At 70.7% G+C, this 57,671-nt stretch carries 48 protein-coding genes and 1 pseudogene (1 of these 49 cut by a window edge); 24 read left to right on the top strand and 25 right to left on the bottom strand.

The annotated features are described in order from the left end of the window. The first annotated feature begins 7 nt into the window (after positions 1-7). Positions 8-1,390: a glycine--tRNA ligase gene (locus tag ACQHII_RS32480; RefSeq protein WP_427922603.1), complete on the top strand. Its 1,383-nt coding sequence runs from the start codon at positions 8-10 to the stop codon at positions 1,388-1,390. Between the two features lie 66 nt (positions 1,391-1,456). On the opposite strand, the gene ACQHII_RS32485 is transcribed toward ACQHII_RS32480, so the two are convergent. Beyond that, a complete protein-coding gene (locus ACQHII_RS32485; RefSeq protein WP_427922604.1) occupies positions 1,457-2,503 on the bottom strand; it encodes a chitinase in 1,047 nt (348 codons plus the stop codon). Between the two features lie 174 nt (positions 2,504-2,677). Between ACQHII_RS32485 and ACQHII_RS32490 the strand changes: the two genes are divergently transcribed. Genes ACQHII_RS32490 through ACQHII_RS32500 form a run of 3 tightly spaced genes read left to right on the top strand, consistent with a single transcriptional unit; the run spans position 2,678 to position 5,449 of the window. Further along, positions 2,678-3,688: an aldo/keto reductase gene (locus tag ACQHII_RS32490; protein WP_427922605.1), complete on the top strand. Its 1,011-nt coding sequence runs from the start codon at positions 2,678-2,680 to the stop codon at positions 3,686-3,688. A 25-nt stretch (positions 3,689-3,713) separates the two neighbouring features. Next, a complete protein-coding gene (locus ACQHII_RS32495; protein WP_427922606.1) occupies positions 3,714-4,304 on the top strand; it encodes a TetR family transcriptional regulator in 591 nt (196 codons plus the stop codon). Between the two features lie 11 nt (positions 4,305-4,315). Beyond that, a complete protein-coding gene (locus tag ACQHII_RS32500; protein ID WP_427922607.1) occupies positions 4,316-5,449 on the top strand; it encodes an NAD(P)/FAD-dependent oxidoreductase in 1,134 nt (377 codons plus the stop codon). 15 nt (positions 5,450-5,464) lie between these two features. On the opposite strand, the gene ACQHII_RS32505 is transcribed toward ACQHII_RS32500, so the two are convergent. The 4 genes from ACQHII_RS32505 to ACQHII_RS32520 all read right to left on the bottom strand — a co-directional run bounded on the left by ACQHII_RS32505 (position 5,465) and on the right by ACQHII_RS32520 (position 9,431). After that, a protein-coding gene (locus ACQHII_RS32505; protein WP_427925200.1) for an IS5 family transposase occupies positions 5,465-6,324 on the bottom strand; the annotation gives its coding sequence in 2 pieces (ribosomal slippage) (positions 5,465-5,979 and positions 5,979-6,324; 861 coding nt in all). Between the two features lie 141 nt (positions 6,325-6,465). Next, positions 6,466-7,593 (bottom strand): serine hydrolase domain-containing protein, encoded by a 1,128-nt coding sequence (locus tag ACQHII_RS32510; RefSeq protein ID WP_427922608.1) that lies wholly within the window; start codon positions 7,591-7,593, stop codon positions 6,466-6,468. 81 nt (positions 7,594-7,674) lie between these two features. Then, positions 7,675-7,881 (bottom strand): hypothetical protein, encoded by a 207-nt coding sequence (locus ACQHII_RS32515; protein WP_019074159.1) that lies wholly within the window; start codon positions 7,879-7,881, stop codon positions 7,675-7,677. 122 nt (positions 7,882-8,003) lie between these two features. Continuing rightward, positions 8,004-9,431: an MFS transporter gene (locus ACQHII_RS32520; RefSeq protein WP_427922609.1), complete on the bottom strand. Its 1,428-nt coding sequence runs from the start codon at positions 9,429-9,431 to the stop codon at positions 8,004-8,006. Between the two features lie 101 nt (positions 9,432-9,532). Between ACQHII_RS32520 and ACQHII_RS32525 the strand changes: the two genes are divergently transcribed. Then, positions 9,533-10,429, top strand: coding sequence for a helix-turn-helix transcriptional regulator (locus ACQHII_RS32525; protein WP_427922610.1), 897 nt, complete (start codon positions 9,533-9,535; stop codon positions 10,427-10,429). Between the two features lie 28 nt (positions 10,430-10,457). Here ACQHII_RS32525 and ACQHII_RS32530 read toward each other — a convergent pair whose 3' ends face one another. Together ACQHII_RS32530 and ACQHII_RS32535 are read right to left on the bottom strand one after the other, a co-directional pair. Beyond that, positions 10,458-11,150: a hypothetical protein gene (locus tag ACQHII_RS32530; RefSeq protein WP_427922611.1), complete on the bottom strand. Its 693-nt coding sequence runs from the start codon at positions 11,148-11,150 to the stop codon at positions 10,458-10,460. A gap of 715 nt (positions 11,151-11,865) precedes the next feature. Next, positions 11,866-13,311, bottom strand: coding sequence for an MFS transporter (locus ACQHII_RS32535; protein ID WP_427922612.1), 1,446 nt, complete (start codon positions 13,309-13,311; stop codon positions 11,866-11,868). A gap of 110 nt (positions 13,312-13,421) precedes the next feature. On the opposite strand from ACQHII_RS32535, the gene dusB reads away from it, so the two are divergent. Then, positions 13,422-14,612, top strand: a complete 1,191-nt coding sequence (dusB, locus tag ACQHII_RS32540) for a tRNA dihydrouridine synthase DusB (RefSeq protein WP_427922613.1) — start codon at positions 13,422-13,424, stop codon at positions 14,610-14,612. On the opposite strand, the gene ACQHII_RS32545 is transcribed toward dusB, so the two are convergent. From ACQHII_RS32545 to ACQHII_RS32555, 3 genes are all read right to left on the bottom strand, one after another. Then, a complete protein-coding gene (locus ACQHII_RS32545) occupies positions 14,609-16,789 on the bottom strand; it encodes a sulfatase-like hydrolase/transferase (RefSeq protein ID WP_427922614.1) in 2,181 nt (726 codons plus the stop codon). The genes dusB and ACQHII_RS32545 overlap by 4 nt on opposite strands. A gap of 265 nt (positions 16,790-17,054) precedes the next feature. Continuing rightward, a complete protein-coding gene (locus ACQHII_RS32550) occupies positions 17,055-18,992 on the bottom strand; it encodes a glycogen debranching N-terminal domain-containing protein (protein WP_427922615.1) in 1,938 nt (645 codons plus the stop codon). Further along, a complete protein-coding gene (locus tag ACQHII_RS32555; RefSeq protein ID WP_427922616.1) occupies positions 18,989-20,491 on the bottom strand; it encodes an MGH1-like glycoside hydrolase domain-containing protein in 1,503 nt (500 codons plus the stop codon). Before ACQHII_RS32555 ends, ACQHII_RS32550 begins: the two co-directional genes overlap by 4 nt. Positions 20,492-20,611: 120 nt before the next feature. Here ACQHII_RS32555 and ACQHII_RS32560 point away from each other — a divergent pair, with 120 nt between their 5' ends. From ACQHII_RS32560 to ACQHII_RS32570, 3 genes are all read left to right on the top strand, one after another. Then, positions 20,612-21,814, top strand: coding sequence for an ROK family protein (locus ACQHII_RS32560; RefSeq protein ID WP_427922617.1), 1,203 nt, complete (start codon positions 20,612-20,614; stop codon positions 21,812-21,814). A gap of 417 nt (positions 21,815-22,231) precedes the next feature. Next, positions 22,232-24,952: a pyruvate, phosphate dikinase gene (ppdK, locus tag ACQHII_RS32565; protein WP_427922618.1), complete on the top strand. Its 2,721-nt coding sequence runs from the start codon at positions 22,232-22,234 to the stop codon at positions 24,950-24,952. Between the two features lie 204 nt (positions 24,953-25,156). Beyond that, complete coding sequence (locus tag ACQHII_RS32570; protein ID WP_427922619.1) at positions 25,157-25,564, top strand: hypothetical protein; 408 nt, start codon at positions 25,157-25,159, stop codon at positions 25,562-25,564. Between the two features lie 9 nt (positions 25,565-25,573). On the opposite strand, the gene ACQHII_RS32575 is transcribed toward ACQHII_RS32570, so the two are convergent. After that, on the bottom strand, positions 25,574-26,068 hold the full coding sequence (locus tag ACQHII_RS32575; protein WP_427922620.1) for an excalibur calcium-binding domain-containing protein: 495 nt from the start codon (positions 26,066-26,068) through the stop codon (positions 25,574-25,576). A 182-nt stretch (positions 26,069-26,250) separates the two neighbouring features. Here ACQHII_RS32575 and ACQHII_RS32580 point away from each other — a divergent pair, with 182 nt between their 5' ends. Continuing rightward, a complete protein-coding gene (locus ACQHII_RS32580; RefSeq protein WP_427922621.1) occupies positions 26,251-27,177 on the top strand; it encodes an oxidoreductase in 927 nt (308 codons plus the stop codon). A 10-nt stretch (positions 27,178-27,187) separates the two neighbouring features. Here ACQHII_RS32580 and ACQHII_RS32585 read toward each other — a convergent pair whose 3' ends face one another. The 4 genes from ACQHII_RS32585 to nirB form a co-directional block, all read right to left on the bottom strand. Beyond that, positions 27,188-27,964 carry an SDR family NAD(P)-dependent oxidoreductase gene (locus tag ACQHII_RS32585; RefSeq protein ID WP_427922622.1) on the bottom strand — a complete coding sequence of 259 codons (777 nt, stop codon included), beginning with the start codon at positions 27,962-27,964 and terminating at the stop codon, positions 27,188-27,190. Positions 27,965-28,041: 77 nt separating this feature from the next. Continuing rightward, complete coding sequence (locus tag ACQHII_RS32590) at positions 28,042-28,626, bottom strand: TetR/AcrR family transcriptional regulator (RefSeq protein ID WP_427922623.1); 585 nt, start codon at positions 28,624-28,626, stop codon at positions 28,042-28,044. Positions 28,627-28,673: 47 nt separating this feature from the next. After that, positions 28,674-29,024 carry a nitrite reductase small subunit NirD gene (nirD, locus tag ACQHII_RS32595; RefSeq protein ID WP_427922624.1) on the bottom strand — a complete coding sequence of 117 codons (351 nt, stop codon included), beginning with the start codon at positions 29,022-29,024 and terminating at the stop codon, positions 28,674-28,676. Then, positions 29,021-31,636 (bottom strand): nitrite reductase large subunit NirB, encoded by a 2,616-nt coding sequence (gene nirB / locus ACQHII_RS32600; RefSeq protein ID WP_427922625.1) that lies wholly within the window; start codon positions 31,634-31,636, stop codon positions 29,021-29,023. The genes nirD and nirB overlap by 4 nt, the downstream gene beginning before the upstream one ends. 257 nt (positions 31,637-31,893) lie before the next feature. Between nirB and ACQHII_RS32605 the strand changes: the two genes are divergently transcribed. The 3 genes from ACQHII_RS32605 to ACQHII_RS32615 are packed head-to-tail and all read left to right on the top strand — an operon-like array spanning position 31,894 to position 34,396. Then, entirely contained in the window at positions 31,894-32,397 is a 504-nt protein-coding gene (locus ACQHII_RS32605) for a hypothetical protein (protein WP_427922626.1), read from the top strand. Positions 32,398-32,406: 9 nt separating this feature from the next. Further along, positions 32,407-33,702: a sensor histidine kinase gene (locus ACQHII_RS32610; protein ID WP_427922627.1), complete on the top strand. Its 1,296-nt coding sequence runs from the start codon at positions 32,407-32,409 to the stop codon at positions 33,700-33,702. A gap of 46 nt (positions 33,703-33,748) precedes the next feature. Next, a complete protein-coding gene (locus ACQHII_RS32615) occupies positions 33,749-34,396 on the top strand; it encodes a LuxR C-terminal-related transcriptional regulator (protein WP_427922628.1) in 648 nt (215 codons plus the stop codon). Positions 34,397-34,430: 34 nt separating this feature from the next. On the opposite strand, the gene ACQHII_RS32620 is transcribed toward ACQHII_RS32615, so the two are convergent. Beyond that, positions 34,431-35,168, bottom strand: coding sequence for a class I SAM-dependent methyltransferase (locus tag ACQHII_RS32620; RefSeq protein WP_427922629.1), 738 nt, complete (start codon positions 35,166-35,168; stop codon positions 34,431-34,433). Between the two features lie 132 nt (positions 35,169-35,300). On the opposite strand from ACQHII_RS32620, the gene ACQHII_RS32625 reads away from it, so the two are divergent. The 4 genes from ACQHII_RS32625 to ACQHII_RS32640 all read left to right on the top strand — a co-directional run bounded on the left by ACQHII_RS32625 (position 35,301) and on the right by ACQHII_RS32640 (position 39,418). Beyond that, on the top strand, positions 35,301-35,807 hold the full coding sequence (locus ACQHII_RS32625; protein WP_427925461.1) for a SigE family RNA polymerase sigma factor: 507 nt from the start codon (positions 35,301-35,303) through the stop codon (positions 35,805-35,807). A gap of 11 nt (positions 35,808-35,818) precedes the next feature. After that, positions 35,819-36,370, top strand: coding sequence for a hypothetical protein (locus ACQHII_RS32630; protein WP_427922630.1), 552 nt, complete (start codon positions 35,819-35,821; stop codon positions 36,368-36,370). 94 nt (positions 36,371-36,464) lie between these two features. Further along, on the top strand, positions 36,465-38,153 hold the full coding sequence (locus ACQHII_RS32635) for a glycosyltransferase (RefSeq protein ID WP_427922631.1): 1,689 nt from the start codon (positions 36,465-36,467) through the stop codon (positions 38,151-38,153). Then, the gene (locus ACQHII_RS32640; protein ID WP_427922632.1) at positions 38,150-39,418 is read left to right on the top strand and encodes a glycosyltransferase family 39 protein; all 1,269 of its coding nucleotides are present in this window, start codon (positions 38,150-38,152) and stop codon (positions 39,416-39,418) included. The genes ACQHII_RS32635 and ACQHII_RS32640 overlap by 4 nt, the downstream gene beginning before the upstream one ends. Before the next feature lie 13 nt (positions 39,419-39,431). Here the strand turns inward: ACQHII_RS32640 and ACQHII_RS32645 are convergent, their stop codons facing one another. Together ACQHII_RS32645 and ACQHII_RS32650 are read right to left on the bottom strand one after the other, a co-directional pair. Then, a complete protein-coding gene (locus ACQHII_RS32645; RefSeq protein ID WP_427922633.1) occupies positions 39,432-40,058 on the bottom strand; it encodes a class F sortase in 627 nt (208 codons plus the stop codon). A gap of 118 nt (positions 40,059-40,176) precedes the next feature. Next, complete coding sequence (locus ACQHII_RS32650) at positions 40,177-40,695, bottom strand: hypothetical protein (protein WP_427922634.1); 519 nt, start codon at positions 40,693-40,695, stop codon at positions 40,177-40,179. Positions 40,696-40,960: 265 nt separating this feature from the next. On the opposite strand from ACQHII_RS32650, the pseudogene ACQHII_RS32655 reads away from it, so the two are divergent. Continuing rightward, positions 40,961-41,494 (top strand): annotated as a pseudogene (locus tag ACQHII_RS32655) (NADPH-dependent FMN reductase). 99 nt (positions 41,495-41,593) lie between these two features. Here the strand turns inward: ACQHII_RS32655 and ACQHII_RS32660 are convergent. The 3 genes from ACQHII_RS32660 to ACQHII_RS32670 form a co-directional block, all read right to left on the bottom strand. Next, positions 41,594-42,523, bottom strand: coding sequence for an RNA polymerase sigma-70 factor (locus tag ACQHII_RS32660; protein WP_427922635.1), 930 nt, complete (start codon positions 42,521-42,523; stop codon positions 41,594-41,596). Positions 42,524-42,566: 43 nt separating this feature from the next. Further along, positions 42,567-43,043: a carboxymuconolactone decarboxylase family protein gene (locus ACQHII_RS32665; RefSeq protein ID WP_427922636.1), complete on the bottom strand. Its 477-nt coding sequence runs from the start codon at positions 43,041-43,043 to the stop codon at positions 42,567-42,569. A gap of 91 nt (positions 43,044-43,134) precedes the next feature. Continuing rightward, positions 43,135-44,778: a M4 family metallopeptidase gene (locus ACQHII_RS32670; RefSeq protein WP_427922637.1), complete on the bottom strand. Its 1,644-nt coding sequence runs from the start codon at positions 44,776-44,778 to the stop codon at positions 43,135-43,137. Between the two features lie 122 nt (positions 44,779-44,900). On the opposite strand from ACQHII_RS32670, the gene ACQHII_RS32675 reads away from it, so the two are divergent. Beyond that, complete coding sequence (locus ACQHII_RS32675; protein WP_427922638.1) at positions 44,901-45,317, top strand: gamma-glutamylcyclotransferase family protein; 417 nt, start codon at positions 44,901-44,903, stop codon at positions 45,315-45,317. 18 nt (positions 45,318-45,335) lie between these two features. On the opposite strand, the gene ACQHII_RS32680 is transcribed toward ACQHII_RS32675, so the two are convergent. After that, the gene (locus ACQHII_RS32680) at positions 45,336-46,025 is read right to left on the bottom strand and encodes a SanA/YdcF family protein (protein WP_427922639.1); all 690 of its coding nucleotides are present in this window, start codon (positions 46,023-46,025) and stop codon (positions 45,336-45,338) included. Positions 46,026-46,256: 231 nt separating this feature from the next. On the opposite strand from ACQHII_RS32680, the gene ACQHII_RS32685 reads away from it, so the two are divergent. The 5 genes from ACQHII_RS32685 to ACQHII_RS32705 all read left to right on the top strand — a co-directional run bounded on the left by ACQHII_RS32685 (position 46,257) and on the right by ACQHII_RS32705 (position 53,315). After that, positions 46,257-47,123: a sirohydrochlorin chelatase gene (locus ACQHII_RS32685; RefSeq protein WP_427922640.1), complete on the top strand. Its 867-nt coding sequence runs from the start codon at positions 46,257-46,259 to the stop codon at positions 47,121-47,123. A 172-nt stretch (positions 47,124-47,295) separates the two neighbouring features. Further along, positions 47,296-48,615, top strand: coding sequence for a deoxyguanosinetriphosphate triphosphohydrolase (locus tag ACQHII_RS32690; RefSeq protein WP_427922641.1), 1,320 nt, complete (start codon positions 47,296-47,298; stop codon positions 48,613-48,615). Positions 48,616-48,708: 93 nt separating this feature from the next. After that, the gene (locus ACQHII_RS32695) at positions 48,709-49,974 is read left to right on the top strand and encodes an NAD(P)/FAD-dependent oxidoreductase (RefSeq protein ID WP_427922642.1); all 1,266 of its coding nucleotides are present in this window, start codon (positions 48,709-48,711) and stop codon (positions 49,972-49,974) included. Between the two features lie 47 nt (positions 49,975-50,021). Further along, complete coding sequence (dnaG, locus tag ACQHII_RS32700; protein ID WP_427922643.1) at positions 50,022-51,926, top strand: DNA primase; 1,905 nt, start codon at positions 50,022-50,024, stop codon at positions 51,924-51,926. 81 nt (positions 51,927-52,007) lie between these two features. Continuing rightward, entirely contained in the window at positions 52,008-53,315 is a 1,308-nt protein-coding gene (locus ACQHII_RS32705) for an RNA polymerase sigma factor (protein ID WP_427922644.1), read from the top strand. A 122-nt stretch (positions 53,316-53,437) separates the two neighbouring features. On the opposite strand, the gene ACQHII_RS32710 is transcribed toward ACQHII_RS32705, so the two are convergent. The 3 genes from ACQHII_RS32710 to ACQHII_RS32720 form a co-directional block, all read right to left on the bottom strand. Continuing rightward, complete coding sequence (locus ACQHII_RS32710; protein ID WP_427922645.1) at positions 53,438-55,366, bottom strand: ABC transporter ATP-binding protein; 1,929 nt, start codon at positions 55,364-55,366, stop codon at positions 53,438-53,440. Continuing rightward, positions 55,366-57,099, bottom strand: a complete 1,734-nt coding sequence (locus ACQHII_RS32715) for an ABC transporter ATP-binding protein (protein WP_427922646.1) — start codon at positions 57,097-57,099, stop codon at positions 55,366-55,368. Before ACQHII_RS32715 ends, ACQHII_RS32710 begins: the two co-directional genes overlap by 1 nt. Before the next feature lie 152 nt (positions 57,100-57,251). Further along, a protein-coding gene (locus tag ACQHII_RS32720; protein WP_427922647.1) for a xylulokinase crosses the window boundary here: on the bottom strand, positions 57,252-57,671 show its 3' portion. Its footprint extends 1,038 nt past the window's final position; 420 of the gene's 1,458 nt are visible here — the last part of the coding sequence; its start codon lies beyond the right edge, outside the window; it ends in the stop codon at positions 57,252-57,254.

Consider the following 57,671-nt stretch of genomic DNA (forward strand, 5'->3'; position numbering starts at 1 on the left):
GAGCATCGTGGCCGCCGACAAGATCGACACCATCGTCAGCCTGAGCAAGCGCCGTGGCTTCGTATTCCCCAGCAGTGAGATCTACGGCGGCCAGCGCGCCGCTTGGGACTACGGGCCGCTGGGTGTCGAGCTCAAGGAGAACCTGAAGCGCCAGTGGTGGCGCTACATGGTGACGTCGCGCGAGGACGTGGTCGGTATCGACTCGTCCGTGATCCTGGCCCCCGAGGTGTGGGTCGCCTCCGGCCATGTCGCCACCTTCTCGGACCCGCTGACCGAGTGCACCTCCTGCCACAAGCGGTTCCGCGCGGACCACCTGGAGGAGGCGTACGAGGCCAAGCACGGCCGCGCCCCCCAGAACGGCCTGGCCGACATCAACTGCCCCAACTGCGGCAACAAGGGCCAGTTCACCGAGCCCAAGGAGTTCTCGGGCCTGCTCTCCACCCACCTGGGCCCGACGCAGGACACCGGCTCCGTCGCCTATCTGCGCCCCGAGACCGCCCAGGGCATCTTCACCAACTTCGGCCAGGTGCAGACCACTTCGCGCAAGAAGCCGCCGTTCGGCATCGCGCAGATGGGCAAGTCCTTCCGCAACGAGATCACGCCCGGCAACTTCATCTTCCGCACCCGCGAGTTCGAGCAGATGGAGATGGAGTTCTTCGTCAAGCCGGGCGAGGACGAGAAGTGGCAGGAGTACTGGATGCAGGAGCGCTGGAACTGGTACACCGGCCTGGGCCTGCGCGAGGAGAACATGCGGTGGTACGACCACCCCAAGGAGAAGCTCTCCCACTACTCCAAGCGCACCGCCGACATCGAGTACCGCTTCCAGTTCGGCGGCAACGAGTGGGGTGAGCTGGAGGGCGTCGCCAACCGCACCGACTACGACCTCACCGCGCACTCCAAGGCCTCCGGCCAGGACCTCCACTTCTTCGACCAGGAGGCCCAGGAGCGCTGGACGCCGTACGTCATCGAGCCGGCCGCCGGTGTCGGCCGCGCGATGCTGGCGTTCCTGCTCGACGCCTACGTCGAGGACGAAGCGCCCAACGCCAAGGGCAAGTTGGAGAAGCGCACGGTGCTGCGCCTCGACCACCGGCTGGCCCCGGTGAAGGTCGCGGTGCTCCCGCTGTCGCGCAACGCCGAGCTGTCCCCGAAGGCCAAGGGCCTCGCGGCGGCCCTCCGGCAGAACTGGAACATCGAGTTCGACGACGCCGGCGCCATCGGCCGCCGCTACCGCCGCCAGGACGAGATCGGCACGCCGTACTGCGTGACGGTCGACTTCGACACCCTTGAGGACAACGCGGTGACGGTCCGCGAGCGCGACTCGATGAAGCAGGAGCGGGTGTCGCTGGACCAGATCGAGGGCTACCTCGCGGGTCGCCTGATCGGCGCCTAGCCCCGACTGCGGTCAGACGAAAGGCCGGACGGGCCGAGTGGCTCGTCCGGCCTTTCGCATGGGGTCTCAACGCCCTTGCAGCGCCTTGACGTTGTCGCCGAACGTCCAGTTCTTCGAGCCGTCCCAGTTGATCGACCAGGTCATCAGGCCCTTGAGGGACGTGCCGTAGTGCCGCCAGGCCTGGGAGACCAGGGACGGGGTCATGTAGCCGCCGCCCGCGCCGGATTGGGCGGGCAGGCCCGGGACCTGCTTGTCGTAGGGGACCTTGACGGTCGTGCCCTGGACGACCAGGCCCTTGTTGAGGCAGTCGGTCTGGGCGGTGAAGCCCGCGACCGTGCCGGCCGAGTACGAGTCGCCGGAGCAGCCGTACATGCTGCCGTTGTAGTACTGCATGTTGAGCCACCACAGGCGGCCGTTGTCCGCGTACTTCTTGACGATCGGCAGGTACGCGCCCCAGATCGAGCCGTAGGTGATGCTGCCGCCGGTGACGTAGGCGGTCTCCGGGGCCATTGTCAGGCCGAAGTTGGCCGGCATCCGGGCCAGGATGCCGTCGATGATGCGGATCAAGTTGGCCTGGGACGTGGAGAGTTGGCCGATGTTTCCGCTGCCCACCAGGCCGGTCTCGATGTCGATGTCGATGCCGTCGAAGTTGTACTTCTGCAGGATCGGCACGATCGTCGAGACGAACTTGTCGGCCACGGTGGACGAGCTGAGGTCGATGCCCGCCGCCGCGCCGCCGATCGACATCAGGATCGTCTGGCCCGACGCCTTCGCTGCGCACATCTCGGCGGGCGTGGCCACCTTCACCCCGGCGTCCATGCCGTCCTCCCACAGCGCGGTGCCGTCGGAGCGGATGACCGGGAAGGCCGCGTTGATCACGTTGTAACCGTGCGCGGCGATCGCGGAGTTGGTGATCGGAGTCCAGCCGAAGGGCGGGTGGACGCCGTTGGACGAGCCGTCCCAGTTCTCCCAGTAGCCCTGGAGGACCTTGCCGGCCGGGCGGGACTTGACGGCGCAGGTGTCGGCGGCGGAGGCGGTGGGGGCGGTGGCGATCCCGAGGGGGACGACCAGGGCGGCCGCGGTCAGGGCGGCGGTGAGCAGGCGGCGGAGCATACGGGGCCTCCCGGTGGGGGTGCGGTGAGGTGTCGTAGGCATGACAGTGCTGGCTTGAGCGTGCTCGTGGTCCAGACCTTTCGTCAAGAGGTCTGGACCAGCCGGGCGGGATGGGTGACGAAGTTGGAATGACAGATATTGAAATCTGTCATTCGTTGAGGCAGAGTGGAGGGCATGACGATGCGAACCCGAAACCTCGGAACCACCGGCCCCCAGGTCTCCGCCCTCGGCCTCGGCTGCATGGGCATGTCCGGCATGTACGGCGACGCGGACCTCGCCGAGTCCATCGCCACCGTCCACGCCGCCCTCGAAGCCGGCGTGACCCTGCTCGACACCGGCGACTTCTACGGCATGGGCCACAACGAGCTGCTGATCAGCGAGGCCCTGCGCACCGCCCCGGCCGCCCTGCGGGAGAACGCGCTGATCAGCGTGAAGTTCGGCGCCCACCGCGGCCCGGACGGCCAGTGGCTCGGCTACGACACGCGTCCGAGCGCCGTGAAGACCTGGGCCGCGTACTCCCTCCAGCGCCTCGGCGTCGACCACATCGACGTCTACCGCCCCGCCCGGCTCGACCCGAACGTGCCGATCGAGGAGACCGTCGGCGCGATCGCGGAACTCGTCGAGAAGGGGTACGTCCGCCACATCGGCCTGAGCGAGGTCGGCGCGGAGACCATCCGCCGGGCCGCCGCCACCGCCCCCATCGCCGACCTCCAGATCGAGTACGCGCTCATCTCCCGCGGCCCCGAGCGGGAGATCCTGCCCACCCTGCGGGAGCTGGGCATCGCCGTCACCGCGTACGGCGTGCTCTCGCGCGGGCTGATCTCCGGCCATGTCACACCCAGCCAGGGCTTCGCCCCGAACGACTTCCGCGCCCACTCGCCCCGCTTCCAGGGCGACAACCTCCAGCACAACCTCACCCTGGTCGAGTCCCTGCGCAAGGTCGCCGAGCAGAAGGGCGTCTCCGTCGCGCAGATCGCCATTGCCTGGGTGCTGTCCAGGGGCGAGGACATCGTGCCGCTGGTCGGCGCCAAGACCCGAGAGCGGCTCGGCGAGGCGCTGGGCGCGCTGGACGTGACCCTGGACGCGGCCGACCTCGCCGCCATCGAGGCGGCCGTACCGGCCGACGCGGCGGCCGGCGAGCGGTACGCCCCCGCCCAGATGGCCATGCTCGACAGCGAGCGCTGATCGCGGTGCCGGGTACCGTCTAGGCATGCCTCCGACCAGCGAAGCCCTGACCGCCGAGCGCATCCTCGAAGCGACCGAGGAGGTGCTGCGCCGCCACGGCCCCGCGAAGGCGACCGTGGTGGACGTGGCCCGCGCGCTCGGCGTCAGCCACGGCACCGTCTACCGGCACTTCCGCACGAAGGCGGCACTGCGGGAGGCGGTGACCCAGCGCTGGCTGGACCGGACGGCCGAGGCGCTGTCCGGGATCGTCGACGAGACGGACCGGGACCCGGAGACCCGGCTGCGGGACTGGCTCGCGGGGCTGTTCGCGGCCAAGCGGCGCAAGGCGGGCGCCGATCCGGAGCTGTTCGCCACGTACAGCGTGCTGGCGACCGAGCACGGCGGGGTCGTCAGCGACCATCTCGACGAGCTGACCGGGCAGTTGACCCGGATCGTCCAGGCGGGCGTGGACACCGGCGCGTTCACCACCGCCGATCCGCGCACCGCGGCCACCGCCGTCTTCCAGGCCACCGGCCGCTTCCACGACCCGGGTTACGCCAAGGAGTGGGAACAGCCGGGCGCGCAGGCGGAGTTCGAGGCGGTCGTGGACCTGTTGGTGCGGGGGCTGCGGGGCTGAGAATCGGCTTCATGGAAACCGGGTCCATGGAGCGGTCTCGACGCGTTGCCGTCATCGGAGTGGGCGTCCTCGGAGCCTGCGTGGGCTGGAACCTGTCCCGGCTGGGTGCCGAGGTGGTTCTCATCGACGCGGGCCGGCCGGGCGAAGGCGTCACCGACTGGTCCTTCTCGTGGGTCAACGCCAGCAACAAGACCGTGCGCAGGTCCTACTTCGACCTGAACGTCGCGGGCATGGCGGCACACCGCGAGCTGGCGGCGGCCGTCGGGCCGGACGCGTGGTGGTATCCGAGCGGCCATCTGCGCTGGGCGGACGACCCGGCGGCGGAGGCACGGTTCCTGAAGACGGCGGAACTGCTGGCCAGTTGGGGCTACCGGATCGAACTGTCCACCGGGGCGGAGGTGCGCCGCCGCCTCGAACCGGCTCTCGCGCTGCCCGACGAGGTGCCCGTCGTGCTCTACCCCGACGAGGCCTGGGTGCACGGCCGCCGTCTCGTCGGCCGCCTGGTCGGCCAAGTGGTCGAGGCCGGAACCGAGTTGAGGTCCGACACCGAGGTCCGTGACATCGGCACGGCTGCCGACGGGAGCGTCCGGAGCGTGACGCTGTCCGACGGGACCGCCCTCGCCGTCGATGCCGTGGTGAACGCGGCGGGCCCCGGCGCCTCCCGCATCGCCGGGCTTCTCGGACGGGACCTGCCGATGCGCCGCGAACCCGGTGTCGTCACGCGGATCGACTGCGCCCCCGTCCCGATCCACCGGGCCGTGCACGCGCCCCACATCGAGATCCGCCCCGACGGAGACGGATCGATGGTCCTCCACAGCCGCGAGGTCGACGCGCTCATCGACACCGGCGAGGAGGATCCCGCGGAACTCGCCCGGCTGCTCCACGCCTCGGTACGGCAGGTCGTTCCCGGGCTCGCCGACTCCCGCGTCACCCGGACCAGGGTGGCCTTCCGGCCCATCCCGGCCGACGGATTCCCCTCCGTGGGAGCGGTGCCCTCCGTCCCGGGCTACTACGAGGCCGTCTCCCACAGCGGCATCACGCTCGGGCCCGTCCTCGGCCGGCTGCTCGCCGCGGAGATCCTGGACGGGGAGAGGGACGAACTGCTCGCGGACTTCCGGCCGGAGAGGTTCTCCGGCCGGGCCTAGGGCGTTTCTTGTGGATCAGCGTGCGGACCAGATGAAGATGCCCGCGATGTGCAGTGCGGCAAGGTAGACGGTGGCGGTCTTGTCGTATCGAGTGGCAAGGCCGCGCCACTGCTTGAGCTTGTTGATGCACCGCTCGACAGTGTTGCGCTGCCGGTAGGCGGTCTTGTCGAAGGCGGGTGGCCTGCCGCCGGACCGGCCCCGCCGCCTGCGCTTGGCGATCTGGTCGGCAGGCTGCGGGATGACGGCCCGGATGCCGCGGCGGCGCAGGTGGGTGCGGATGGCCCGGGAGGAATACGCCTTGTCCGCCAGGACTGTCTCCGGGGTGGTCCGGGGCCGTCCGACCGGCCGGGCCACCCTCAAGCGGGCCATGACCTCAGTGAATGCGGGTGCATCACCCGCCTGTCCCGGTGTGAGGCAGAAGGCCAGGGGGCGGCAACGTCCGTCGGCAACCAGATGGATCTTGGTGGTCAGTCCGCCGCGGGAGCGACCGAGGGCATGGTCGTGCGGCTCGCCGGCCGGGGCCCCTTTTGACGGGCCCCGGCGGCGTGCTGGTGGGCGCGGACGATGGTGGAATCGACGGCGACGACCCAGTCGAGGTCGCCTTCGGAGTCGGCCTGGGCCAGCAGCGCGGCGAAGACCTTCTCCCAGGTGCCGTCGGCCGCCCACTTCCGTAGCCGGTTGTGGACGCCCTTCCAGGAGCCGAACTCCTCGGGCAGGTCCATCCACGGGCAGCCGGTGCGGTACTTGAAGGCGATCGCGTCGATCACCTGCCGATGATCCCGCCACCGCCCACCCCGCCTCGGTGCCCGATCGGGTAACAGCGGCTCGATCCGGGCCCACTGGGCGTCAGTCAACGACACACCCAGACCAACGATCAGATGATCCGAAGGAAACGCCCTAGGTCCTGTCCGCACAGTCCGCCTGCCCCGCGACGCCCGGCGCTCCGAGAGCGCGCACCGGACGCCACGGGGCCCGCCGTCCGGGCGGACGACGGGACCTGCGGACACGGCCCGGCTCTACGCCGTGCACTCCCAGAACTCCCGCATCAGCCGCATCGGTGTCGGGCCCGTCATCGCCACCTGGGTCAGCAGGATCGTGACCGTGCCGGTGGGCGGGACGATGTGGGCCGTGGTGCCGGTGCCGCCGATCCAGCCGTAGCGGCCGGGGACGTTCCACGGGTCGATCGGTGCAACGTCGACCTGGCCGCCGTAGCCCCAGCCCTGGCCCTCCAGGAACAGGGTCGCGGCCTCGCGCTGGGGGGCCGTGAGGTGGTTCGTGGTCATGCGGCTCACCGAGGTGGGGGTGAGGATTCCCTGTCCGCCGGCCAGCAGCATGCGGGCGAAGGCCAGCCAGTCGTCGGCCGTGGAGACCAGGGCCCCGCCGCCCGAGGGGAAGCGCGGCACGCGGCTGTAGTCGCCGTCCGGGGTGTCCGTGCGGCGCAGAGTGCCGTCCCCGGCCGGGGCGTAGGACCAGGTGAAGCGGTCCCGCTTCGAGGTCGGTACCTCGAAGCCGGTGTCCCGCATGCCCAGCGGTTCGAAGATCCGCTCCGCGAGGAAGTCGGGGAAGGCGCGGCCCGAGACCCGGGCGGCCAGGATGCCCTGGAGGGCGGACGAGGTGCCGTAGAGCCAGGCCTCGCCCGGCTGGTGCAGCATCGGGACTTGGGCGAGTTGCCCGAGCCAGGTGTCGGGCTCCGGCCAGTCGTCGAAGGGGCGGCTGTGGTCCTGGACCGCGAACAGGGACCGCGCGGCGGGCAGCGCGAAGTCGGAGGGGAGGCCCCAGCCGGTGCGGAAGCTGAGCAGGTCCTCGACGGTGACCGGGCGTTCGGCCGCCACGACGTCGTCGACGGGGCTCGTGGGCGTGCGGACCACGACCGGCTTCGCCAGCTCCGGGAGCCACTCGGCCACCGGGTCGGCGAGCCCGATCCGGCCCTCGTCCACCAGCGTCAGCAGCGCCGCGGCCGTGATCGGCTTGGTGACCGAGGCGATCCGGAAGATCGAGTCGCGGGCCATCGGCACGGTGCCTTCGACGTCGGCGGAGCCCACGGCCACCACCTCGACGTCGTCGCCGCGGGCCACCAGGCCCACCGCCCCCGGCACGGTGCCGTCGTCGACGCGTCGCCGCAGGGTGTCGTGGAGAGAGCTCATCGGTCGGCCTTCCGGTTCGGAGAGTCGTAGCGGATTCGCCGGATACGACTCTCCCCGCCCCGCGAACTCATCGCTCCCCGGTCAGCCGTCGGACGGGTCCACTGTCGCCTGGTGCTCCTCGGCCAGATGCTCCTCCGCCTTCAGCCAGGGCAGGAACTGCGCGCTCTTCTTCCAGCCGCAGGTGTCGCACACGATCGTGCGCTGCGCACCCTTGCGCTGCACGCGGACGACATGTTCCCGCCCGTGCTGGTCCCAGCGGCTCACCTTGCTCGTGTTGATCTGCAACATGCGCCTCGCCTCCGCTCAGGAGTGTCCGGCAAGGAGTGTGCAGCAAGACCATCATCAACGGGGCGCAATTCACGGCGAGTTGTCCAAGCTGTGAACATGTCATCCGGCGGTTCGTCCGGCTTTCAGCCGATCGCGCGCGGCAGCCGCAGGCTGAGCAGCCCGGTCAGCACCACACCCGCCAGCTGCACCAACAGCGTGGTCACCAGCGCGTCCCGCATGCCCATGCCCGGGATCAGCGACAGGAACAGCGTGCCGAGCGTGGCCACGCCCAGCGCCAGCGCCGACTGCTGGGTGGTCACCATCACGCCCGCGCCTACACCGGCCCGGGCCGGCGGCACCTCGGACAGGATGATCCGGAAGATGATGGGCAGTTGGAGCGCCTGGCCGACGCCCGCGACCGCCATCCCCGGCAGCAGTTCGACAAAGCCGAGGTCCGGCCAGGAGCGCCACGCGGCCAGCACGATCAGCCCCACACCCACCCCCTGCACGACCGAACCCGCCGCCACCACCCGGGTGCCGTACCGCGTCACCAGGCGCGGCCCGGCGAGCGAGACGAGGAAGAACGCCACGGCCATCGGGGCGAGCGCCAGGCCCGCCGCGACCGGGCCCAGGTCCGCGCCGCGCTGGAGCGCCACCGCGATCACGAACATGAAGCCGCTGAAACCGATCGACAGCGGCAGGACGATCATCAGCCCGCGCCGCAGCGAGGTCAGCGCCAGCAGACTCGGCGGCACCAGCGGCGTACGGCCCTGCCGGTCGGCCCTGCGCTCCACGGCGTAGAACGCGGACACGATCCCCGGGAACGCGGCCAGCGACAGCCACGTCCACAGCGGCCAGCCCGCCGCCCTGCCCTCCGTCAGCGGCACCAGCAGCGCCAGCAGCGACGCGGCCAGCAGGAAGGTGCCGGGCACGTCCACCGGCTCCGGGTGCGGGGAATGCGTCTCCGGCACGACCTTGGCGGCCAGGAACAGTCCTACGACGACCACCGGCACGTTCACCAGGAACACCGCGCGCCAGCCGGTGCCCCAGATGTCGGCGGCGACCAGCACCCCGCCGAGGATCTGCCCCGCCACCATCGCGAGACCGGCCGTCGCGCCGTACAGGCCCATCGCCTTGGCGCGGCGCGGGCCCCGGGTCGCGGCCTGGATGGTGGCGAGGACCTGCGGGAGCATCGCGGCGGAGGCCGCGCCCTGCGCGATCCGCGCGGCGACCAGCGTCCAGGCGGTGGGCGCGAGGCCGCACGCCAGCGAGGTCACGCCGAACGCGGCCATCCCGCCCAGGAAGAGCCGGCGGCGCCCGAACAGGTCGCCGAGCCGTCCGCCGAGGACGAGCAGCACGGCGTACGAGACTCCGTAGCCGGCGACGACGAGTTCGAGGACGGCCTCGCTCGCCGAGAGGTCCCTGCCGATGGTCGGCAGGGCCACGTTGACGATGAAGAAGTCGATGAGGGGCAGCGCCGCGGCCAGCAGCACCGTGAACAGTCCGAGGCCGCCGAGCACGGGGGGCGCCGCCGGGGATCGGACGGTGCGGGAAGTGATGGTTTCGGTCACGCCGACGAGCCTGCGCCTCCCGCCAGACTGGTACCAGAGTGTCCTTATCCTGGTAGCAGGACTACCTGGAAACAGGGTGCGTGCGGCGGCAGACTGGGGTGATGACGACCATGGCACAGGAAACGGCGACAGCGACAGGGGCGGCGCGAACGGCGGCCACGCAGACCGCTTCGACGGTCCGGCGCCATGAACTCGCCGCGTTCCTGCGCCACCGCCGCGAGCACATCGCCCCCGAGCAGGTCGGCCTGCCGCGCGGCACCCGGCGCCGTACCCCGGGCCTGCGCCGCGAGGAGGTCGCGCAGCTCGCCGCGGTCGGGGTCACCTGGTACACGTGGCTCGAACAGGCCCGGGACATCCAGGTCTCCGTCCAGGTGCTCGACGCGCTGGCCCGCACCCTGCTGCTCGACCGCAGCGAGCGCAGCCACCTGTTCCAGCTGGCCGACGCGACCGATCCGCAGCCGACCACCGTCTGCCCGGTCGTCACGCCCGCCCTCCAGTCGATGCTGGACCAGCTCGACCCCATCCCGGCCTGTCTCCAGAACGCCCGGTACGACATCCTCGCCTACAACCGCACCTACGGGATGCTGCTCTGCGACCTGGACGCGGTGCCGCCCGAGGACCGCAACTGCATGATCCTCTCCTACACGCACGAGGGGTGGCGGTCCTCGATCGTGCACCTGGAGAAGACCCAGCGGCTCATGGCCGCCCGCTTCCGGGGCTCGATGGCCGACCATCTCGCCGAGCCCGCCTGGAAGACCCTGCTCAAGCGGCTGCACACGTCCCCCGAGTTCCGTGAGGTCTGGGACCGCCACGAGGTGCTGGGCGCCAGCCCCCGCCGCAAGGAGTTCCGCAACGCCCACGTCGGCCGCCTCACGGTCGACCACACCGACCTGTGGCTCGGCCCTTCGAGGGGCCCGCGCATGGTGACGTACGCCCCGGTGGACGAGGAGTCGCGGGAGAAGCTGGAGCGGCTGCACGCGATCGCGCTGGAGAAGTGAGGCCGGAGGCCGGGCTGCCTCCGCCGCGTCAAGTCCCCAGGTATCCGGACCGGTTGTACCTCGGGTTGCTCAGGGTCATGAACTCCCGGCCCCGCCGCAGATCCTGTACGACCTCTTCCCAGCCCGGTTCGTCCACCGGCTCGTAGCCTGCGCGGACGTGCTCGACGAAGGTCCACCAGCTTTCGAAGTTGGGTGCCGCGTGGCGCAGCGCGTGATGGTGGTTGATCTGGAAGTCGGAGGGCCGGGTCGGACCGGGGATCCGCCGGCCCCACTCCAAGTCGTCGTCTTTCCGCAACGCGGTCAGCCGCCGGGGGATGTCGCCCATGCTGTAGGTGTACGGATCGAGCCCCAGCGCCGGCCGGACGATCCCGAGAAGCTCCGCCTCGGGATGCGGACCGAGCCCGATGGTGTGCTCGAAGATCCGCCGCAGCCGCTCGCAGATCGCCTCGCTGAGGTATTTGGCGAACCAGTGGGCGTCGGCTTCGTAGAACTGCCGGCTGACGCCGAGCAGCACGGTGTCGGTGTCGTACACCAGCCAGAAGGCGTGACTCTCGATGCCGTGGCTCTCCGAATGGCGGAGGTAGCAGGCGCGGAGCCGGCCGAGCGGCAGGTGCTCGACCCGTCTGGGACGCCAGGGTGTCCCACGCCGGGTCAGGGTCAACGCCCGTCCGTCGAACGAGAACGTCCACCCCGAGCACCGCATGACCATCGCATCGGACATCTGTGCAATTTACTGACCCGACCGGTGACTGACAACGGAAGGATCACGCGGTCCGTCAGCTCCCGTGCGCCCTGGGCGCTGGCCTGACGGACCTGACCGGCCAACTCGACGGTACCCGAGGGGCGTTCGGCCGTCCCGGAGGGCTACGCCGTGATCCCGGCTGCCTCGCGCACTTCGGCGGACGACAGCTTCTCGGCCGTGCGGTCGGGGTCCACGGGGTCGGCTCGGCTGGGCTTGAACACCGCCTACGTCGGTCGCCTGCCCCGTGGTTGACCCGCCCACCGCCACTGACACCTTCGACCTGCACGCAAAGGACCCGACGGATCCGACCGGCCGGCTCGACGGCGGCTGAGGAGCGTTCGGCCGTCCCGGAGGGCCAGGCGGTGATCTCGATGGACGACAGCGTCTCCGCCGTGCGGTCGGCCCGCACGGCGAGGACCTGGTGGACTTGGTGGTTCGACTCGATGGTGTCTGTGGGGTGTTCGGCCGTCTCCGAGGGCTATGCGGTGATCCCCGCCGCCTCGCGTACCTCGACGGACGACAGGTTCTCGGCCGTGCGTTCGGCGGGTGGGCTGGGTCTGTGCACTGCCTGCGTTGCCTGCTGCGTGGGCGATCCGCCCACCGCCACAGCACCTTCGTTCCGCATGCCGACGACTTGAGGGACCTGAGCGGCCAATTCGACGGTGTCTGGGGAGGGTTCGGCCGTCCCGGAGGGCTACACGGTGATCCCGGCCGCCTCGCGTACCTCGACGGACGACAGGTTCTCGGCTGTGCGCTCGGCGGTTCGGCGGGCCCAGGCGCCGCTGGTCAGCGCGCCCAGTACCAGGACGGCCAGGCCGCAGGCCACGAGGATCCACCAGCCCGGACGCGCCGCCGAGACGAACGTGTCCTTGTACGAGGATGAGCTCACCCCGGAGGCCAGTACCGCGCCGACCACCGCGACGCCGAGGGTCTGGCCCAGCTGCCGGCTCGTGGAGGCGACGGCCGCCGCGACTCCCGCCTGGGCGCGCGGCATTCCGGAGACCGCCGTGTTGGTGATCGGCGCGTTCACGAAGCCGAAGCCGATGCCGAAGAGCAAGTAGCCGATGAAGCGCGAGACGTTGGACGTCTCCGCCTCGAAGCCGGCGAACAGCAGCGCGCTCACGGTCATCGCGGAGCCCGCGATCAGGAGCGGTATGCGGGGTCCGCGACTGCCGACCAGCCGCCCGGAGATCGGCGCGCACAGGAACGTCGGGACCGCCATCGGCAGCATCCACAGGCCGGCGTGCAGCGCGTCCAGGCCGACCACGTTCTGCAGGTACAGCGTGGACAGGAACAGGAAGCCGCCCAGCGCCGAGAACGCGCTGATCGCTATCACCGTCGCCCCGCTGAACGGCGCGGAGCGGAAGAAGCGCAGGTCGATGAGGGGTTCGTCGCGCCGCGGCTCGTACCAGACTAGGCCGACGAGCGCGACGAGCGCGAGCGCCGCGAACGGCAGGATCGCGGTGAACCCGGAGTCCGGCGCCTCGATGATCGCGTACGTCAGCGAGCCGAACAGCGCGATCACCAGGAGCTGGCCGACCGGGTCGGCGCGGCGGGCCTTGGGCGCGCGTGACTCGGGGATGAACCTCAGCGTGAGCAGCAGCGCGGCCACACCCACCGGCAGGTTGATCCAGAAGATCGAGCGCCAGCCGACCGAGTCCACGAGCAGCCCGCCGATCAGCGGTCCGGCGGCCATCGATATGCCGACGACCGCACCCCACACACCGATCGCCCGGGCCCGCTCGCGCGGCTCGGTGAAGGTGTTGGTGATGATCGACATGGCGACCGGGTTGAGCATCGAGCCGCCGACCGCCTGGATCATGCGGAACCAGATCAGCGCGTTCAGGTCGGGCGCGAGGGAGCAGAGCAACGAGCCGAGGCTGAAGACCACCAGGCCGACGATGAAGACGCGCTTGCGGCCGATCCGGTCGGCCGTGGAGCCCGCCAGCATCAGCAGGGAGGCGAGGACCAGGGTGTACGCGTCGATCGTCCACTGAAGACCGGAGGTGCTCGCGTGCAGATCGGTCTGCATCGCGGGCAGGGCGACGTTCAGGATGGTCACGTCCAGGCTCACGATCAGCAGACTCATGCAGCAGATCGCGAGCACCAGCATGCGGCGGCGGTGGCTGAGCTCGGGCATGGCAACCATCCTACGCGAAACTCGATAGTGCGTCTAACTAATGACCGCTACATGATCTCCGGCCACCGCTCCGTCCGTGGGCACCGGAAGCCGTGCGCAACAATGGAGCAATGTCCACGCCCGTGTCCCTGCCCGCGCCCCCGGCCGTGTCGCCCTTGCGGATCGGCCCGCACACCGTCTCGCCGCCCGTCGTCCTGGCCCCCATGGCCGGGATCACCAACGCGCCCTTCCGCACCCTGTGCCGGGAGTTCAGCGGAGGCAAGGGCCTGTTCGTCAGCGAGATGATCACGACGCGGGCGCTGGTCGAGCGCAACGAGAAGACCATGCAGCTGGTCCACTTCGACGCGACCGAGAAGCCGCGCTCGATCCAGCTGTACGGCGTGGACCCGGCGACCGTGGGCAAGGCCGTCCGCATGATCGCGGACGAGGACCTCGCCGACCACATCGACCTCAACTTCGGCTGCCCGGTCCCGAAGGTCACCCGCAAGGGTGGCGGTTCCGCCCTGCCGTACAAGCGGAACCTGCTGCGGGCGATCCTGCGCGAGGCCGTCGGCGGCGCCGGCGACCTGCCCGTCACCATGAAGATGCGCAAGGGCATCGACGACGACCACATCACGTTCCTCGACGCGGGCCGCATCGCCGTCGAGGAGGGCGTCACCTCCATCGCCCTGCACGGCCGCACCGCAGCCCAGCACTACGGCGGCACCGCCGACTGGGACGCCATCGCCCGGCTCAAGGAGCATGTGCCGGAGATCCCCGTGCTCGGCAACGGTGACATCTGGTCGGCCGAGGACGCGCTGCGGATGGTGCGCGAGACCGGGTGCGACGGGGTCGTGGTCGGACGCGGCTGCCTCGGGCGCCCGTGGCTGTTCGCGGACCTCGTGGCGGCGTTCGAGGGACGTGAACAGGCCCGTGCCGGAGGCGCTGATGGATCCAGTCTGAAGCCGTCGTTGCGTGAGGTCGCCGACATCATGGTGCGGCACGCGACCCTGCTCGGCGAGTGGATCGGAGACGAGGCGCGCGGGGTCATCGACTTCCGCAAGCACGTCGCCTGGTACCTCAAGGGCTTCGCGGTCGGCAGCGAGATGCGCAAACGCCTCGCCATCACGTCCTCCCTGGCCGAACTCCGCTCCGGCCTCGACGAGTTGGACCTCGACCAGCCCTGGCCCACCGGCGCCGACGGGCCCCGCGGCCGTACGTCGGGCAACAACAGGGTGGTGCTGCCCGACGGTTGGCTGAAGGACCCGTACGACTGCGCGGGGATCAGCGAGGATGCCGAACTCGACACCTCGGGTGGCTAGTTCGTCTTCGGATGGGGCGTAGAGCCGTACGCCGTCAGGAACTTGTCGCGGAAGGCGCTCATCTTCCAGACCGGGGCGTCGTGCGCGGGGCGCAGGCCGTCCGTCCAGTTCCAACTGTCGATCTTGGCAAGGACCTTGGGGTCCTTGGCGACGATCGAGATCGGGACGTCACGGCTGGCGTGGTTGCCGCTGACCCGGGCGATCGGCTGGTGGTCGCCGAGGAAGACGAGCACCGTGTTGTCGTTGCCGTAGCGCTCCAGCCACTGGGTGAGGGAGTTCACCGAGTACTGGATCGACTTGCCGTACTCCTCGCGGGACTTGGTGGTGTCGGCGATGACGTCGGAGGCCTTGTTGCCGGCCTTCTCGATCGCGTCGAAGATCGAACCGTTGCCCAGCTGGTCCCACGGGACGAGCTTCGGGATCGGCGCCCACGGCTGGTGGCTCGACGTCAGGATGATCATCGACATCAGCGACTTGCCGTCGGTACGCGGCTTGCTGTGCACCCGCTTCTGGAACTGCTCCAGGGTGTACTGGTCGGGCATCGTCGACCAGCTGAACTTCGGTCCCTTGTAGCCCAGTTGGAAGGCGTTGTAGACCTTGTCGAGGCCGTAGAAGCTCTGCTCCGGCCAGCCCTTCTGCACGCCCGGCATCACACCGATGGTGTCGAAGTCGCCGGTCTTCTTGAAGGCGTCGGTCAGGCTCAGGTGGTCGCTGGCCATCACCGTGCGGTAGCGCTGCTGGTTGTTGACCCACAGCCCGGACATGGTCGTCGAGTGGCCGAGCCAGCTGCTGCCGCCGTAGGTCGCCGAGGTCAGCCAGCCGCTCTTCGCCGCGAAACCGGCCTTCGACAGGGCCTTGGTGTCGGCGGCCAGGGTCTCGTCGACGCCGGGCGCCATGATCGGGTCCTCGATCGCGCTGCGGCCGTAGCTCTCGATGAAGGTGAAGATCATGTCCTTGCCGCGCAGGTCCGGGACGAGCTGACTGCCCGGGGTGTTGCCGAAGGCGTCGACCTTGGCGACCTTCTCGAACTCCGCCTCGTCGCGCAGGGTGTTGCGGATCGCCTGCGCGCGGAGCTTGACGATCGCGGCGGTGTGGTCGGCGGCGAGCGGCACCCCGGCGAACTGGAGGCCGAAGGCCGTGCAGGTGATCCAGACCGTGCCGGCGATCAGCGCGCCCCGGGACGCCTCCGCCTTGTGGTCGGCCAGGAGATTGCTCAGCCGGACCACGGCCAGTGCGACCAGGACGATCAGCAGTAGCACGAAGAGGACGACACCGACCGTGAGGAGGGACGTGACCGTCCCGCCGAGGGTGTCGTCGAGATACCCGCGCGCGTCGCCGAACAGGCTCCAGTCCAGGACGACGTTGAAGCCCCGGCCGAGGTATTCGTTGAAGCCCATGTCCAGCATGTTCAGGATCGCGACGACGGCGGTCAGCGCACCGCAGAACGCCGCCAGCACGATCCGCGGCCGCCGCGGCACGCTCATCAGGACGACGGCCCCCATGATCGCCTCCGCCGGCAGCCGCATGAACTCGGCGGGCCGCAGGCTGTTCAGCGTCGTCGGCATCTGAAGGCAGACGTAGACGATGGCGGCGGCGAGCACGGTGACGGTCCAGGACACGACGCGCGCGGCGACGGGATGCTTCTCCCGCCAGCCCCGCACCCGCCGCCGCAGCCCGAGCCGACTGCTCCAGGTACGGGGGCCGGGGCGGGTGGGGCGGGGGGTGTTGGTGGTGGCGGGGGTGGCGGGGGTGGTGTCCGAGGCGGGGCCTTCGGGGGTGGAGGTGGCTTCGGGGACGGAGGCCTCGGGATCGGTGGCTGCTTCGGAGGCCTCGGTGGCCTTGGCGTCGGCTTCGGGTTCCGTGGCGGTCGAGGCGTCGGCGGCGGCTTCGGGGGCCTCGGCGTCGGCTGCCGCCTCGGGTGAGTCGGCGACTTCCGCGGCTTCGGTGTCGGAGGCGGCGATCTCGGGATCGGCGTCGGTTCCGTGCGCGGTGACCTTGGCTTCGGCGTCGGCTGCGGCTGGGTCTTCGTCCACGACTCGCCCGGTCCCGGTCCCGGCGGCTTCCGGCCGCTCGGGCGCGGCGGTCTCGGAAGGTTCGGCCTCGGCCTTCACCTCGGCCCGGGCCCCGTCCTCGCCCGGTATCGCTATCGCGTCGCCCGGCGTCGGCTCCGTGTCCATATCGTCCACGGCGATGTCGACGCCCGGCGGCGGAACCTGGCCATCGGCTGCCCCGGCCGTGTTCGGTGACTGGCGTGTGCTCGTGTGCTGAGGCAACCCGAAGGTCCTTCCATGAGGAGCCCGTAGTCGGAGTGGCGGCCCGTCAGGGCCTGGCCGGCCAGACCCTCGCTGGGGAGGCAGGGCCGCCTTCATTCCGTACGAGTCGCCTCATGCCCCTGTTCACGGAACTGGGCAAACACCCGGCAAACGGCTTATCACCGTTCCGTCACGCGCCTCCCACCGCCGTGAGCAGCGCCAGCGGAGCCGCCGCCGACCTGGACTCCCGCACGCACGCGTGCGGGTACGGAACCGGCTCAGGGTGGGTGTCGCGGCCGTAGCCCGCGAGGACCTCCGGGAGCCGGTGGCCGGCCGCCGTCGCCGCGTCGACCAGCGCGTGCGCGACCGTACGGGCCTCGTCGTGCAGGCCGTAGCGCGAAAGGCCCAGCGTGATCAGCGCGTTGTCGTGCGGCCACACCGAACCCCGGTGGTAGGAGAGGGGGTGGTAAGCCGCCTGGCCGGAGGCGAGCGTGCGGACGCCCCAGCCGGAGAAGAAGTCCGGCTCCAGGAGCCTGCGGCCGACGAGTTCGCCGTACTCCTTGTCGAGGAGCCCGGACCAGAGCAGATGCCCCGCGTCGGACGCCAGCGCGTCGACCTGGCGGCCCTCCCCGTCCAGCGCCAGCGCCGAGAAGGAGTGCTCCCGCATCCAGAAGTCCTGCTGGAAACGGTCCCGCAGATCGGCCGCCGCCTGCTCCAGGAGAGCCGCGTACGTCTCGTCCTCCCACACCGTCCGCGCCACCCACGCGGTGCGGCGCAGCGCGTCGTACGCGTACCCCTGGGCCCCCGCCGCCATCACGGGACCGCTTGCGCGGGTGCCGTCGGCTCCGCAGATGGCGCCGGGGGAGTCCTTCCAGTTCTGGTTGGCCAGGCCGCCCTGGTCGGCGCGGTAGACCAGATAGCCGCGCGAGGTGAGGCCGCCGTGGTCGAGCATCCAGCCCACCGCCGCACGGGCGTTGGGCTCCAGGCGCCGGGCGAGTGCCGTGTCGCCGGTCTGCTCCACGTACGCGCCGAGCAGCACCAGGAACAGCGGGGTCGCGTCGACCGAGCCGTAGTAACGCCCGTACGGCACCTGCCCGAAGTGCGCCAGCTCGCCGTGCCGCACCTCGTGCACGATCTTGCCGGGCTGCGACACCGACTCGGGGCCCACGTCCGTCGCCTGGGTCGCGGCGAGGGCGGGGAGGGTGGCGGCGGCGAGTTGGGGGCGGTAGGGGAGCGCGAAGAGGGAGGTCAGGAGCGCGTCCCTGCCCAGGAGGGTCAGGAACCACGGCGCGCCCGCCGCCGGTACCCGCAGCTCCTCGCCGTCGAGGCCCCTCGCCGGGACCTGGAGCGAGGCCAGGTCCGACAGACCCCGGGCACACGCGGCGGCCAGCTCCGGCCAGCCGGTGGGGAAGGAGACGCCCTGGACGTACTCGCCCTCCAGCGCGAGGAGTTGCTCGTTCAGGGCGGACGGGGAACGCGGTACCCGCAGCGCCCGCTTGTCGCCGTGCGGGCGGGCCATCACGCGCAGGGCCAGCTCGGCGGTGCCGTGCGGTTCGAGGTCCAGGGTCCACACCATGCGGCGGGCGCCGGTGCCGGTCTCCTCGACGCCGTCGGGTGCGGGCTCGGCGGTGACCGTCGTACAAGAACGCCATTCGCCGCGCTGGTAGGCGAACTCCACGCCGTCGTCGAGGACTTGGCGGGAGCGGGTGGCGCCGGTCTTCGCGTAGGTGCGGTGGTCGGAGCGGAGTTCGAACTGGTCGGTGAAGTCGGCGTCCGCGGTGACCGCGAGCCGGACCGTGGTCGGCACCGGCCGGTTGCTGGTCACCTTCAGCGACTCGACGAACGAGCCGTCGCCGACGGCCTGTTCACGGAAGAGCGTGTGCGCGGGCGGCTCCTGCCGGCCGCCGCGCGGGACCAGGACACAGCGCGCCATGTCCCCGTCGGCCACCGGTGTCAGCGCCTCCGGCACCGCGCCGTCGACCGTCAACTGCCAGCGGCTCAGGTGCCGGGCGTCCCGTACGAATAACCCGTCCGGGGAACTGCCGCCCCGTACGCCGCTGATGTCCCCGCCGTCGCCCACGGCTGCGAACGTCCCGCCGTGCACGAGCAGATGATGCCGGTCCGTCATCCCCGGTCCCCTCCCTTGACTCTCTTGGCGCCCTTGGCTTCCGTGCCGTTCACTCCTGCTGCGTTCACTTCTGTGCCACGCATGTCTGTGCCACGCATGTCGAACGTGCCGAGGCCCGGGCCGGACACGCCGTGCCCGGGGGGCTCGTGAAGCAGATCGAGGGTCAGTGCGGCGGTCCAGCTGAAGCCGGTCGCGCCGCACGCCTCACCGTCGTACGGGTCGACGTACTCGGCGAAGTCGGTGGCCGCGGCCGTCTCCAGTACGGCGTCGCGCAGCGCGTCCGCCCTCTGCCGCTCGCCGTGCAGCCGCAGACCGCGCTCCAGCAGCCAGCTCGTGTTGAACCAGGCCGGCCCGCGCCAGTACCGGTGCGGATCGAATGCCTCGCCCAACAGGTCGTAGCTGGGCGGGAGTTGAGTGCTGTCGCCGAGCCCGAAGTGCGGGCCGGACGCCGTACGGACGAGGGCCGCGGCGATGTCCCGGGGCAGGTCGGGGAGGAGGAGGGGGATCAGGCCGGAGACGCTGTGCTCGGGGATCAGTCCCGCGCCCCGGACGTCACGGCAGAAGAACATGCCCTCCGCCGGGTCCCACAGCCGCTCGATCAGGACGCCGGTGAGGCGTTCCGCGCGCGCGTGCCGGGCGGTGCCGGTCGCGCCCAACTCCCGTGCGATACGGGCCAGTGCGTGCTCGGAGGCGATGAGGAGGGCGTTGAAGGACGGGTCCTCCACCGCGAACTCGCTTGCCCCGTCGGCGTATTGGCAGTCCCGGTAGTCCGTCGCGAGCCGCACGTAACGGCCGTAGTCGAGGTCCGTGGGCCGGTCCTCGGCGGCCCCGTGGTCGAGGTCGGCGCGGCGGAAGGAGCGGGCCGGGGCGGGCGTCACGCGCGAGAGGGGGGCGTCCCAGCAGGGGCTGTTGTCCATACCCTGTTCCCAGGGGTGCACGACGGACGCGAGCCCGCCGCCGCCCAGGTCGCGCCGGTGCAGCAGATAGCGGTGCCAGGCGGCCAGCCGGGGGTAGACACCGGCGAGGAAGCCACGGGCGCGGGAGAGGCCCGGGTCCGCGCAGTGCACGAGCCACGCTGCCAGCGCGTGCACCGGTGGCTGCACGATGCCCGAGGTCTGTACGGTGCGCGGGGCGCCCGAGGTGTGCCCCGCGGTCGAGGAGCGCCAGAAGTCGGGGCTCGGGAAGTACGCGTCGAGCGGTACGGAGGGGTTGAAGACGATGTGCGGGATACGGCCGTCGCCCCACTGGGCGGCGAGCAGCGTCTCCAGTTCCGTCTGGGCCCGCAGGGGCGAGAGGTGCCGCAGACCGATCGCGATGAACGCGGAGTCCCAGGACCACTGGTGCGGATACAGGTTGCGTGAGGGAACTGTTGAGGCTCCCCTCCAGTTCGCTTCCAGTACGGCAGCCGCCCTGAGGTGCAGGGAACCCGTAGGGGACGGCGGATCGTATACGAGGGTGCGCTCCGTGGGGAGTGCGGTGAGCTGGGCAGTGCGATCCACTGGGGGCTCCACGAAAGACGTCGTGCCGACCGGTTCGGTCATGGCTACCGTAGGGTTACGTCTATTTAACACGCAAAACTCAATATGTAATGCAGAGTTGAGAAACACAAGGGGGTGCGCATGACGGGAAGAGGTCAAGGGAGCGCCGGAGATCTGCTCGAACTGGTGCGCACCGGGCGTGCCACCACCCGAGGCGCCCTCCAGCAGGTGACCGGACTCTCCCGTGCGACCGTCGGCCAGCGCCTGGACCGGCTCTTTCGCGCGGGCTGGCTGCGCGAGGGCGCGGGCGGCCCCGTGGACTCCCCGCTGGGTGGCAGACCCTCGATCACCCTCGAATTCGACGACGCCCATGCCGTGGTCCTCGCGGCGGACCTGGACACCCGCCACGCGCGCGCGTGCGTCCTCTCGCTCAGCGGCGAGATCCTCGCGGAGCACGGCGGCACGCTGGTCGTCGAGGACGGCCCCGACGTCGTACTGGGTGAACTCGGCCGCTGGTTCGCCGAGTTGCTGGAGAAGGCCGGACACCGGGCGTCCGAGGTCTGCGGCATAGGGCTCGCCGTCCCCGGCCCGGTCGACACCGACACCGGCCGGGTCGTCCAGCCGCCGATGATGCCCGGCTGGGACGGCTACGACATAAGAGGCCGCCTGGCCCGCGCCTTCACCGAACACACCGGCGCCCCCCGGGTCCCGGTCCTCGTCGACAACGACGCCAACCTCATGGCCTACGGCGAACAGCGCACCGGCCACCCCGACTGCCAGGCCTTCGTCCTGGTCAAGGTCTCGACCGGTATCGGCGCCGGAGTCGTCGTCGGCGGTTCCATCTTCCGGGGGATCGACGGCGGCGCCGGCGACATCGGCCACATCCGCATCCCGGCGGGCGCGCAGGCCCTGTGCCGGTGCGGGTCCTACGGCTGCCTCGCCGCCGTCGCCAGCGGCGGCGCCGTGGCCCGGCGGCTGGCCGAGACCGGGGTGCCGGCCGCGTCCGGCTCGGACGTACGGGACCTGCTGGCGTCGGGGCACCCGGGAGCGGCGGCGTTCGCCCGCGAGGCGGGACGACAGGTCGGGGACGTCCTGGCGACCGTGGTGACGCTGCTCAACCCCGGCGTGCTGATGATCGCGGGCGACCTGGCCGGAACCTCCTTCCTCACGGGCGTACGGGAGCTGCTGTACCAGCGGGCGCTGCCGCGCTCCACCGCTCATCTGCACGTACTGACCTCACGGCTCGGGGAGCGGGCCGGTCTGGTGGGGGCGGGTGCGCTGGTCGTGGAGTACCTGTACGCGCCGGAGCGGGTCGAGGAGCGGCTGCTCGCGCTGGGCATGTGACGTCCGCGTTTCGGTCCGGGGACGCGTCCGACGGCCGTCCGCATGGTGAAATCCGGTCGGGTGTGGAAGCGTGATTCTCACCACCTTTGATAGGGGTGGCGCTCAGGTGAGCGGATCTTGGGCGGCTGCACTTCTCCAAGGGGTGGCACTCCGTGCCACCCCTTGATCGTTCATCGATCGAAATCAGGCGAGCGTGTAGCCCGCTCAGGTGAGCGGAAAATGCCGCAGATGGGCCTGGATGCGTTCAAGAAGTGAAAACACTCGACGGTGTTCGCTTGCCGAGCTTTGACTTTCGATCCGCTGGCGGACGACTGGTTACGGACGCATGACATGCAAGTGGACGTACCCAGGCGCCTTCGATCTGGGTATGTTCCTGGCCGTCAGGGCAGCCACCCGCGTCCCGAGGAGTCGAGACCCGTGTCGGAAAACAAAGAACCCCACGTAGCGAAGTTCGTCTATGACTTCACCGAGGGAAACAAGGACCTCAAGGACCTTCTCGGCGGCAAGGGTGCCAACCTCGCCGAGATGACGAACCTGGGCCTTCCCGTGCCCCCCGGCTTCACCATCACCACCGAGGCGTGCAAGACCTACCTCGACAGTGGCGAGGAGCCGGCGGCACTGCGTGACGAGGTGAGTGCACACCTCGACGCGCTGGAGTCGACGATGGACAAGAAGCTGGGGCAGGCCGACAACCCACTCCTCGTATCGGTCCGTTCCGGGGCGAAGTTCTCCATGCCCGGCATGATGGACACCGTCCTGAACATCGGCCTCTCCGACAAGTCCGTGCAGGGCCTGGCGAAGCAGGCCGGCGACGAGCGCTTCGCGTGGGACTCGTACCGCCGCCTCATCCAGATGTTCGGCAAGACCGTCCTCGGCGTCGACGGCGACCTCTTCGAGGAGGCCCTCGACAAGGCCAAGGAGGCCAAGAAGGTCACGGTCGACACCGAGCTGGACGCGGCCGACCTGAAGAAGCTGGTCACCCGCTTCAAGCGGATCGTCAGGACCGAGGCCGGCCGCGACTTCCCGCAGGACCCGCGCGAGCAGATGGACCTCGCCATCCACGCGGTCTTCGACTCCTGGAACACCGACCGCGCCAAGCTCTACCGCCGCCAGGAACGCATCCCGCACGACCTCGGCACCGCCGTCAACGTCTGCTCGATGGTCTTCGGCAACCTCGGCCCCGACTCCGGCACCGGCGTCGCCTTCACCCGCGACCCCGCCAGCGGCCACCAGGGCGTCTACGGCGACTACTTGCAGAACGCGCAGGGCGAGGACGTGGTCGCCGGCATCCGGAACACCGTACCCCTGGCCGAACTTGAGCAGATCGACAAGAAGTCGTACGACCAGCTCATGCAGATCATGAAGACCCTGGAGAACCACTACAAGGATCTCTGCGACATCGAATTCACCATCGAGCGCGGCCAGTTGTGGATGCTCCAGACGAGGGTGGGCAAGCGCACGGCGGGCGCGGCCTTCCGTATCGCCACGCAGCTGGTGGACCAGGGCCTGATCGACGAGGCGGAGGCCCTCCAGCGGGTCACCGGTGCCCAGTTGGCGCAGCTGATGTTCCCGCGCTTCGACGAGGAGGCGAAGGTCCAGCAGGTCGGCCGGGGCATCGCGGCCTCGCCGGGCGCGGCGGTCGGCAAGGCGGTCTTCGACTCGTACACGGCGGTGAAGTGGTCGCGTTCGGGCGAGAAGGTCATCCTGGTCCGCCGCGAGACGAACCCCGACGACCTCGACGGCATGATCGCGGCCGAGGGCATCCTGACCAGCCGGGGTGGCAAGACCTCGCACGCGGCGGTCGTGGCCCGGGGCATGGGCAAGACGTGCGTCTGCGGCGCGGAGGAGCTTGAGGTCGACACCAAGCGCCGCCGGATGGTCGTACCGGGCGGACACGTCGTCGAGGAGGGCGACGTCATCTCCATCGACGGCTCCAGCGGCAAGGCGTACCTCGGCGAGGTCCCGGTCGTCCCGTCCCCGGTCGTGGAGTACTTCGAGGGACGGATGCACGCGGGCGCCGACGACGCCGACGAGTTGGTCGAGGCGGTGCACCGGATCATCGGATACGCGGACCGCGTACGGCGGTTGAGGGTGCGCGCCAACGCGGACAACGCCGAGGACGCGCTGCGCGCCCGCCGCTTCGGCGCCCAGGGCATCGGCCTGTGCCGTACGGAGCACATGTTCCTCGGCGATCGCCGGGAGCTGGTGGAACGCCTGATCCTGGCGGACACGGACACCGAGCGTGAGGAGTCCCTCAAGGCCCTTCTCCCGCTCCAGAAGGCGGACTTCGTAGAGCTGTTCAAGGCGATGGACGGACTCCCGGTGACGGTCCGCCTGTTGGACCCCCCGCTGCACGAATTCCTCCCGGACATCACGGAGTTGTCGGTCCGGGTCGCGCTCGCGGAGTCCCGCCAGGAGTCCCACGAGAACGACCTCCGCCTCCTCCAGGCGGTCCACCGCCTGCACGAGCAGAACCCGATGCTGGGCCTGAGGGGCGTACGCCTGGGCCTGGTGATCCCGGGCCTGTTCACGATGCAGGTGAGGGCGATTGCGGAAGCCGCCGCCGAGCGCAAGGCCGCGAAGGGCGACCCGCGCGCCGAGATCATGATCCCGCTCGTCGGCACGGTCCAGGAACTGGAGATCGTCCGCGAGGAGGCCGACCAGGTCATCGCGGAGGTGGAGGCGGCGACGGGCACGTCCCTCAAGCTGTCGATCGGCACGATGATCGAACTGCCGCGCGCGGCCCTGACGGCGGGCCAGATCGCGGAGGCTGCGGAGTTCTTCTCCTTCGGCACGAACGACCTCACCCAGACGGTGTGGGGCTTCAGCCGCGACGACGTGGAGGCGTCCTTCTTCACGGCCTACCTGGAGAAGGGCATCTTCGGAGTCAGCCCCTTCGAGACGATCGACCGGGACGGTGTCGGTTCGCTGGTGAAACTGGCGGCGAAGGCGGGCCGCGAGACCCGCCCCGACCTGAAGCTCGGCGTCTGCGGCGAACACGGCGGCGACCCCGAGTCGGTCCACTTCTTCCACGAGGTGGGACTGGACTACGTCTCCTGCTCGCCGTTCCGGATCCCGGTGGCGCGGCTGGAGGCGGGGCGGGCGGCTTCGGTGGCGCAGGGGAGCGATCACCGATAGGTCGTACGTACGTTCACTGAACGCCGGAGCCGTCGCCTGTCCCCGACCCTCACCGATGGGCGGCGGTTCCGGATCACGAAGGAGGGGCGGCATCCTGTGCGGGGGTGCCGTCCCTCTCCGTGCTGCCCGAGTGCACCCGGCGTCAAGGAACAGGTCACGCTGCGCCAAAGACAGCACCGCCGGGCACTGTCACGCTTAGTGCTCATGAAGGTCCATAAGAGCGTTTCTCTGTCGATGGCGGCCGTAGGCGCGGTCGCCGCCGTCGTTCTCGTGCCCGGCACGGCCGACGCCTCCAGCGGCGGTGGCTGTCACACCCAGTCTTCCGGAATGGGCAAGCTCGAGTCCTGCATCAGCGCGAGCGGGGCCTATCTGGAGCCCGACGGGTACCTCCTCGTCGTCGCGGACAACTGCGAGACGACGTACATCGAACTCGAAGACGTGACCACGGGTGACGTCGTGCTGAGGGACAGCGTCGGCTGCTGGCCGGGGCACTACGGCCCGTTTGCCTACAAGGGCACCAACGGCCACAAGTACGCGACCATCGTCGTCACGTACAGCAGCAGCTCTCAACTGGCCATTTCCTGGAGTCCCGTCGAGACCCTCTCGTACTGAAGGCCGCCGTCACTCGCAGGCGACCCCGTCCCCGTCCCGGTCGAGGTGGGAGTCGTAGCCGGGGTCGCCCCGGTAGAGGGGCGTGACGCCGGCGGCGCGGGCCGCGGTGCAGTTCGCGTAGTAGGTGCTGCCGCCGCCGGAATCGGACCCGCTGTCGTCGGACCCGGAACCCGAACCGGACCCGCTCCCCGCCGCAGCCTCCGCCGTCACCGTCTTCGTGACCTTGACGGTCTTCGTCGCGGTCACCGTGGGCGCGGGGGACGGAGCCGCGGTCTCCGTCTCCGTCGCCGTGACTGTCATCGTCGGCTGCGGGCTGGCCGCCGCCGGCTTCGCGTCCGCCGTCGTGTCCTTCTTCGTGTCCTGGCCGGAGGCGCCGATGCCCGCGCCTATGAAGAGGGCCAGGGCGAGGGCGGGGAGCACATACCGCTTGCGGGCCCAGCGAGGTGTGGGGCGGTCCGGCCGGGGAGCCGGTGGTACGGGTGGCATCGCGTACGGATGGGTCATCTCGTCCCCCTGCGTCTCGTGTGGCCTGGAACGTAGCGCCGGGACGGGATGGGTGAAGGAGGAGTGACCAACCTGTGATGGTCCGTGATCGTCGGGTCACTCGGTGTGGGGGGCGCGGGGCCGGTCCGGCTCTCGTACGCTCTTCGTGCGCCGGGATGCACGCGTCGACGGAAGGAGCCGCCATGTCCGGTTGGAACGAGAAGGCCGTGCCCGATCAGCGCGGCCGGGTCGCCGTCGTCACCGGGGCCAACAGCGGGATCGGGTACGTCACCGCGCGGGAGTTGGCGCGTAAGGGGGCCCGGGTGGTGCTCGCCTGCCGGAGCGCCACAAGGGGGAGCGAGGCCGCCGACCGGATCGTCGCCGAAGTGCCGGGCGCCGAGGCGCAGTTCGGGCGGCTGGACCTCGGGGACCTGGGCTCGGTGAGGGAGTTCGCGGCCGCGTTTCCGTACGAGCGGCTCGATCTCCTCGTCAACAATGCCGGGGTCATGGCGATGCCGTACGGCACGACCGTGGACGGCTTCGAGACGCACTTCGGGGTCAATCATCTTGGGCACTTCGCGCTGACCGGGCTGCTGCTGCCCGCGCTGCTCGACGCGCCGGACGCGCGGATCGTCACCGTCTCCAGCTTCATGCACACGCTCGCCAACATCGACATCGACGACCTCAACAGCGCGCGCCGGTACGGTCGTTGGACCGCCTACTCACGCTCCAAGTCCGCCAATCTGCTCTTCACGCACGAGCTCGCGCGGCGGCTCGCGGCGGCAGGCTCGGGGGTGGTCGCCGCCGCGGCCCATCCAGGGTACGCCGCCACCAACCTCCAGGCCGCCGGGCCGCGGGTGGAGGGGCGCAGGGGCGCGGAACGGGTCATGGAACTCGGCAACCGCGTCTTGGCGCAGTCGGCGGAGGCAGGCGCGCTGCCCTCCCTCTACGCGGCCACCGCGCCCGACGTGCGTCCCGATTCCTTCTACGGTCCGCGAGTTGCGATGTGGCGCGGGGCGCCGGCCCGTTCCTGGCGTGCACCGTGGACCCTCAACGACGCGATGGGGCAACGGCTTTGGGCGGCCTCGGAGGAGTTGACCGGCGTTGTCCACGACCAACTGAAGTCGTAGGGGCGGGTGTTCAGGCCGTCGCTCCGCTGTCCACCACCAGGTCCGTACCCACCACCGACCCCGCGTCGTCCGAGGCCAAGTAGAGGACCGCGGCGGCTACTTCGGCCGTGGCGGAGATACGGCCGAGGGGGAGCGTGGCCCGTACGCGTTCGGCGCGGTCGGCCTCCGTCTCGCCGGGGCGCAGGGACATGGGGGTGTCGGTGGCGCCGGGGCTGACCACGTTGATACGGACGCCCTCGCGGATGTGGTCCACGGCGGCCCCCTTGCTGAGCACGGCGACCGCGGCCTTGGACGCGGCGTAGGCGGCGGCCCCGGGGCTGCTCGTGTGCACGCCGAAGGTGGACGCCACGTTGACGATCGCACCGCCCGACGGCTGGGCCCGCATCCGCGCGATCTCGGCGCGCAGGGCCAGGAACACGCCGGTCACGTTGATGTCGAGCTGGGTGCGCCAGTCCTCCTCGGTGAGGTCGGCGAGGGGCCGCCCGCCCCGGAAGACGCCCGCGTTGTTGACGGCCACGTCGAGCGAGCCGTACCGGTCGACGGCGGCCCGCACCAGCGCGTCCGCGTCGGCGGCCTTCGACACGTCCGCGCTCACGGCCAGGGCTTTCCCGCCCCCGGCCTCGATCAGGGCGACGGTCTCGTCGAGCGGTTCGCGGCGGCGCCCGGCGACGACGACGTTCGCCCCCTCCGCCGCGAACGCGAGGGCGATCGCGCGCCCGATGCCGGACCCGGCCCCGGTGACGAGGGCGGTCCGGCCGGAGAAGCGGTTGCTGGAGCGATTGCTCATGAACGGGCCTCTTTCTAGAACGATCGGTTCAGTATGGAGACATGAAAAGGCACCCTGCACCTGCGCCACCCGAGGTCTCAGTCGAGCAGTGTCAAGGCCTGCTCCGCCGCGTCCCGCACCCGTGCCGGGTCGCCGGACGCCCGGCCGACCACCCGCAGCCCCTGCATCAGCACCAGCAGCATGCGCGCGAGGGTGAGCGGATCACGGTCGGCGGGCAACTCGCCCTGCGCCTGGGCCCGCACCAGCGCCGAACGCAGTACGGCCTCCAGTTGGTCCCAGTTGCGCTCGACCAGCCGGGTCGCGGCCCGGTCGTGCGGGGCCAGTTCGGCCGCCGTGTTGGTCACCAGGCAGCCCAGCGGCCGTAGTTGCTCGTCCGCCGCCTCGGCCGCGTAGCGTCGTACGACCGCTCGCACGGGCGGCAGTGCGGGGCCCGGCTGGGACAACTCCCGCACCATCGGCGTGAGTCCGGCCCGGTCGTAGCTCTCCAGCGCCTTCAGGTACAGCTCGTGCTTGCTGCCGAAGGTCGCGTAGATGCTGGCCCGGCCGATGCCCAGGTGCTCGACGAGGTCGGACATCGACGTCGCCTCGTAGCCGCGCCGCCAGAACAGCTCCAGGGCTGCCCGCAGCGCGGCCTCGGGGTCGAACTCCTTGGTCCTGGCCATGCATCGCAGCCTAGGTTTTTTCGGAACGACCGGTCAAGTAACCGCTGTTACGCGCTGCGCACCTCATACGTCTCCACCCGCACCGACGCATCGTCCAGACACTCCCCGGACACCAGGTCGAACCGCTGCTTGAGCAGGGGCGAGGCGACGAACGGGCGGCCCTGGTGGGTGCCGGTCAGGCCGCGGGAGAGGACGGCCGCGCCGTTGAAGGGGTCGCGGTTGTCGATGCCGTAGAGGGTGCCGGCGCGGTCGCGGAACAGGGCGACCTGGCGGCCGTCCGGCAGCAGGGCCGCCACTCCCCGGCCGGGGATGAGCCGGTTGAGGTCGCAGACCGTGAACCAGCCGTCGGCGAGCTGGAGTTGGACCTTCAGGTCGGTCGTCTCGGGGGCCAGGGTCATCGCTGGGCGCTTCCTTCCAGGACGTCTGCGGTCTGCTGGGGCCGCATGCCGATGGTCAGCAGCGGCAGGTCGGGCTTGATCTGGTCGCGCTCGGGGACGAAGCCGACGACCGGGTCCGGGGTGTCCGGCGCGTTCACGAAGGACACGAACCGGCCCAGCTTCTCGGGGTCGTTGATGGTCTCGGCCCACTCGTCGCGGTACCCGGCGACATGCGCGGCCATCAGCGACTCCAGCTCCTCGCAGATGCCGAGCGAGTCCTCGACGACCACGTCCCGGATGTGGTCCAGGCCGCCCGGGATGCGCTCCAGCCACACGCTCGTGCGCTCCAGGCGGTCCGCCGTGCGGATGTAGAACATCAGGAACCGGTCGATCAGGCGCACCAGTTCGGCGTCGGACAGGTCCTGCGCCAGGAGGTCGGCGTGGCGCGGGGTCGCGCCGCCGTTGCCGCCGACGTAGAGGTTCCAGCCGTTGGCGGTGGCGATGACGCCGAAGTCCTTCGACTGGGCCTCGGCGCACTCGCGGGCGCAGCCGGAGACCGCCGACTTGAGCTTGTGGGGCGACCTGAGTCCCCGGTAGCGCAGCTCCAGGTCGATCGCCATCCGGACGGAGTCCTGGACGCCGTAGCGGCACCAGGTCTGGCCGACGCAGGACTTCACTGTGCGCAGGGCCTTGCCGTACGCGTGGCCGGACTCGAAGCCCGCGTCCACCAACCTCGCCCAGATCAGGGGGAGTTGCTCCACCCGCGCGCCGAAGAGGTCGATGCGCTGGCCGCCGGTGATCTTCGTGTAGAGGCCGAAGTCGCGGGCCACCTCGCCGATCACGATGAGCTTCTCCGGGGTGATCTCGCCGCCGGGGATGCGCGGCACGATCGAATAGGAGCCGTTCTTCTGGAGGTTGGCGAGGAAGTGGTCGTTGCTGTCCTGCAACGCCGCCTGCTCGCCGTCCAGGACATAGCCGCTCGCGCCGATCGTCGGGGCGAGGGACGCGATGATCGAGGCGACCGTCGGCTTGCAGATCTCGCAGCCGTCGCCGCCCCGGGCGCCTTCACGGCCGTAGCGGTCCAGCAGCTCCTGGAAGGTGTTGACGCGCAGCGCGAGGGCGATCTCGTACAGCTCCTCGCGGGTCTGCGCGAAGCAGCCGCACAGGCCCTTGTCGACCTCGACGCCGCTCGCCTCCAGCTCGGCGGTGACCAGCTGGCCGAGCACCTTGACGCAACTCCCGCACCCGGTACCGGCCTTGGTGCACTTCTTCACCTCGGGCACGTTGGTGCAGGAGTGCTCGGTGACCGCGCCGCGGATCGCGCCCTTGGTGACGTTGTGGCAGGAGCAGATCACCGCCTCGTCGGGCAGCGCCGAGGGGCCGAGCTGGACGGCGCCCCCGGAACCGGCCGGCAGCACCAACTGCTCGGGGGAGACGGGCGGTACGGACCCCGTGAACGCGCGCAGCGTGCCGTAGGCCTCCGCGTCGCCGACCAGGATGCCGCCCAGCAGCTCACCGCCCCGGCCGATCACCAGCTTCTTGTACGTCCCGGCCCGCGCGTCGGAGTAGACGACGTCGAGGCAGTCGGCGGTGGCGCCGTGCGCGTCGCCGAAGGACGCCACGTCCACGCCGAGCAGCTTCAGCTTGGTGGACAAGTCCGCCCCGGTGAAGGCCGATTCGTCCTGCGCGATGGTCGCCGCGACCGTCTCCGCCTGCTCGTAACCGGGCGCCACCAGGCCGTAGACGCGGCCGTCCGCCGCCAGCGCGCACTCGCCGATCGCGAACACGTGCGGGTCGGTGACCGTACGGCACTGCTCGTCGACCGTGATGCCACCGCGCTCGCCCACCGACAGGCCGGATTCCCGGGCGAGTTGGTCGCGGGGGCGGACACCGGCGCTGAACACCACCATGTCCGTGGCGAGTTCGGAGCCGTCCGACAGCTTCATGCCGGTGACCGCGCCGTCCGCGCCGGCCACGACCTCCTGTGTGCCGGTCCCCGTGTGCACCGTGAGACCCATGTCCTCGATGGTGCGCAGCAGGGCCGCGCCGCCGCCCTCGTCGACCTGCACCGGCATCAGCCGGGGCGCGAACTCCACGATGTGCGTGGCCAGTCCGAGTCCCTTGAGCGCACCGGCGGCCTCCAGGCCGAGCAGTCCGCCGCCGACCACGGCACCCGTCGTGGCCCGCGACTTCGCGTACGCCTCGATCGCGAGGAGGTCCTCGATCGTGCGGTAGACGAAACAGCCGTCGGAGTCCTTGCCCGGCACCGGCGGTACGAACGGGTACGAGCCGGTGGCGAGGACGAGGGTGTCGTACTCGACTGTCAGTCCGGAGCGGGCCGTTACTGTCTGCGCCGCCCGGTCGATCGTCTCGGCCGGGTCGCCGACGTACAGCTCGATGCCGTGGTCCTCGATGAACTGCGCGTCCGTGAGCGACAGTTCCTCGGGGGTGCGGCCCGAGAAGTACGAGGTGAGCTGGACGCGGTCGTAGGCCGGGCGCGGCTCCTCGCACAGCACGACCACGCGATGTGTCGCGGTCAGGCCGCGCTCGGCGAGCGCTTCGAGGAAGCGCTGACCGACCATGCCGTGGCCGACGAGCACGATGGTGGGCACCACACGCGGATTCGAGGTCATGCCAGGAGCCTGCGACTTCGGTGTTACCCGACCGCATCACATCTGTTTCCCGTGAGGAACGCTGCCCTCAGCGGGAGCGCGCGGGGGGTGTGAGGGTTCCGGGCGCGCGCCGGGGGCGGAGTGTGAGGACGCGCCGGTCCGCGCCGGTTCGGTTAACCGAACCCCGTACATCCGTGCAGGCACCATCGTGTACGGCGGGCCGCGGCGGAAACCTGGAGACATCGGTTTTCCGCAGTTCACGGCCGGGAGGCAGCACCATGGGCAGTGTCCGAGATGTACAGGTCCACGACACCGGGGCGGTGCGGATGTGGCGGCTCGCCCGCGAGCCCTTCACCGCCGCGACCTGGCGCCGCACGGCCTACGCGGTACTCGCCCTCCCCGTGGGCCTGGCCTGCGTCCCGCTCTCCCCGCTCGGCGCCCCCACGGCCCGCTGGCAGCGGGGCCTGGTCCGCCGCTTCCTCGACGCGGACCTTCCCGGCACCGCGCGGCGCGGCGGCCTGCGCCACGCCCTCCTCGCCACCCCCCTCAACCTCCTCACCGCCTTCATCACGGTCTACGGCTGGGCGATCGTCCCCATGAACCTCGGCTGGCCGCTGCGCGCGGGCGACGACTACTCCGGCGCCTGGGGCGGCCCCACCTTCGCCGGGGCCTGGGCCTTCCACGCGATCCTGGGCGGCATCGGCTTCCTGCTGCTGACGCCGTGGCTGGTGCGCGGCCTCACCGCCGTACAGGTCCGTGTCGCCAGGTCGCTCCTCTCCTAGGTTGATCCCATGCCGAGCCTCCGCTCCCGCCTCCGCACGCTCGCCGTCGCCACCTTCGGGCGTCGCGCGCTGGCCGCCGTCCTCTATGGCGTGATCGCCCTCCCGCTCGCCCTGGCCGGCTTCTTCCTCACTCTCGTCGGGCTGGCGTTCGGCGGGGCGCTGTCGGTGACCACGCTCGGGCTGTGGCTGCTGGCCGTCACCGTGCGGGGCGCGCTGGCGCTCGGCGCGCTGCAACGGGGGCTCGCGCGCCGACTGCTCGGACTGGAGATCGAACCGCCGGGTACACCGGGCGGCAGCGGGCTCCTCGGCTGGCGCAGGGGCGTCCTGCTGGACCGGGCGGGCTGGCGGGCCGCCGGCTGCGCGCTGCTGACCCCGTTCACGGCCGTCTTCGCGTACGCGGCCGTCGTCGTCGGCTACGTCTACGGCGTCCTGCTCACCCTGCACCCACTGCTCAAGCGCTGGAACTACAACGTGGTGCACGGCGGCACCGACGGCGCGACGCACCATGTGTCACTGGAGTTCTTCGGCTTCCAACTCGACTCCTGGCCACGGTGGTTGATCCCCTTCATGGCCGGACTGCTGCTGCTCGCCGCCGCACCCGTCCTCCTCCGCTACGCCCTCGGCCCGCACCGCGCCCTGCTGACCGTGCTGCTCGGCCCCGACGCCGCGACCCGCCGGATCCGCACCCTGGAGGAGACCCGCGCCCGGGCCGTCGACGACGCCGCCGCCACCCTCCGCCGTATCGAACGCGATCTGCACGACGGCACCCAGGCCCGGCTGGTCTCCCTCGCCATGCAGCTCACCGTGATCCGCGAACTGGTCACCACCGAGGCCGCGCCCGACCGCGTGCTCGCCGTCGTCGACACCGCCCGGGGCAACGCCACCCAGGCCATCACCGACCTGCGCCACCTGGTCAAGGGCATCCATCCGCCCGTACTCGACGAAGGCCTGCACGCCGCGCTCACCACCCTCGCCGCCGACAGCGCGCTCCCCGTCACCCTCACCACGGACATCGGCACCCGCCCCACCCCGGCCGTCGAGACCATCGCCTACTTCTGCGCCGCCGAGCTCCTCGCCAACGCGACGAAACACGCCCGGGCCACGGCCGCCGCCGTCGACATCACCGCCCGCGACGGAGTCCTGCGGCTGCGCGTCACCGACGACGGACAGGGCGGCGCGAGGCTCGGCGCCGGGTCCGGACTCACCGGCCTGCTGGCCCGCGTCCGTACCGTCGACGGCACACTGACCTGCGACAGCCCGCCAGGAGGCCCTACGGTGGTCACGGTCGAACTGCCCCAGATGTGAACCCAGATGTGAACTCAGATGTCAACCCAGCTGTGAACGGAGTGGCATGCGCGTCGTCATCGCCGAGGACTCGGCCCTCCTGCGCGACGGCCTGGTCCAGCTGCTCCAGCTGCGGGACGTGGAGGTGGCCGCTGCGGTCGGCGACGCGGAGTCCCTGCTCACCGCGGTCGCGGCCCACGCCCCGGACGTCGCCGTCGTCGACATCCGCCTCCCGCCCACCCAGACCGACGAGGGCGTACGGGCGGCCGTACGGCTGCGGGAGCGGTACCCCGCGATGGGCGTGCTGCTGTTCTCGCAGTACGTCGAGACGACCCACGCGGCCCAACTTCTCGGCAACCCGGCCGGGTTCGGGTATCTCCTCAAGGAACGGGTCGTCGACATCGGCGAGTTCGTCGGCGCCCTGGAACGCGTCGCGGCCGGAGGCACCGCCCTCGACCCCGAGGTCGTCGCCCAGCTCTTCGGCGCCGCCCGCCGGTCCACCGCCCTCGACACCCTCACCCCGCGCGAACGCGAGGTCCTCGCGCTGATGGCGGAGGGCCGCACCAACCACGCGATCGCCACCGCGTTCACCGTCTCCGAGCGCGCGGTCGAGAAGCACGTCGCCAACATCTTCTCCAAGCTCGACCTGTCGCCGTCGGAGACGGGGAACCGGCGGGTGCTGGCGGTACTCCGCCACCTGGAGAACGGCCGCTGAAGCCCGCCGAAGACCAGGCTCACCCGGCGCGACGTCACGCTTTCAGGGCGACGAGCCGATACAGCGGGTCCGGGCGGGCCGCGTCCTGGTCCGGCAGTGCGGCGAGCCGGCGGCACATGTCGGTCACCTGGTCCGGGTTCGCGTGCGCGGCCCAGGGGATGTGCCCCGCCTCGATCACCTCGCGCCATCTGCGCGGGCTGCGGCCCTGCCCCGTCCCGGGGAACACCGTCCGGCCCGCGAACTCCAGCCCCAGCTCGGCCGCCCGGGCGAGGACCTGGGCGGCACGGTCGGGCACGCGGGGTGCGTGGCGGCGCCGTAGGTCCGCCGTGATCCGGGCGATGTCACTGTCCTCGACAAAATACGCGTCGTCCTTGTCGACGGTGGTGATCAGCACCCCGCCGGGTCGCAGCACCCGGGCCGCCTCGGCCAGCACCGGTGCGGGGTCCGGCAGCAGATGCAGCAGCCACACGATCACGACGGCGTCCACCGCGTCCGGCGCGAAGGGCAGCCGTGTGGCGTCGCCGCGCACGACACCTCCCGGTACCCGCCGCCCGGCAAGGCCCAGCATCCCGGGAGAACGGTCGACGCCCACCACCGTCCGCTCCGGACGCAGCAGTCTTCCGGTCACGATGCCCGTGCCGCACGCGATGTCCAGGATCACGCTGGGCCCCTGCGGCAGCAGGAGTTCCACCGCGTCCGCCGCGGCCCGAGCCCTGGGCTCACCGCCCCGGGACATGTCGTAGTCCCGGGCTTCGTCGTCGTAGTCGATCACCCGTCCATCCTGTCCCGGCGTCCGCCGCACACACACCCCGTGATCCAGATCACGCGGCACAAGTGCATCGCGGAAGGCCGCCCACCGCCTTTTACCGGATGTAGGCAACCAGTGGGAGCAGAGACAGTGCGCATCGAGCAGGGTCAGGCGGGTGAGTTCGAGGAGTTCGTGGCGGCCCGCTGGTCGGCACTCCTCCATCTCGCGCGTCTGCTCGTCGGCGGTGACCGGCACCGGGCCGAGGATCTGGCGCAGGAGTCCTTGGTCAAGCTCTGGTTCGTCTGGCCGAAGGTCTCGCAGGACGCGCCGGAGGCCTACGTCCGCAAGGTGATGGTCCGCGCGGCGGCGCGTGCGGGCCGGCGGCGCTGGTGGGGTGAACGCCCCGTCGAGCGGCTGCCCGAGGGGGCGACCGCCGGGGACGTGTCCGCCGACGTGGCCGAGCGCTCCCGGCTGGAGACCGCGCTCGCCCAGCTGTCGCCGAACCAGCGCGCGGCCGTGGTGCTGCGCTACTACCAGGACCTGCCCGAGGGCCAGGTCGCGGAGGCGCTCGGGTGTCCGGTGGGCACCGCGCGCTCCCACGCCTCCCGTGGTGTGGCGCGGCTGCGGCAGATCCTGACCGACGCCATCGAGCCGACGCGGTGAAGGAGGACCCCATGGACCAAATGGATCCGTTCGAACGGCAGTTGGCTCGGATGATGCGCGACTCGCACGAGCCCGCCCCCTTCGAGCCGCGACACCGCGCACGTCTCCATGAGGGAGTACGGGTCCGTCGCCGGACCAGGGTGGTGCGCAGGACCGTCGGTTCCGCCCTGGCCGTCGTCGGGGTCGGCATCGGGCTGCTTCTGCTGCCCGCCGGTCCGACCAAGGTCCAGCCCGCCGAGCCCCATCCGAGGCCCGCGACGAGCCCGACGTCCACCGGCTCCGCCCCGACACCGGGGGAGACCCCGACCGCTCCGCCCACCTCGTCCGCCACGACATCCCTGGCCAACCCGGGCGCCACGACCTCGGACACTCCCACGGCGCCCGTCACGACCGGGAGTTCGGCCACGGCCACGTCAACCACCGGCGGGGACACGGGCGTTACGACACCGCCCGCCACCTCCTCCTCCACACCTACGGAGACGGCTACCGGGGAGAACCTGAGCCGGAGCACACCGTCGTCCATCACGTCGTCGCTCACCGTCTCGCCCGGCTCCGCTTCCTGAACCCCCCACCGCCACTGGTGACTTCGGCATGCCCCGAACCAGTGCACAGAAAGGGCAAAACATGCTAAAAGGTAAGTCGCTCAGACCGTCGGACGTGATCAACCGGCTACCGCGACGCACACCGGTGCCGACCCATCACCCCGGCCCCGTCCTGGACGTCGTCGTCCCGGTGTTCAACGAGGAGACGGACCTGGAGCCGAACGTGCGCCGCCTCCACGCCCACCTCTCCGAGGCGTTCCCGTACCCGTTCCGGATCACCGTCGCCGACAACGCCAGCACGGACCGCACCCCGCACATCGCCGCCCGCCTCGCCGCCGAACTGCCCGGGACCGAGTGGCTGCGACTGCCTGAGAAGGGCAGGGGCCGGGCACTGCGCGCCGCCTGGTCGCAGTCGTCCGCGCCGGTGCTCGCGTACGTGGACGTCGACCTCTCCACCGAACTGGCCGCACTGCTGCCCCTCGTCGCCCCGCTGATATCCGGCCACTCCGACCTGGCCATCGGCACCCGCCTCGCCCCCGCCTCCCGGGTCGTGCGCGGCCCCAGACGCGAGGTCACCTCCCGCTGCTACAACGCCCTGCTCCGCTCCACCCTCGCCGTCGGCTTCTCCGACGCGCAGTGCGGATTCAAGGCCGTACGGCGCGATGTCGCCGAAGTGCTGCTGCCCCTGGTCGAGGACACCGGCTGGTTCTTCGACACCGAACTCCTGGTGATAGCCGAGCGCGCCGGCCTCCGCATCCACGAGGTACCGGTCGACTGGGTCGACGACCCCGACAGCCGGGTCGACCTCCTCGCCACCGCCCTGGCCGACCTGCGCGGCATCGCCAGACTCGGCGGAGCACTGGCCCGCGGCACCCTGCCACCGGCCGTACTGCGACTCGCCCCGGACGCCCCCGACGCGCTGGCTGAACAGTCCGCCCAGCCCGGGCGGGCACAGGATGAGCCGGGCGTACAGCCCACGCGGGCGGAGGCGGGACAGGCGGCCCAGTTCACGGGGGCGCAGTCGGGGCCTGTCATAGAGCCCACGCGGGGGGAGACGGAACAGCCTGCCCAGCCCACGCGGGCGGACGCGGGACAGACCGCTCAGCCCGCGCAAGCGCAGCCCGGACCGGGCGTACAGCTCGCGCGGGTGCAGCCCGGACAGTCCGCCCAGCCCGGGCAGGCGCAGCCCGGACCTGCCGCAGAGCCCACGCACACGCAGCCCGGACCGGCCGCAGAGCCCACACCCGCGCAGCCCGGACCGGCCGTCGTGCAGCCCACGCACCCCCAGCTCCCACAGGCTCCCCGACTCACGCGCGCGCAAGCCGGACCCGCCGCTCTCATCCCACGTGCGCACGCCGTGCCGAGCGCTCCTGTCTCAGGGGCCCCCGCCGCCCTGAACGCCATGCGCGTCCCCGCCGGACCCGCCGCCCAGCTCGCCCGGTTCGCCGCCATCGGCGCGATGAGCACCGTAGGACATCTCCTGCTGTACGCGGCCCTGAGCCCGGCGCTCGGTGCGCAGGCCGCCAACGCGCTCGCGCTCCTGCTCTGTGCGCTCGCCAACACGGCCGCGAACCGGCGGCTCACCTTCGGGCACCGAGGGCGCGGCGGCGCGCTGCGCCACCACGGCAAGGGACTTGTGGTCTTCCTGATCGGGCTGGCGCTCACCAGCGGCTCCCTCGCGTTCCTGCATCACGCGGCCCCCTCGGCCGGCCACGCCACCGATCTCGCCGTACTCCTCGCGGCCAACCTGACCGCGACCGTACTGCGGTTCCTGCTGCTCCGGGCGTGGGTGTTCCGCGTATGAACGAGACCATCACCCCAGTACACGGCTGGAACGCGAGACTGTCGGAGGAGCGGCCCACCCCCGCGGACGGCGAGTGGTGGCAACGACTTCGCCGGACCATCACGCACCACACCCCCGTCCTCGCCTTCTACGGCGCCCTGAAGCTCATCGGGTTCGTCTCCTTCATGTGGCTGCTGGACTCCGCAGGGAACTACCGCACCAAGAACCCCCGCTTCGGCGGCGGCACCCACCCCTGGGACGTACTGGCCACCTGGGACGGCTGGTGGTACCAGCAGATCGCCGTCCACGGCTACCACCCCGAGCTCGTCCGCATCCCCGGCGCCACCGGCATGATCACCCTCGAAGGGAACTCGGCCGCCTTTTTCCCGCTGTACCCGGCACTGATCCGCCTGACCTCCGAACTCACCGGTCTCGGTTCCTACGGCGCCGGCCTGCTGGTCTCCGTGCTCGCCTCCTTCGCCGCCGCCCTCGGGATCTACGCCGTCGCCGCGCAACTCCTCGACAGCCGGGCCGGGTTGGCCGCGGCGGGACTCTGGGCCGTGTGGCCCGGTTCCGGCGTCGAGTGGGCGGTCTACTCCGACTCCCTCTTCGTCGCCCTGGCCGCCTGGGCCTGCCATGCCGTCCTCACCCGCCGCTGGCTCACCGCCGGCCTCGTCACCTGCGCCGCCGGACTCAACCGCCCCACCGCGGCGGCGCTGATCGCCGCCGTCGCCCTCGCGGCCCTGTTCGCACTGCGCGACCGCCGCGACGGCATCCTCCGCCCACTGGCCGCGATGGCCATCGCCCCACTCGGCCTGCTCGCCTATCTCGGCTGGGTGGGTCACCGAATGGGCGACTACGGCGGCTACTTCAAGCTCCAGTCCGGTGCCTGGGCCCACAAGTGGGACTACGGCAGCCAGACCTTCGACGTCCTCACATCCATCCCGGTCGGCAGGACCACCTACCTCTTCGCCTGGCCCTTCGCGGACCTGATCAGCGCCTGTGTGGTCCTGCTCGGCCTCGCCCTGCTCCCGCTGCTGCTCCGGCTGCGCCCGCCTGCGGTACTGATCGTCTACACGGTCCTCACACTCGCGCTCGTCCTGGGCAGCCAGCAGATCTTCAGCAACGTCTCCCGCTATCTGCTCCCGCTCTTCCCCCTGTTCCTCCCGCTCGCCGCCGCACTGCGCCGCCTCGGCCTCGCCCACCTGTTCACCCTGCTGGGGATCGCGGCCCTGGCCTCGGGCTCGTACGCGGGCTACGCCCTCTTCGAACTCGGCGTCCCGTAAACGGTGTTGGCGATCAGCGACTGCCCGTCAGATGGGCGAACACGACGACGTTCCCCTGATAGCCGGTCGACCGCGAGTAACCGCCCCCGCACGTGATCACCCTCAACTCGGGCCGTCCGGCGGCGCCGTAGACCTTCTGGTCGGGGAAGCGGCTGGCCTGGTACACCTCGACCGCGTCCACCGTGAACAGCGCGACCGTGCCGTCCAGCCGGTCCAGCTCGATGGTGTTGCCCTTCTTCAGGGCACCGAGGTCGTAGAAGACGGCGGGCCCGTCGGCGTTGTCGACATGGCCCGCGACGATCGCCGTGCCGGTCTCGCCGGGGGTGGTGCCGGACTCGTACCAGCCGGCGAGGTTCTTCTTCGCGGCCGGGGGCACGTCCAGGCTCCCGTTGCCCGTCAGCCTGAGGCCCATCAGCGGGGCGTCCACATGGATGGCCGGGATCCGGATGCGGTCCGGCGGCGACGGCGGCAGCGCACGGGCCGCGGTGCGTGCGACGGCCGGGTCGGGCCGGGCCTCGGCCGCGGACGGCTGCGGCGGCGGGTTCGTGTCCCGGCCGCTGGTCAGCAGCCACGCACCCACGCACAGGGCGCCCACGGTGACGGCCCCTATCGCGGTGTTCCCGAATCTACGACGACGCATCACGCACCCCTCTCCAGTGACCAGGGCCTGCCCCGCGCCCCCTCCGGGTCACGAGGGGCGTCGGACCCGGAGGGGGAGGGGCTTGCGGTACCGGCGGACGGACAGCGGAGGGTGTCCGTCAGATCCCGTCGCCTCTCGCCCGGCGATGCAGGAGCCAGGTACCGCCCGCGGCGGCGACGGCGAGAGCCGCCACACCGGCCGCGGTCTGCACAGGGTCGGGGCCAAGGGCGCCACCGACCCCCGTCTTCACACTTCCGCGCGGCTGCACCTGTTGCCGCATCGAGGCCAGCGTCACCATCAGATCGCCGGAGACCTGCTTGCCGTCCGTGCACTTCGCGACGATCTCGTATGTCCCCGGCTGCGCGCTCGGCGGCACCTTGAACTGCCCGATGGCGTCGCCCTCGTGCGTGCTCGGCGCCAGCGTGAACGTGCCGGCGCCCACCGCGCTGGCGTCCCCGGCCGCCGTACCGCCGTCGCCGCACGCGGCCGTGTTGACCGTGACGTCGCCGCCCGGCACGGCGCTCGACGGGAACACCTCCAGGCTGCCGGTCTCGCCGCCGTACGCCGGTGCGGTCGCGAGACCCGCGGCGGCGACGGCGAGCGCGGTGCCGGTCAACAGACGGGCCGTACGACGCATCGGTGCTCCTCCGAGCTGTGGTTGGCTGCCCTTCCGAGGTAAGTGGCACCGGGCCGAGCCCGCTTCCTGAGCGCGCGTCAGAAGTGTGGTGAATGGGTGTCAGGGAGCGGTCGCGGCGGCCCGATTCCTCGCTGTTTCAGCAGGTCATGGGGGTACGGCGACCCCGTCCCGAAGGAGTACCCGAAGAGCGCACGCCGAGCGTGTGAACGGGTGACGGCCGGTCGGGCTTGACCTCAAGAATGGTTGAGGTACGAGGCTGCCAGGCATGGACACCGAGACCGCTCCTCTGACCCTGACCGTCGTCATCGGCAGCAACCTCCCCCACTCTCGACTTCGCTCGAGCGGGGGGGACCCCCATCGGCCGCTTCGGCCCGGTCGTCGCCGACTGGCTCCTCACTCACGTCAACGACCGCCCCGACCTCGCCCTCCAGGTCGTCGACGTCGCCGACACCGGCCGGCTGCCCACGACCCTCGCCCCGACCCCGGAGGCGCGACCGCCGCCCTCGCCGCCGTCACCCCGAAACTCTCCTCGGCCGACGCCTTCGTCGTCCTCACCCCCGAGTACAACCATTCCTTCCCGGCCGGCCTCAAGAACCTGGTCGACTGGCACTACACGGAGTGGCGCGCCAAGCCCGTCGCCCTCGTCTCCTTCCACAACGCGGGCGCGAGTTTCGACGACCGCGGCCTCCTCAAGGACCCCGCGGCCCCCGACGCGGCGGCGAAGGCGATGCTCGACCAACTGGTGTGGTGGGGCCGGGTGTTGAAGGAGGGACGGGAGGCGCGGCCGTACGCCGCATGAGTGTGGACGGGGCCGTGTCCACGTACGACCTCGGCGCGGAGAGGAGACGCCCGCGCGCACGGCACGCTGGTGCAGGTGCAGGCGGCCGTGACAGGCTGATCAGCCCCGTCGGGCCCGCCTCAGTTCGCGGTCGACGGCCCAGGCGTCGGCGACCGGGCCGAGGTGGGCGAGCTTGTCGGGGTTGATCACCGCGCGGATGGTCTGGATCTGCCCGTCGAGCACGTCGAGGGCGAGGGTGTGGAGCACCTTGCCGTCGCGGTCGCGGAAGAGCGCGCCGGGCTGGCCGTTGACCTCGTGCGGCTCGAACGACACGTCGATCCGGATCAGCCAGGGGAAGACCGTGCCGAGCACCCGGGCCACGTTCTCCGCGCCCATGACGGCCCTGGCCAGCTGCGGGGCCTTTCCGCCGCCGTCCCCGACGAACTGCACGTCGGCGGCGAGCAGTTCACGCAGCCCGCCGACGTCGCCGTCCTTCAGCGCGTCGAAGAACCGGGTCGCCAGCTCCTGCCGCTCCCGCCGGTCGGCGGCGAACCGGGGCCGCCTGTCCGCCATGTGCCGCCGGGCCCGCACCAGCAGTTGCCGGCACGCCGACTCCGAACGGCCCACGGTCGTGGCGATCTCGTCGAAGCCGAAGGCGAACACCTCCCGCAGCACGAACACCGCCCGCTCCAGCGGGCTGAGCTGCTCCAGCAGCAGAAGCGCCGCCATCGACACCGAGTCGGCCAGCTCCACCGACCGCGCCGGGTCCTGGTACGGGTCGCTCAGCAGCGGCTCCGGGAACCAGGGCCCGACGTACTCCTCCCGCCGTACCCGTGCCGAGCGCAGGACGTCGATGGAGATCCGCGTGACCGTGGCCGACAGGAACGACTTGGTCGAGACGGGCCGGGTCGCCGAGCCGTCGTAGCGCAGCCAGGTCTCCTGCACCGCGTCCTCGGCCTCGCCCACACTGCCCAGGATCCGATAGGCGATCGAGAACAGCAGCGGTCGCAGCTCCTCGAACTCCTGGGCCTTCCGGTCGGTTTCGCTCACGCGGGGATCTCCTCGTCCTGACGGGTGCGGATGTCGGCGGGGTTCAGCCGAGGACGCCGGGCTGGTAGTCGCCCGCGCAGGGCTGCCGGGTGATGATGTTCAGCCGGTTCACCGAGTTCATGAAGGAGACCAGGATGACCAGCGTGGTGAGCTGCTCGTCGTCGTAGTGCTTGGCGGCGTGCGCCCACACCTCGTCGCTCACCCCGCCGGCTGCGTCCGCGATCCGGGTGCCCTCCTCCGCCAGTTCCAGCGCGGCCCGTTCGGCCTCGGTGAAGAGCGTGGCCTCGCGCCAGGCCGCGACCAGGTTCAGCCGCACCGAGGTCTCGCCGGCGGCCGCGGCCTCCTTGGTGTGCATGTCGACGCAGACGGCGCAGCCGTTGATCTGGCTGACCCGCAGCGCCACCAACTCCTGTGTCAGAACGGGCAGTTCGGAGCTCTTGAGCGACCTGCCGACCGCCATGAACTGCTTGGCGGCCTTGCCCGCGGTCGGGCTGGTGAAGTAGTTGAGCCGTGCGTCCATGATGCCCTCCGTGGGCCGTCGTCGTCAGTGGCTACACCCACGAGACGAGACGGCCCGTTCCCCTGTGACACGGACGCATGTGACCCGGGTCTCACCCCACGTTGACCGCGCTCCAAGCCGCGGCCACCGCGTTGTACTCGGAACTCCCCACCCCGTAGAGGTCCTTGGCCGCGTTCAGCGTCGCCGTGCGGGCCCCGGCGTAGTTCGTCGAGGACGTCATGTAGACCGTCAGCGCCCGGTACCAGATCGCTCCCAGCTTGTCCCGGCCGATCCCGCCGACCGAAGAGCCGTTGCAGGTGGGGGAGTTGTAGTCGACCCCGTTGATCGTCTTCGCGCCGCTGCCCTCCGCGAGGAGATACGCGAAGTGGTTCGCGACGCCCGACGAGTAGTGGACGTCCAGATTCCCGACCGTCGAACTCCAGCAGTCCGCCGAATTCCCGTCCTTGGAGGGCTTGTCCATGTACCGCAGCGCCGACCGCCCGAAGCCGGACCGCACGATCTTCTCGCCGATGAGGTAATCCCCCTGGTCGGACGCGTTGTTGGCGTACCACTCCACCAGCGTGCCCATGATGTCGGAGGTCGCCTCGTTGAGCCCGCCGGACTCGCCCGAGTAGGTCAGCGCCGCCGTCTTGGACGTCACGCCGTGCGTCATCTCGTGCCCGGCGACATCCAGCGCCACCAGCGGACCGAGCTGCGTCCCGTCACCGTCGCCGTACGTCATGCAGAAGCAACTGTCGTCCCAGAAGGCGTTGTTGTAGCTGTTGCCGTAGTGGACCCGGTTGTACGAGCCCTTGCCGTCGCCCGCGATGCCGTTCCGGCCGTGGACATTCTTGTAGTAGTCCCAGGTCTCGTTCGTGCCGTACTGCGCGTCCACCGCGGCCGACGAACGGTCCGAAGTCGCCCCCGTGCCCCAGTGGTTGTCGGTGTCGGTGAACACGGTGGACGGCGCCCGGCTGATGCAGATGCCGAGGATGCACAGATCCGTCTTGTTCGCCGCGTCACCGGTGTAGGTCCCGCCGCGCGCGGCGTCCTTGAGCTGGTACGCCGATCCCGACAGCGTGGTCTCCAGCGGCACCGTCCCGCTGTACAGCGACTGCCCGTCGCCGGTCGCCGTCTCCACGCTGTCCCAGGCGTCGATCCGGGCGCCGGTGCGGGCGTCGGTCAGCACCGTGCGGGCGACCGGGTTGCCGAGTGAGTCCTTGGCGACGACATTCGTCCGCCAGGCGAGCTTCGGGGTGCCGTGGAGGGCGTCGACTATGAGCTGGGGCTTGGCGGTCACGCCCTTGAGCGCCTCGCCGAGATGTGCGGCCCGCAGCGCGTTGACGGCGAGGTCCGCCGCCTTCGGAGCGGCCACCTTCGGCGTCACGGACGCCAGGGATATGGAGGCGCGGGTCGCACGGTCGGCGCTCCGGTAACTCCCGTTCGGAGCCAGATGGACCACGAAGTCGCCGCCGAGCACCGGGAGTTGACGGTACGTCCGGTCGTAGCGGACGTGCTGGGTGCCGTCCGGGTCGACGATCACGTCCCGGACCGACGTGCCCTCCGAGGCGGTCAGCCCCAGGCTCGTGGCATGGGCCAGCAGCGCGGACGCGGCGTTCGTGATCGCGGCGGACCGGGTCGGCCGGTCGGCGGCCTGGGCGGTGGGGGAGAGGGTGGCGGCCAGCAGGGCCGCCGCGCCGGCGGCGATACCGGCCGTGGCGAGACGGGAACCATGAACGTGCCGTGTCCGACTCATCGGTCTCCTCAAGAACGCAAGTGGGGGGCGTGGGGGCCGCGTTGATGTTGAATGAGATTTAAAGGGTCATGACATGTCATGTCCATAGCGCGTGCAAAGACTTCCGGGCTCCAGGAGGCCGAGTGACACCCCTCCCCTTCTTCGTCTACGGCACCCTCCGCCCCGGCGAGCCCAACCACGACCTCTTCCTGCGTGGCCACACGGAGTCGGAGGAACCGGGCCGCCTGCACGGTGCCGTCCTCTACGAGGGCCCGGGCTACCCGTACGCCGTCGAGGACCCCGGCTCGGTGGTCGTCGGCGAACTCGTCACCGCGCGCGCCGCGTCCTACCCCCGGCTCCTCCTGGCCCTCGACCGGCTTGAGGACTACGCCCCCGGCGACCCGCGCAACCTCTACGAGCGCGTCGAGCGCCCGGTGACCCGCGACGCCGACGGCACGGCGGTATGCGCCTGGGTGTACCTCGCGTCCGCCGCGGTCACCGCGGCCCTCCATGCCCACGGCAAGCTGATCGAGGGCGGCGACTGGCGCCACCGCCGCTGAAGGATTGTTGAACGATCCTCAGTTGCCGCCGGAGGCCAGCGCCCGCGCGACCCCCTTCTCCTTCGGTCCCAGGAACTGCGGATCGGGATGGACCGCCACGTCCAGCGCCGCCTTGCCCGCCGCGAACACCTCGCGGGTACCGCCGTAGTACCAGGTCGCGTTGTGCGCCTCGTCGACCCCGACGCCGTACGAGTCGACCCCCGCCGCCTCGCACAGCGCGACCGCCCGCCGGATGTGGAACTTCTGGCTGATGAGCACGGCCCTGTCGACGCCGAAGATCTTCTTGGCGCGGACACAGGAGTCCCAGGTGTCGAAGCCGGCGTAATCGGTCACCACGCGCGCGCGGGGCACCCCGTGCTTCGCCAGGTAGACACGCATCGCGTCCGGCTCGTCGTAGTCCTTGCGGCTGTTGTCACCGGTCACCAGGACGACCTTCACCCGGCCCTCCCGGTACAGCGTGGCCGCCGCGTCCAGCCGGTGCGCGAGATACGGCGACGGCTCGCCGTCCCACAGCCCGGCCCCGAAGACCACGGCCACATCGGTGCGCGGCGCGTCCTGGAGGGTCCGCAGCCGGTCCGCCGTCGACACCCACAGCCAGGTCGCCGGAAGCAGCGCGAGGACGCACCCGAGGGCCACCCCCTGCACGAGCTGGCGCCACCCGGCTCGCGTGCGCGGCAGCCGGGGTCGGCGAAGTCTCGGGCGACGCACCAGACGCATCAGACGTATCAACGGGGGCCCCTCACCGTTCGGTTTCGACAGTCACAGACGCGCCGTAACCCGATCCGGTTCGCCGCCGGCAGTGTGACCGGCTTCACTGTGAACGCCGAATCCGCAGGTCACCTCGCCTCACACACCCCCGGCACCCCACCGTGAACCGCCGGAAAACACCCGTCATTCCGGTGCAACGGCACGGCAACCTCCTGCCGCCACCATCTCTCCATGACGGCGTCGCAGCACCACCACGACGAGTCCACGACCCTCGACAGTACGGCGCATCTCATGAACCGGATCAGCAGCCAGCTCGCCAGCCAGCTCAGCGTTGTCTCCCTGAACGGCAGCCGCCGCCCCGCTCCGCCCGCGCTCGTCCTGGTGGCCCACGGCAGCCGCGACCCGCGCGCCCTGAGCACCGTACGAGCCCTCATGGAACGCGTCCGCGAACTGCGCCCCGGCCTCCCCGTCCACCTGGGCCACATCGAACTCAACGAGCCCCGCCTGACGGACACGCTCACCGCACTCGGCCCCACGGACGCCGTCCTCGTCCCCCTCCTCCTGGCCCGCGGCTACCACGTCAAGCGCGACATCCCGGAGATGGCGGCACAGGCACAGGCACACGCGCGCGTGGCACCCCCTCTGGGCCCGCACCCCCTCCTCGTGGAGACCCTCTACGACCGCCTGGTGGAGGCGGGTTGGCGTACGAGGGGGGACGATCAGTCCCGCCGGGGCAGCGCGGTGGTCCTGGCCGCGGCAGGCTCCAGGGACCCGGACTCCAAGCTCGACACCAACCACACGGCCCAACTCCTGGCCGACCGCCTGGGAGTCCCCGTGATCCCCGCGTACGCCTCGGCGGCGACCCCCACGGTCTCCGCGGCGGTCCGCGCCCTCGCGGCGAGGGGCCGACACAGGGTGGCTGTCGCTTCTTGTTTCACGGCCCCGGGCCGCTTCGCGACACAGTGCGCGGAGCAGGCTCCATGGATCGCATCAGCACCCCTGGGAGCCCACCCCGCGATGGCACGCTTGGTCCTCCACCGCTACGACCAGACGCTGGCAACTTCGGTGACGACAGCACAGGAACTGGCGTCGGCTTAGTCCCTACGGGAGGCGAGTCTTTTAGGGGCGCGGGGCTGTATCGATTTGCGGCTCCGCCGCGTGGGCGCGCCCAGCCACACGCGACCCGCACCCGCAAACGAATCCGCACCCGGCAGACGCATAGGCGCCCCGCAACTCCCGAATTGTCACTACCGCCGCTTACTGTCGAAGCATGGACGGCACAACAGCACCGAATCCCTACGACCCGACATCAGTCGACCGCTGGGCAACAGAGCCCGACAAGCGCCCAGGCCGCACCGCTTTCCAACGCGACCGCGCCCGCGTACTGCACTCCGCCGCCCTACGCCGGCTCGCCGGCAAAACCCAGGTGGTCACACCGGGAACCCGCAGCCAGGCCTGGGACGCCAGCCCCCGCACCCGCCTGACCCACTCCCTGGAATGCGCCCAGGTGGGCCGAGAGCTGGGCGCGGCCCTGGGGTGCGACCCGGACCTGGTGGAAGCCGCCTGCCTCTCCCACGACCTGGGTCACCCGCCCTTCGGTCACAACGGCGAACAGGCACTGAACGACTTCGCCGACGACTGCGGAGGCTTCGAGGGCAACGCCCAGTCCCTGAGACTCCTCACCCGCATCGAGCCGAAACGCTTCGTAAAGAGCGACACGACCGGCGAGTTGGTGAGCGTGGGCCTCAACCTCACCCGGGCCACCCTCGACGCCGCCACCAAGTACCCCTGGCCGCGCGGCGCGCACCCCACCGCCCCCGAGTCCCCCAAGTTCGGTGTCTACGAGGACGACAGACCGGTCTTCGACTGGGTCCGCAAGGGCGCCCCCGGCACCCGCACGTGCTTCGAGGCCCAGGTCATGGACTGGTCGGACGACGTGGCGTACTCCGTGCACGACGTCGAGGACGGCCTGCACGCGGGCCACATCGACCCCAACTGCCTGCACGCCGAGCCGGAACGCCAGGAGATCTTCAAGGTCGCCATCGGCCGCTACGTCCCCGAGGACACGGCCCCCGACGAACTCGCCGAGGCGCTGGACCGGCTCCAGAACGAGCCGTGGTGGCCGCACGGCTACGACGGCTCGGCCGTCGCGCAGGCCCGCCTCAAGGACGCCACCAGCCAGCTCATCGGCCGCTTCTGCCTGGCCGCCGAGGCCGCCACGCGCGCGAGGTACGGCTCCGGCCGCCTCACCCGCTACGACGCCGAACTCGTCGTACCGCACGAGGCACGGCTGGAGTGCGCGGTCCTCAAGGCGGTCGCCGACCGGTACGTGATGCAGCGCGCGGAGCAGGAGCGCATCCGCGCGGACGAGCGCGTCGTCGTCGCCGAGCTGGCGCGGGCGCTGACGGCGCGCGCCCCCGACGGCCTGGAGCCGCAGTTCCGCGCCCAGTTCGACGAGGCGCAGGGCGACCGGGCCCGCAAGCGGGTGATCGTCGATCAGATCGCGTCACTGACCGACGCGTCGGCGCGGTCTCTTCACGCGCATCTCACATCCCTGGGGCACAGTGACGCGAAACAAGCCCGAATGTGACCCTCCGTGGCCTGATCGGGCCACACCCCCTTCCCGCATCACGCTGCGTGCGGGACGCTCGCATATGGCGGCACCCTTACGAGGAGGCATCAAGTGGTCGACGCGGATCAGACATTCGTCATCGTCGGAGGAGGCCTGGCCGGCGCCAAGGCGGCCGAGGCGCTCCGAGCGGAGGGCTTCACCGGCCGCGTGATACTGATCTGCGACGAACGCGACCACCCGTACGAGCGTCCGCCGTTGTCCAAGGGCTACCTCCTCGGTAAAGAGGAGCGCGACAGCGTCTTCGTCCACGAACCCGCCTGGTACGCGCGCAACGACATCGAGCTGCATCTCGGCCAGACCGTCGACGCCATCGACCGCAGCGCGAAGACGGTCCGCTTCGGCGACGACGGCACACTGGTCCACTACGACAAGTTGCTCATCGCCACCGGCTCCGAGCCCCGCCGCCTCGACATCCCGGGCACGGACCTCGCGGGCGTCCACCATCTGCGCCGCCTCTCGCACGCCGAGCGCCTCAAGGGCGTCCTCGCCTCCCTGGGCCGGGACAACGGCCACCTGGTGATCGCCGGCGGCGGCTGGATCGGCCTGGAGGTCGCGGCGGCGGCCCGCGAGTACGGCGCCGAGGTGACCGTCGTAGAGCCCTCGGGGACCCCGCTGCACGGAGTCCTCGGCCCCGAACTCGGCCAGCTCTTCGCCGACCTGCACGCCGAGCACGGGGTCCGCTTCCACTTCGGCGCGAAGCTCACCGAGATCGTCGGCCAGGACGGCATGGTCCTCGCGGCCCGCACGGACGACGGCGAGGAGCACCCCGCGCACGACGTCCTCGCGGCCATCGGCGCGGCCCCCCGCACCGCGCTCGCCGAGGCGGCGGGCCTGGAGCTGGCCGACCGCGCGCACGGCGGCGGCATCGCGGTCGACGAACGGCTGCGCACCTCCGACCCCGACATCTACGCGGCCGGTGACGTGGCCGCCTTCCACCACGCCCTCTTCGACACCCGGCTGCGCGTGGAGCACTGGGCCAACGCCCTCAACGGCGGCCCGGCGGCGGCCCGCGCGATGCTCGGCAAGGACGTCACCTACGACCGCGTGCCCTATTTCTTCTCCGACCAGTACGACTTGGGTATGGAGTACTCCGGCTGGGCGCCCCCGGGCTCCTACGACGAAGTGGTGATCCGGGGAGACGCGGGCAAGCGGGAGTTCATCGCCTTCTGGCTGAAGGAGGGACGCGTGCTGGCCGGGATGAATGTGAATGTGTGGGACGTCACAGAGCCCATCCAGCAGCTCATCCGCTCCAGGGCACAGGTGAACACCGAGGCGCTCGCGGACCCACACGTTCCGCTGGACGGCCTGGGGTCCTAGACGTCCTCGTCGTCACTGGTGTCAGTCCGGCCCCGTAGAATTCACGCGTGGCTGGACGGATCAACGACGAGGACGTGAAGGCGGTTCGGGACGCGGTCCCGATCGACGCCGTGGTGTCCGAGTACCTCCAGTTGCGGAACGCGGGCGGCGGCAACCTCAAGGGCCTCTGCCCGTTCCACGACGAGAAGTCGCCGTCCTTCCAGGTCAGCCCGAGCAAGGGTCTCTTCCACTGCTTCGGCTGCCAGGAGGGCGGCGACACCATCACGTTCGTGATGAAGGTCGACCACCTCACCTTCTCGGAGTCGGTCGAGCGCCTGGCCGCCCAGGCCGGCATCACCCTGCGGTACGAGGAGGGCGGGTACAACCCCTCCCACCAGCGCGGCGAGCGCATCCGCCTGGTCGAGGCCCACAAGGCGGCCGCCGACTTCTACGTCGAGCAGCTGGCCGTCAGCCCCGAGGCGGACACCGGCCGCAAGTTCCTCGCCGAGCGCGGCTTCGACCAGTCCGCCGCCGAGCACTTCTCCGTCGGCTACAGCCCCCAGGGCTGGGACCACCTCACCCGCTTCCTCCGCGGCAAGGGCTTCACCGACAAGGAGCTGCTCCTCTCCGGCCTCTCCCAGGAGGGCCGCCGAGGCCCCATCGACCGCTTCCGCGGCCGCCTGATGTGGCCGATCCGCGACATCGGCGGCGAGGTCGTCGGCTTCGGCGCCCGCAAGCTCTACGAGTCGGACAACGGCCCGAAGTACCTCAACACGCCCGACACCGCGATCTACAAGAAGTCCCAGGTCCTCTACGGCATCGACCTCGCGAAGAAGGACATCGCCAAGTCCAGCCGCGCGGTGGTCGTCGAGGGCTACACGGACGTCATGGCTTGCCACCTCGCCGGAGTCACCACCGCCATCGCCACCTGCGGAACCGCCTTCGGCACCGACCACATCAAGATCCTCCGCAGGCTCCTGATGGACAACGGCTCGGCGCGCGTGATCTTCACCTTCGACGGCGACGCGGCCGGCCAGAAGGCGGCCCTGCGCGCCTTCGAGGACGACCAGAAGTTCGCCGCCGAGACGTACATCGCGATCGCGCCCGACAACATGGACCCGTGCGAACTGCGCCTCGCCAAGGGCGACGAGGCGGTCGCCGACCTGGTCGAACCCCGCACCCCGCTCTTCGAGTTCGCGCTCCGCCAGATCGTCGTCCGCTACGACCTCGACACCCCCGCGGGCCGCGCCTCCGCCCTGGACGAGGCGGCCCCCATCGTCGCCCGCATCAAGAACAGCGGCGCCCAGCACGAGGTCGCCGTCCAGCTCGCAGGCATGCTCGGCATCCTCGACACCCAGTTCGTGGTCAAGAGGGTTGCCCAGCTGGCCCGTTGGGCCCGCGACCGCGGCGGCAAGGGCCCGGCACCGACCCGGGGCGGCGCCCAGCAGCAGTACGACACCACCCCCCGCCCCGCGACCGGCGGCCCCGCCCTCACCCTCCGCAACCCGGTCTTCGCCACCGAACGCGAACTCCTCAAACTCGCCCTCCAGCGCCCCGAGTTGGTCTCCCCGGCCTTCGACGCGTACGGCGTCGACGAGTTCACCGCCGCGCCCTACGCGGCCGTACGCGAGGCGATCATCGAGGCGGGCGGCGCCGAGTACGGCCTCCAGGACGCCCAGGACTATCTGGTCCGGGTCCGCGAGGCGGCACCGGACGACGCGGTCCGCGCGATGGTCACCGAGCTCGCCGTGGAGGCGATCATGCGCCGCACGGTCGACGAGAACTACGCGGGCGAGCAGCTCGTCACCGTCCGCCGAAGAGCCGTGGTACGCCGGATCCACGACATCCAGGGCGCGCTCACCCGCCTCGGCAGCCACGGAGACTCGGCCGAACTGGCCGCCGTACAGAACGAGTTGTGGGTTCTCCAGCAGTACGACCAGGCACTCCAGGTGCACGGCGCCTCAGCGCTCTGAGCGCGTAGTTACGGAACGGACTCAAAAAGTCACCGCACGCCCCTCGTGGCGGCGATGTGTCGTACTCCACACTGGGTTCCGGTGCCTGAGTCCTCGGAGCGCGGCCGATCCGTCCCCAGCGGGTCCTTCACCCCCGCGGTTCCGCTCATCGAGTACGGGACGGATTGCGGCGAGGCCGCCGACTCCGCCCCCGAAGTACCGCTGCCGTACCCCCTGGCAGCGATCATCCTGGAGGTCGCCCCCGTGCAGACCCAGACCCTCGACCAGACCGAGACCAGCACGACGGACGGCGCGGAACCGGACGCGGAGACCGATGTCCTCGCGACCGTCCCCCCGCAGAGCCGTGCCGCGCACCACCCCGAGACCGCGGAGCTGGAGGGCCCGCCCGGGCTCGAAGAACCGCCGGCCGAAGCGGTCGAGACCGCCGAGGCCTCCGAGCCCGACGAACGGCCCCGCGGCCGGGTCGCCGACACCGGCGCGCCCTCCTCGGACCTGTTCCGCCAGTACCTCCGCGAGATCGGCCGCATCCCGCTCCTCACCGCGGCCGAGGAGGTCGAACTCGCCCGCCGCGTCGAGGCCGGCCTGTTCGCCGAGGAGCGGCTCGGCAGCGCCTTCGACCTGGACAGCCAACTCGCCCTGGACCTGGACAAGTTGGTCGTCATGGGCCGGATGGCCAAGCGCCGGCTCATCGAGGCGAACCTGCGGCTCGTCGTGTCGGTGGCGAAGCGGTACGTCGGGCGCGGGCTGACCATGCTCGACCTCGTCCAGGAGGGAAACCTCGGGCTGATCAGGGCAGTTGAGAAGTTCGACTACGCCCGCGGCTACAAGTTCTCGACCTACGCGACCTGGTGGATCCGGCAGGCCATGTCCCGCGCCCTCGCCGACCAGGCCCGCACGATCCGCGTTCCGGTACACGTCGTGGAGTTGATCAACCGGGTCGTCCGCGTCCAGCGCCGGATGCTCCAGGAACGCGGCTACGAGCCGACGCCGGAGGAGGTGGCCAACCACCTCGACCTCGCCCCCGAACGTGTCAGCGAGGTCCTGCGGCTCGCCCAGGAACCGGTGTCGTTGCACGCGCCGGTGGGTGAGGAGGACGACGTCGCCCTCGGCGACCTGATCGAGGACGGCGACGCGACGAGCCCCGTGGAGTCGGCCGCGTTCCTGCTGCTGCGGCAGCACCTGGAGGCCGTGCTGTCGACCCTGGGGGAGCGCGAGCGGAAGGTCGTACAGCTGAGGTACGGGCTGGCCGACGGACGTCCGCGCACGCTGGAGGAGATCGGGCGGATCTTCGGCGTCACGCGGGAGCGGATACGGCAGATCGAGTCGAAGACTCTGAACAAGCTGCGGGACCATGCATTTGCGGATCAGCTCAGGGGTTATCTGGACTGATGCCGGGTGCGGACCGGTGGGGGCTGGTCGCGCAGTTCCCCGCGCCCCTGAAAACGCCGTGCGTTTCAGGGGCGCGGGGAACTGCGCGACCAGCCACAACGGACCGTCAGATACAAGACGGGCTAGTCCACCTCCGCCACCGCCTGCGCGAACTGCGCCTTGTACAGCCGCGCATACGCCCCGTCCGCCGCCAACAGGTCCGAGTGTGCGCCCTGTTCGACGATCGAGCCGTTCTCCATGACGAGGATCGTGTCCGCGTCCCGGATCGTGGAGAGCCGGTGGGCGATCACGAACGACGTACGCCCGTGGGCGAGTTTGGCCATCGCCTTCTGGATCAGGACCTCCGTGCGCGTGTCGACGGACGACGTCGCCTCGTCGAGGACGAGGATCGTCGGGTCGGACAGGAACGCCCGCGCGATGGTGATGAGCTGCTTCTCACCGGCGCTGACGCCCGTGCCCTCGTCGTCGATGACCGTGTCGTAGCCGTCGGGCAGCGTACGGACGAACCGGTCGGCGTGCGCCGCCCGCGCCGCCTCCTCGATCTCGCCCCGGGTGACCTCCCGGGACGCGCCGTACGCGATGTTGTCGGCGATGGAGCCGCCGAACAGCCAGGTGTCCTGGAGCACCATGCCGATGCCGGCGCGGAGTTCGTCGCGGGACATCCGCGCGATGTCGACGCCGTCGAGGGTGATCCGGCCGCCGGAGACCTCGTAGAACCGCATGAGGAGGTTCACGAGCGTGGTCTTGCCGGCGCCGGTCGGGCCGACGATCGCGACCGTGTGGCCCGGTTCCACCGTCAGCGAGAGGTCCTCGATGAGCGGCTTGTCGGGGTCGTAGCGGAAGGAGACGTGCTCCAGGGCGACCAGGCCGCGCAGTTCCTCGGGCCGTTCGCCCGGCATCGGGTCGGCCGACTGCTCCTCGGCGTCGAGGAGTTCGAAGATCCGCTCGGCCGAGGCGACGCCGGACTGGACCAGGTTCGCCATCGAGGCGACCTGCGTCAGCGGCATCGAGAACTGGCGCGAGTACTGGACGAAGGCCTGCACGTCACCGATGGAGAGCGAGCCGGACGCGACCCGCAGGCCGCCGACGACCGCGACGAGCACGTAGTTGAGGTTCGACACGAACATCATCAGCGGCTGCATGACCCCGCTGTTGAACTGCGCCTTGAACCCCGCCTCGTACAGCGCGTCGTTCTGCTCGGCGAACAGCTTCGCCGACTCGTCCTGCCGCCCGAACACCTTCACCAGGGTGTGCCCGGTGTACATCTCCTCGACGTGCGCGTTGAGCTTGCCCGTCGAGCGCCACTGCTGCACGAAGTGCGGCTGCGAGCGCTTGCCGATGCGCGTGGCGACGAGGAACGACAGCGGCACGGTCACCAGCGCGACCAGCGCGAGCAGCCACGACACCCAGAACATCATCGCGAGGACGCCGATGATCGTGAGCACCGAGTTGATGAGCTGGCCCATCGACTGCTGGAGCGTCTGCCCGATGTTGTCGATGTCGTTGGTCGCGCGCGAGAGCACCTCACCGCGCTGCCGCTTGTCGAAGTACGACAGCGGGAGGCGCGACATCTTCGTCTGCACGTTCTCGCGCAGCCGGAACATGGTCCGGTTGACCGCCCGGTTGACCATCCGGGTCGCCACCGCCATCAGCAGCCCGGCCACCATGAACGTGCCCAGCGCGAGCAGCAGCACATGCCCCACCGAGGTGAAGTCGATGCCCTTGCCCGGGGTGAAGTCCGTGCTCTTGAGCATGTTCGCGACCGAGCCCTGGCCGCGGTCGCGCATCGCCTGGAGGGCCTGCGCCTTGGTCGTCCCGGCCGGCATCTGCCGTCCGATGATGCCCGCGAAGACCAGGTCGGTGGCGTTGCCGAGGATCTTCGGCCCCACCACGTTCAGCCCGACGCTGATCACCACGCACACCAGCAGGATGCCGATGGTCAGCCGCTCCGGCCTGAACTGGCCGATCAGCCGCTTGCCGGACACCTTGAAGTCCATCGAACGGGCGTCGGGGCCCGTCCCGGCCATCATCCGCCCCATGGGCCCGGCCATCAGGCAGCCTCCGCTTCCGTGAGCTGGGAGAGCACGATCTCTCGGTACGTCTCGTTGTCCGCCATCAGCTCGTGATGGCGCCCCGTCCCCACGACCCGGCCTTCGTCCAGTACGACGATCCGGTCGGCGTCCCTGATGGTCGCCACCCGCTGCGCCACGATCACCACGGTCGCCTCGGCGGTCTCGTGCGCGAGGGCCGCCCGCAGCGCCGCGTCGGTCGCGTAGTCGAGGGCGGAGAAGGAGTCGTCGAAGAGGTAGATCTCCGGCCGCTGCACGAGAGTCCGGGCGATGGCGAGCCGCTGCCGCTGACCGCCGGAGACATTCGTGCCGCCCTGTGCGATGGGGGAGTCCAGCCCGTTCTCCAGCCCCTCGACGAAGCCCTTGGCCTGCGCCACCTCCAGCGCGTGCCACAGCTCCTCGTCCGTCGCGTCCGGGTTGCCGTAGCGGAGGTTGGTCGCGACCGTGCCCGCGAAGAGGTACGGCTTCTGCGGGACCAGGCCGACCGTCTTGGCCAGCAGTACCGGGTCGATGGTCGACACGTCGACACCGTCGACGAGGACCTCGCCGTCGGTCGCGTCAACCAGCCGCGGGACCAGACTCAGAAGGGTGGACTTTCCGCTGCCGGTCGAGCCGATCACGGCCGTCGTCTCGCCCGGGCGGGCCACCAGATCGATGGACTTCAGTACGGGTTCCTCGGCGCCCGGGTAACAGAAGCCGACCCCGCGGACCTCCAGATGCCCGTGCCGGCGCAGCTCGGTGACGGGCGCGAGCGGCGGCACGACACTGGACTCGGTGTCGAGGACCTCCTCGATGCGCTCGGCGCATACCTCCGCGCGCGGCACCATCATGAACATGAAGGTGGCCATCATCACGGACATTACGATCTGCATCAGATAGGCGAGGAACGCGGTCAGATCGCCGATCTGCATCCCGCCGCTGTCGATGCGGTGGGCGCCGAACCAGACCACCGCGATCGACGACAGGTTCACCGTCGTCATGACCACCGGGAACATCAGCGCGAGCAGGTTGCCCGTCTTCAGCTGCATCTCGGTGAGATCGGAGTTGGCCTTCCGGAACCGGTCCTTCTCGTACTCGTCCCGGACGAACGCGCGGATGACCCGGTTGCCGGTGATCTGCTCGCGCAGCACCCGGTTCACCGAGTCCAGGCGCACCTGCATGGCCCGGAACAGCGGCCGCAGCCGCCGCACGATGATCGTCACGCAGATGGTCAGCGTGGGCACCACCGCGATCAGCACCCCGGACAGCGGCACGTCCAGACCGAGCGCCAGGATGATCCCGCCGACGCACATGATCGGCGCCGACACCAGCAGCGTGAATGTCATCAGGGCCAGCATCTGGACCTGCTGCACGTCATTGGTCGTACGGGTGATCAGCGAGGGCGCGCCGAAGTGACCGACCTCTCGGGCCGAGAACGACTGCACCCGGTCGAAGATGGCGGCCCGGATGTCCCGGCCGACCGCCGAGGCGGTGCGCGCGCCGAAGTAGACGGCACCGGTGTTGCAGACGACCTGGACGAACGAGATCCCGATCATCAGCGCACCGAACGACAGGATGTAACCGGTGTCCCCCTTGACGACACCATTGTCGATGATGTGCGCGTTCAGGGTGGGCAGGTAGAGGGTGGCGCAGGTCTGCAGGAACTGCAGCAGCACCAGCAGGGCGATGGGTTTCCTGTAGGGCCTGAGATAGGTCCGCAGAAGTCGTATGAGCACGCTGGGTCTCTCGGAGTCGGCGGGTGGGGGGTGGGCGGGTCTGCCCCTCGCCCCCATCGTCCGACACTCCACCCGTGTTACCTCAACTGATTAAGCCAAGAGCAGTGCCACATGCGCCCTTATGAACCCTTAAGAGCGGAACACTTCGATCCTCAGACGCGGAACGCCCCCGGATGCGTCTGTTCCCGTACGGACACGTACTGCTGGCGCACCGCCTGCCCTACGGCCAGTTCGTCACCCGGCTCCAGCACCTGCGCGACCGGACCCTGCCAGGGCGGCGGGGTCCGCGGGTCCAGCGTCCCCTGCGAGACCCCGAGCGCCCACGCGGCCTGCCGGGCGGCACCGATCGCCGCGTAGTCGGCGGGCTGCGGTACGACGACCTGGGTCCCGAACAGCGCGGGCGCCGCGGCCTGCACGGCGGGCAGTTCGGCGGCCGGCCCGAGCAGGAAGAGCCGCCGTACCGACACGCCCCGCCCGCGCAGCACGTCCAGCGCGTCCGCGAGCCCGCACAGCATGCCCTCGAACGCGGCCCGCGCCAGGTGCTCCGCCTTCATCGACTCCCGCCGCAGCCC

This window comes from Streptomyces sp. cg40 (genome assembly GCF_050320165.1).
In the GTDB taxonomy this organism is placed as follows: domain Bacteria; phylum Actinomycetota; class Actinomycetes; order Streptomycetales; family Streptomycetaceae; genus Streptomyces; species Streptomyces hokutonensis.

Coding starts and splice junctions, on each gene's coding strand:
- ACQHII_RS32560 (WP_427922617.1), top strand. CDS start 20,612: ATGACGGGAAGAGGTCAAGGGAGCGCCGGAGATCTGCTCGAACTGGTG.
- ACQHII_RS32545 (WP_427922614.1), bottom strand. CDS start 16,789: ATGGACACGGAGCCGACGCCGGGCGACGCGATAGCGATACCGGGCGAG.
- ACQHII_RS32580 (WP_427922621.1), top strand. CDS start 26,251: ATGTCCGGTTGGAACGAGAAGGCCGTGCCCGATCAGCGCGGCCGGGTC.
- ACQHII_RS32570 (WP_427922619.1), top strand. CDS start 25,157: ATGAAGGTCCATAAGAGCGTTTCTCTGTCGATGGCGGCCGTAGGCGCG.
- ACQHII_RS32645 (WP_427922633.1), bottom strand. CDS start 40,058: ATGCGTCGTCGTAGATTCGGGAACACCGCGATAGGGGCCGTCACCGTG.
- ACQHII_RS32665 (WP_427922636.1), bottom strand. CDS start 43,043: ATGGACGCACGGCTCAACTACTTCACCAGCCCGACCGCGGGCAAGGCC.
- ACQHII_RS32510 (WP_427922608.1), bottom strand. CDS start 7,593: ATGAGCTCTCTCCACGACACCCTGCGGCGACGCGTCGACGACGGCACC.
- nirD (WP_427922624.1), bottom strand. CDS start 29,024: ATGACCCTGGCCCCCGAGACGACCGACCTGAAGGTCCAACTCCAGCTC.
- ACQHII_RS32535 (WP_427922612.1), bottom strand. CDS start 13,311: ATGCCCGAGCTCAGCCACCGCCGCCGCATGCTGGTGCTCGCGATCTGC.
- ACQHII_RS32690 (WP_427922641.1), top strand. CDS start 47,296: ATGGACGGCACAACAGCACCGAATCCCTACGACCCGACATCAGTCGAC.
- ACQHII_RS32710 (WP_427922645.1), bottom strand. CDS start 55,366: ATGGCCGGGCCCATGGGGCGGATGATGGCCGGGACGGGCCCCGACGCC.
- ACQHII_RS32525 (WP_427922610.1), top strand. CDS start 9,533: ATGACGACCATGGCACAGGAAACGGCGACAGCGACAGGGGCGGCGCGA.
- ACQHII_RS32605 (WP_427922626.1), top strand. CDS start 31,894: ATGGGCAGTGTCCGAGATGTACAGGTCCACGACACCGGGGCGGTGCGG.
- ACQHII_RS32640 (WP_427922632.1), top strand. CDS start 38,150: ATGAACGAGACCATCACCCCAGTACACGGCTGGAACGCGAGACTGTCG.
- ACQHII_RS32500 (WP_427922607.1), top strand. CDS start 4,316: ATGGAAACCGGGTCCATGGAGCGGTCTCGACGCGTTGCCGTCATCGGA.
- ACQHII_RS32590 (WP_427922623.1), bottom strand. CDS start 28,626: ATGGCCAGGACCAAGGAGTTCGACCCCGAGGCCGCGCTGCGGGCAGCC.
- ACQHII_RS32630 (WP_427922630.1), top strand. CDS start 35,819: ATGGACCAAATGGATCCGTTCGAACGGCAGTTGGCTCGGATGATGCGC.
- ACQHII_RS32550 (WP_427922615.1), bottom strand. CDS start 18,992: ATGACGGACCGGCATCATCTGCTCGTGCACGGCGGGACGTTCGCAGCC.
- ACQHII_RS32650 (WP_427922634.1), bottom strand. CDS start 40,695: ATGCGTCGTACGGCCCGTCTGTTGACCGGCACCGCGCTCGCCGTCGCC.
- ACQHII_RS32530 (WP_427922611.1), bottom strand. CDS start 11,150: ATGTCCGATGCGATGGTCATGCGGTGCTCGGGGTGGACGTTCTCGTTC.
- ACQHII_RS32615 (WP_427922628.1), top strand. CDS start 33,749: ATGCGCGTCGTCATCGCCGAGGACTCGGCCCTCCTGCGCGACGGCCTG.
- ACQHII_RS32670 (WP_427922637.1), bottom strand. CDS start 44,778: ATGAGTCGGACACGGCACGTTCATGGTTCCCGTCTCGCCACGGCCGGT.
- ACQHII_RS32585 (WP_427922622.1), bottom strand. CDS start 27,964: ATGAGCAATCGCTCCAGCAACCGCTTCTCCGGCCGGACCGCCCTCGTC.
- ACQHII_RS32685 (WP_427922640.1), top strand. CDS start 46,257: ATGACGGCGTCGCAGCACCACCACGACGAGTCCACGACCCTCGACAGT.
- dusB (WP_427922613.1), top strand. CDS start 13,422: ATGTCCACGCCCGTGTCCCTGCCCGCGCCCCCGGCCGTGTCGCCCTTG.
- ACQHII_RS32515 (WP_019074159.1), bottom strand. CDS start 7,881: ATGTTGCAGATCAACACGAGCAAGGTGAGCCGCTGGGACCAGCACGGG.
- nirB (WP_427922625.1), bottom strand. CDS start 31,636: ATGACCTCGAATCCGCGTGTGGTGCCCACCATCGTGCTCGTCGGCCAC.
- ACQHII_RS32490 (WP_427922605.1), top strand. CDS start 2,678: ATGACGATGCGAACCCGAAACCTCGGAACCACCGGCCCCCAGGTCTCC.
- ACQHII_RS32610 (WP_427922627.1), top strand. CDS start 32,407: ATGCCGAGCCTCCGCTCCCGCCTCCGCACGCTCGCCGTCGCCACCTTC.
- ACQHII_RS32485 (WP_427922604.1), bottom strand. CDS start 2,503: ATGCTCCGCCGCCTGCTCACCGCCGCCCTGACCGCGGCCGCCCTGGTC.
- ACQHII_RS32495 (WP_427922606.1), top strand. CDS start 3,714: ATGCCTCCGACCAGCGAAGCCCTGACCGCCGAGCGCATCCTCGAAGCG.
- ACQHII_RS32575 (WP_427922620.1), bottom strand. CDS start 26,068: ATGACCCATCCGTACGCGATGCCACCCGTACCACCGGCTCCCCGGCCG.